This window comes from Caecibacter sp. AF58-12pH5A (assembly GCF_027681725.1).
GTDB classification, from domain to species: domain Bacteria; phylum Bacillota; class Negativicutes; order Veillonellales; family Megasphaeraceae; genus Megasphaera; species Megasphaera hominis.
In genome coordinates this window covers 115,343-161,573 of the sequence record NZ_JAQDBC010000003.1, presented here as the reverse complement: position 1 = coordinate 161,573, position 46,231 = coordinate 115,343, and the positions used below count along the sequence as shown (strand labels likewise).

36 protein-coding genes and 1 pseudogene are annotated in these 46,231 nt (G+C 51.3%); 9 read left to right on the top strand and 28 right to left on the bottom strand.

Annotated elements, in window-relative coordinates; translation table 11 throughout:
* Nucleotides 1–555: 555 nt before the first annotated feature.
* From gyrA to PGX44_RS02985, 5 genes are all read right to left on the bottom strand, one after another.
* Complete coding sequence (gene gyrA, locus PGX44_RS03005; protein WP_498854201.1) at nt 556–3,039, bottom strand: DNA gyrase subunit A; 2,484 nt, start codon at nt 3,037–3,039, stop codon at nt 556–558.
* A gap of 210 nt (nt 3,040–3,249) precedes the next feature.
* Nucleotides 3,250–4,593, bottom strand: a complete 1,344-nt coding sequence (locus tag PGX44_RS03000; RefSeq protein WP_498854200.1) for an acetyl-CoA hydrolase/transferase family protein — start codon at nt 4,591–4,593, stop codon at nt 3,250–3,252.
* 144 nt (nt 4,594–4,737) lie between these two features.
* Nucleotides 4,738–6,039, bottom strand: coding sequence for an acetyl-CoA hydrolase/transferase family protein (locus PGX44_RS02995; protein WP_498854199.1), 1,302 nt, complete (start codon nt 6,037–6,039; stop codon nt 4,738–4,740).
* A gap of 113 nt (nt 6,040–6,152) precedes the next feature.
* Entirely contained in the window at nt 6,153–8,228 is a 2,076-nt protein-coding gene (gene fusA / locus PGX44_RS02990; RefSeq protein ID WP_498854198.1) for an elongation factor G, read from the bottom strand.
* A gap of 120 nt (nt 8,229–8,348) precedes the next feature.
* Nucleotides 8,349–9,539 (bottom strand): M20 metallopeptidase family protein, encoded by a 1,191-nt coding sequence (locus PGX44_RS02985; protein WP_498854197.1) that lies wholly within the window; start codon nt 9,537–9,539, stop codon nt 8,349–8,351.
* A 132-nt stretch (nt 9,540–9,671) separates the two neighbouring features.
* Here PGX44_RS02985 and PGX44_RS02980 point away from each other — a divergent pair, with 132 nt between their 5' ends.
* The 4 genes from PGX44_RS02980 (at nt 9,672) to PGX44_RS02965 (ending at nt 14,535) form a co-directional block, all read left to right on the top strand.
* On the top strand, nt 9,672–11,039 hold the full coding sequence (locus PGX44_RS02980; protein ID WP_498854196.1) for an aminopeptidase: 1,368 nt from the start codon (nt 9,672–9,674) through the stop codon (nt 11,037–11,039).
* 157 nt (nt 11,040–11,196) lie between these two features.
* Entirely contained in the window at nt 11,197–12,546 is a 1,350-nt protein-coding gene (locus PGX44_RS02975; protein WP_498854195.1) for a nitrogenase component 1, read from the top strand.
* Complete coding sequence (locus PGX44_RS02970; protein WP_498854194.1) at nt 12,543–13,772, top strand: nitrogenase component 1; 1,230 nt, start codon at nt 12,543–12,545, stop codon at nt 13,770–13,772. Before PGX44_RS02975 ends, PGX44_RS02970 begins: the two co-directional genes overlap by 4 nt.
* A 10-nt stretch (nt 13,773–13,782) precedes the next feature.
* Nucleotides 13,783–14,535 carry a nucleotide-binding protein gene (locus PGX44_RS02965; protein ID WP_186504451.1) on the top strand — a complete coding sequence of 251 codons (753 nt, stop codon included), beginning with the start codon at nt 13,783–13,785 and terminating at the stop codon, nt 14,533–14,535.
* 47 nt (nt 14,536–14,582) lie between these two features.
* Here the strand turns inward: PGX44_RS02965 and rpoN are convergent, their stop codons facing one another.
* Together rpoN and PGX44_RS02955 are read right to left on the bottom strand one after the other, a co-directional pair.
* A complete protein-coding gene (gene rpoN / locus PGX44_RS02960) occupies nt 14,583–15,869 on the bottom strand; it encodes an RNA polymerase factor sigma-54 (protein WP_498854193.1) in 1,287 nt (428 codons plus the stop codon).
* 24 nt (nt 15,870–15,893) lie between these two features.
* Nucleotides 15,894–16,652 carry a sulfite exporter TauE/SafE family protein gene (locus tag PGX44_RS02955; protein ID WP_498854192.1) on the bottom strand — a complete coding sequence of 253 codons (759 nt, stop codon included), beginning with the start codon at nt 16,650–16,652 and terminating at the stop codon, nt 15,894–15,896.
* A 179-nt stretch (nt 16,653–16,831) separates the two neighbouring features.
* Here PGX44_RS02955 and PGX44_RS02950 point away from each other — a divergent pair, with 179 nt between their 5' ends.
* Together PGX44_RS02950 and PGX44_RS02945 are read left to right on the top strand one after the other, a co-directional pair.
* A complete protein-coding gene (locus PGX44_RS02950; protein ID WP_498854191.1) occupies nt 16,832–17,659 on the top strand; it encodes a hypothetical protein in 828 nt (275 codons plus the stop codon).
* Nucleotides 17,660–17,675: 16 nt separating this feature from the next.
* A complete protein-coding gene (locus PGX44_RS02945) occupies nt 17,676–19,064 on the top strand; it encodes a vWA domain-containing protein (protein WP_498854190.1) in 1,389 nt (462 codons plus the stop codon).
* A 56-nt stretch (nt 19,065–19,120) separates the two neighbouring features.
* Here PGX44_RS02945 and PGX44_RS02940 read toward each other — a convergent pair whose 3' ends face one another.
* The 4 genes from PGX44_RS02940 to iorA form a co-directional block, all read right to left on the bottom strand.
* Nucleotides 19,121–20,458: an acetyl-CoA hydrolase/transferase family protein gene (locus tag PGX44_RS02940; protein WP_498854189.1), complete on the bottom strand. Its 1,338-nt coding sequence runs from the start codon at nt 20,456–20,458 to the stop codon at nt 19,121–19,123.
* 13 nt (nt 20,459–20,471) lie between these two features.
* Nucleotides 20,472–21,809 carry an amino acid permease gene (locus PGX44_RS02935; RefSeq protein WP_498854188.1) on the bottom strand — a complete coding sequence of 446 codons (1,338 nt, stop codon included), beginning with the start codon at nt 21,807–21,809 and terminating at the stop codon, nt 20,472–20,474.
* Nucleotides 21,810–21,898: 89 nt separating this feature from the next.
* Nucleotides 21,899–22,477 (bottom strand): indolepyruvate oxidoreductase subunit beta, encoded by a 579-nt coding sequence (locus tag PGX44_RS02930; protein ID WP_498854187.1) that lies wholly within the window; start codon nt 22,475–22,477, stop codon nt 21,899–21,901.
* Nucleotides 22,474–24,258, bottom strand: a complete 1,785-nt coding sequence (gene iorA / locus PGX44_RS02925) for an indolepyruvate ferredoxin oxidoreductase subunit alpha (protein ID WP_498854186.1) — start codon at nt 24,256–24,258, stop codon at nt 22,474–22,476. The genes PGX44_RS02930 and iorA overlap by 4 nt, the downstream gene beginning before the upstream one ends.
* Before the next feature lie 203 nt (nt 24,259–24,461).
* Between iorA and PGX44_RS02920 the strand changes: the two genes are divergently transcribed.
* Nucleotides 24,462–26,339: a sigma-54 interaction domain-containing protein gene (locus PGX44_RS02920; RefSeq protein ID WP_498854185.1), complete on the top strand. Its 1,878-nt coding sequence runs from the start codon at nt 24,462–24,464 to the stop codon at nt 26,337–26,339.
* Nucleotides 26,340–26,403: 64 nt separating this feature from the next.
* On the opposite strand, the gene PGX44_RS02915 is transcribed toward PGX44_RS02920, so the two are convergent.
* The 10 genes and pseudogenes from PGX44_RS02915 to PGX44_RS02870 all read right to left on the bottom strand — a co-directional run bounded on the left by PGX44_RS02915 (nt 26,404) and on the right by PGX44_RS02870 (nt 37,405).
* Nucleotides 26,404–27,588, bottom strand: a complete 1,185-nt coding sequence (locus PGX44_RS02915) for a pyridoxal phosphate-dependent aminotransferase (RefSeq protein WP_498854184.1) — start codon at nt 27,586–27,588, stop codon at nt 26,404–26,406.
* Between the two features lie 102 nt (nt 27,589–27,690).
* Nucleotides 27,691–28,374 carry a GntR family transcriptional regulator gene (locus PGX44_RS02910; RefSeq protein ID WP_498854183.1) on the bottom strand — a complete coding sequence of 228 codons (684 nt, stop codon included), beginning with the start codon at nt 28,372–28,374 and terminating at the stop codon, nt 27,691–27,693.
* A 298-nt stretch (nt 28,375–28,672) separates the two neighbouring features.
* Nucleotides 28,673–29,350 (bottom strand): cyclase family protein, encoded by a 678-nt coding sequence (locus PGX44_RS02905; RefSeq protein WP_498854182.1) that lies wholly within the window; start codon nt 29,348–29,350, stop codon nt 28,673–28,675.
* Between the two features lie 42 nt (nt 29,351–29,392).
* Nucleotides 29,393–30,094 (bottom strand): cyclase family protein, encoded by a 702-nt coding sequence (locus PGX44_RS02900; protein ID WP_498854181.1) that lies wholly within the window; start codon nt 30,092–30,094, stop codon nt 29,393–29,395.
* A 57-nt stretch (nt 30,095–30,151) separates the two neighbouring features.
* Entirely contained in the window at nt 30,152–31,432 is a 1,281-nt protein-coding gene (locus PGX44_RS02895; protein WP_186502453.1) for an MFS transporter, read from the bottom strand.
* A gap of 435 nt (nt 31,433–31,867) precedes the next feature.
* Nucleotides 31,868–32,884, bottom strand: a complete 1,017-nt coding sequence (locus tag PGX44_RS02890; protein ID WP_186502454.1) for a zinc-binding alcohol dehydrogenase family protein — start codon at nt 32,882–32,884, stop codon at nt 31,868–31,870.
* Nucleotides 32,881–34,464: a mannitol dehydrogenase family protein gene (locus PGX44_RS02885; protein ID WP_498854180.1), complete on the bottom strand. Its 1,584-nt coding sequence runs from the start codon at nt 34,462–34,464 to the stop codon at nt 32,881–32,883. The genes PGX44_RS02890 and PGX44_RS02885 overlap by 4 nt, the downstream gene beginning before the upstream one ends.
* Nucleotides 34,465–34,559: 95 nt before the next feature.
* Nucleotides 34,560–35,633 (bottom strand): annotated as a pseudogene (gene uxuA / locus PGX44_RS02880) (mannonate dehydratase).
* A 168-nt stretch (nt 35,634–35,801) separates the two neighbouring features.
* A complete protein-coding gene (locus PGX44_RS02875) occupies nt 35,802–36,749 on the bottom strand; it encodes a 2-hydroxyacid dehydrogenase (protein WP_498854179.1) in 948 nt (315 codons plus the stop codon).
* Between the two features lie 101 nt (nt 36,750–36,850).
* Nucleotides 36,851–37,405 (bottom strand): 3'-5' exonuclease, encoded by a 555-nt coding sequence (locus tag PGX44_RS02870; protein ID WP_498854178.1) that lies wholly within the window; start codon nt 37,403–37,405, stop codon nt 36,851–36,853.
* 117 nt (nt 37,406–37,522) lie between these two features.
* Between PGX44_RS02870 and PGX44_RS02865 the strand changes: the two genes are divergently transcribed.
* Nucleotides 37,523–38,242, top strand: coding sequence for a M48 family metallopeptidase (locus PGX44_RS02865; RefSeq protein WP_498854177.1), 720 nt, complete (start codon nt 37,523–37,525; stop codon nt 38,240–38,242).
* Here PGX44_RS02865 and PGX44_RS02860 read toward each other — a convergent pair.
* From PGX44_RS02860 to PGX44_RS02835, 6 genes are all read right to left on the bottom strand, one after another.
* Nucleotides 38,239–39,105, bottom strand: coding sequence for a cation diffusion facilitator family transporter (locus PGX44_RS02860; RefSeq protein ID WP_498854176.1), 867 nt, complete (start codon nt 39,103–39,105; stop codon nt 38,239–38,241). The genes PGX44_RS02865 and PGX44_RS02860 overlap by 4 nt on opposite strands.
* A gap of 222 nt (nt 39,106–39,327) precedes the next feature.
* A complete protein-coding gene (locus PGX44_RS02855) occupies nt 39,328–40,515 on the bottom strand; it encodes an ABC transporter substrate-binding protein (RefSeq protein WP_498854175.1) in 1,188 nt (395 codons plus the stop codon).
* Between the two features lie 71 nt (nt 40,516–40,586).
* Nucleotides 40,587–41,540: a peptidoglycan DD-metalloendopeptidase family protein gene (locus PGX44_RS02850; protein WP_498854174.1), complete on the bottom strand. Its 954-nt coding sequence runs from the start codon at nt 41,538–41,540 to the stop codon at nt 40,587–40,589.
* 15 nt (nt 41,541–41,555) lie between these two features.
* On the bottom strand, nt 41,556–42,080 hold the full coding sequence (locus PGX44_RS02845) for a DUF4446 family protein (protein WP_186502462.1): 525 nt from the start codon (nt 42,078–42,080) through the stop codon (nt 41,556–41,558).
* Nucleotides 42,081–42,186: 106 nt separating this feature from the next.
* Nucleotides 42,187–43,131: a ParB/RepB/Spo0J family partition protein gene (locus tag PGX44_RS02840; RefSeq protein ID WP_498854173.1), complete on the bottom strand. Its 945-nt coding sequence runs from the start codon at nt 43,129–43,131 to the stop codon at nt 42,187–42,189.
* Nucleotides 43,121–43,897 (bottom strand): ParA family protein, encoded by a 777-nt coding sequence (locus tag PGX44_RS02835; RefSeq protein ID WP_498854172.1) that lies wholly within the window; start codon nt 43,895–43,897, stop codon nt 43,121–43,123. The genes PGX44_RS02840 and PGX44_RS02835 overlap by 11 nt, the downstream gene beginning before the upstream one ends.
* A gap of 180 nt (nt 43,898–44,077) precedes the next feature.
* Here PGX44_RS02835 and PGX44_RS02830 point away from each other — a divergent pair, with 180 nt between their 5' ends.
* Entirely contained in the window at nt 44,078–44,737 is a 660-nt protein-coding gene (locus PGX44_RS02830; protein ID WP_222433562.1) for a hypothetical protein, read from the top strand.
* A gap of 146 nt (nt 44,738–44,883) precedes the next feature.
* On the opposite strand, the gene PGX44_RS02825 is transcribed toward PGX44_RS02830, so the two are convergent.
* The gene (locus PGX44_RS02825) at nt 44,884–46,167 is read right to left on the bottom strand and encodes an adenylosuccinate synthase (RefSeq protein WP_186502465.1); all 1,284 of its coding nucleotides are present in this window, start codon (nt 46,165–46,167) and stop codon (nt 44,884–44,886) included.
* Nucleotides 46,168–46,231: the final 64 nt, after the last annotated feature.

Genomic DNA, 46,231 nt, shown 5'->3' with positions numbered 1-46,231 from the left:
TCAAACTCTCCATGATATGTGAAGAGCTATCTAGCTCTGTCTTACTTATTGTTTGTGTTACATTTGATTGACGTTCTATAAAATAGAACCTCGCACACTGGCATTTCATATGTTTACATTGTTCAGTTTTCAAAGGTCATCGTTGTCGTCTTGCGGCGACTTGTATATCTTATCAGGATTCATGCGGCTTGTCAAGCAGTTTTTTAAGTTTTTTTAAACTCATTTGTCCACTCGGCGCACTACATTTAGGGCTTTTTGTTTGCCCTCACCTGACAGCTATTGAAGTATATCATTTGCTCTCTTCTCTGTCAAGCACTTTTTTGAAGAACTTTTAAAACAGAAAAAGACAATAGCAAACACACTGACACACATAAAGGAATTAGCAAAATTACTATATTCATTCATTTGCACGTCCGCAATAGCTGGTTATTACATAGTACTACGGATTAGCTTCTCTGTCAAGCCATTTCTTTACACGCCCTATACATCCCTTATATATATGTACAGTGGCATAAAAAAGGAAGGCCTCCAGGAGACCTTCCTTTTTAGAGCGTCTTATTGTTTGCCGAACAGATCGTCTTGCTGCTCTTCTGCTTCTGTATCTTCACCGTCAATGGTAATCGTATCGAGAGCCGTTACTTTGTCGTCTTCTTCCAGCTTCTGGATTTTGACGCCAGATGTAATCTTGCCCTTCTTGATGCCAATACTTTCGACATCCGTACGAATCACGATGCCATTGCCTGTAATGAGCATCAATTCCTGATTATCGTGGACTACTTCTACCCCTACGACGTCACCGGTCTTCGGTGTAATCTTGAAGTTCTTTACGCCTTTACCGCCCCGCAGCTGAACCTTATAGGCTTCTACGTTATTGCGTTTGCCAAAGCCTTCTTCGCTGACTGTCAGGACCTGGCACCCTGGCGTGAGAATATCCGCACCGATGACCATATCACCGGCAGCCAGATCGATGCCGCGGACGCCGCGTGTATTGCGGCCCATAGGACGTACATCGGCTTCGTTAAAGCAGATGGCCATGCCCTGCTTAGTGGCCAGAATGATATTCTGGTCCCCTGTCGTCAGGCGCACCTTGGCCAGGTGGTCACCTTCTACGAGGGAAATGGCAATGAGGCCGTTACGGCGGACATTTTTAAATTCCTGCAATTCTGTCTTCTTCACGCGGCCCTGTTCCGTCGCCATGAAAAGATTCATAGACGGATCTGCCTGATCGAGGTCGATGAGGGCATTCACCTTTTCCCCGCTTTCCAGGGGCAAGAGGTTAATCGCTGCCACGCCTTTCGAATTACGGCTGTTGGCTTCCGGAATTTCGTAGGCCTTCAGACGATAGACACGGCCCAGGTTGGTAAAGAAAAGGACCGTATTGAGGGACGATGTGTAGAGCAAGTGATTGACTACGTCTTCGTCCTTCGTGCCCATGCCTTTAATGCCCCGGCCACCTTTGTTTTGCGTATGGTATACATTGGCATTAATCCGTTTGATATAACCACGGCGGGTGAGTGTCAGTACCATGCGTTCGTCGGGAATCATGTCTTCTACAGCGAAGTCAGACGTATCCGCTACGATTTGCGTACGGCGCTTGTCGGCGAATTTTCTCTTGGCTTCGAGCAATTCCGTTTTTACGATTTCCATGATTTTATGCGTATCTGCCAGGACGTCGCGCAAATAAGCGATCCGTTCTTCCAGTTCCTTATATTCGGCTTCGATCTTTTCCCGTTCCAAGCCGGTCAAGCGGCGCAGACGCATGTCGAGGATGGCCACAGACTGCTTTTCACTGAGACCAAAGCGGCTCATGAGAGAATTCTTGGCAATTTCATCGGTCTGCGATTCACGGATCGTCCGGATGACTTCATCAATATGATCGAGGGCGATGAGCAGGCCTTCCAATATGTGGGCTCTGGCCAAAGCCTTATCCAGTTCGAATTTGCTGCGACGCGTAATGACATCCTGCTGATGGGCCAGATAGTAGTGCAAAATCTGTTTCAGCGTCAGGACGCGGGGATGACCGTCTACGAGGGCCAGCATGATGACGCCAAAGGTTTCCTGAAGCTGTGTATGCTTATAGAGCTTGTTCAGGACGATGTCCGGATTGGCATCGGCGCGCAGTTCGACGACAATGCGCATGCCCTTACGGTCTGATTCATCACGCAAGGCCGTAATGCCGTCGATTTCCTTATTGCGGGAAAGGTCGGCAATCGTTTCAATGACTCGGGCTTTGTTGACCTGGTAAGGGATTTCCGTTACGACAATCCGGTGTTTGCCCTTGCTCATCGGTTCAATTTCTGCACAGGAACGCATCTTGATGCTGCCCCGGCCTGTCGAATAGGCTTTGAGGATACCGTCCCGGCCCATGATTTTGGCACCCGTTGGGAAATCAGGTCCCTGGATTTTGGTCATCAATTCTTCCAGGCTGGCATCCGGGTTATCGATGAGCAGTACACAGCCATCGATGACTTCCCCCAAATTATGGGGCGGAATATTGGTTGCCATACCTACGGCAATACCGGCCGAGCCATTGACCAGGAGGTTCGGGATCTTTGCCGGCAATACAGTCGGTTCCTGCAGGGAGCCGTCGTAGTTGGGCATGAAATCCACTGTATCTTTGTCGATATCTTCCAGCATTTCGCCGGTAATCTTGGCCATACGCACTTCTGTATAACGCATAGCAGCAGCCGAGTCGCCATCGACGGAACCAAAGTTGCCGTGGCCGTCTACGAGCGGATAGCGCGTAGAAAAATCCTGGGCCAGACGGACTGTTGCATCGTATACAGAGCTGTCACCATGAGGATGGTATTTACCAAGTACTTCACCGACGATACGTGCTGATTTCTTGTACGGCTTGTTGGGCGTCATGCCCGCTTCGTGCATGGCGTACAAAATGCGGCGGTGTACGGGCTTTAAGCCGTCGCGCACATCCGGTAAGGCGCGGGTAATGATAACGCTCATCGCATAGTCGATGTACGATGTCTGCATTTCATCTTCCAGGCATACCGGTAAAATCTTATCAACCTGTTGTTCGTCCACAATGTCACCTCATAAAAAAAATAAAACCAACGTCCCTGTCTGTCTATCTCACAGATCACGAGCGCATTATCTATATTATAGCAAATTTTTGTCCCTTTTAATAGGTTTTTATCGTCTCAAGGCAAACAGAGGCCTTACAGGGCCATTTAGGGCGAAAAGAAAAGAGGAGGCAGCATCTGGTCTGCCCCCTCCGGCTATCGTTCTGCGTGCTTATTTCTTATTGCTGTATCTCCAGATTTTCATTTCTTCCGCCTTTTTGATCAGTTCATCGCGGAAATCCGGATGGGCAATGCTGATCAGGGCTTCTGCCCGTTCCCAGGTCGATTTGCCCATGAGGTTGACCATACCGTATTCCGTGGCGATCCAGCAGGTCTGGGAACGCGGATCCGTGACGGTCGTGCCTTGTGCCAGTGTCGGGCAGATATTGGACGTCGTCACGCCGCTCTTCTTATCCGTGTGGGTCGAGTGCATGGCAATGATCCCTTTGCCGCCGCGGGAACGATAGGCCCCGTCCGTGAAGTCCAGCTGGCCGCCGGTACCACTGATTTGGTGCGGTCCCTTCGATTCTGCCGATACCTGGCCAAAGAGATCCACTTCGATACAGCTGTTAATCGAAATGAAATTGTCCATCTGACCGATAACGGCCGGATCGTTGACGTAATCAATAGGAAAGGCTGCCAGGCTGGGGTTATCATCGATCCAGTCGTACAGTTCCTGTGAGCCCAGAGCAAAGGAATACACACCTTTATTGCGGTTCAGCCGTTTAGCTTTATTGGTCAGGCGGCCTTCTTTATACATGAGATAGAAGGCGTCGACGAGCATTTCCGTATGGAAACCCAGATCCTTCAGATCCGATTTGGCAATCATGGCGCCTACACTGTTCGGCAGACCGCCGATTCCCAGTTGCAGTGTAGCTCCGTCCGGAATGGCTTCGACAATCGGTTTGGCGATCATGGCGTCAATTTCGTCACCGGCCACAAAGGGAATCGTCGGAATGGCAATACCCGGTGCTTCTACGATGGCGTCGACGTCCGAAATATGAATGGCTTCGCCCAAGCCGCCGAGACAGCGGGGCATATTGGGATTGACTTCTACAATGACTTTTTTGGCCTTTTGTACCATTGCTTCCGTAGCAGCGGCGCATAGGCCGAAGTTGAAATAGCCGTGTCCATCCATGGAGGCGACAGTAATCATGGCAACATCTACGTCGAGCAGGTCGCGGTAGATAGAAGGCTGATTACGGAAGCACATAGGGCTGAAATTCATAGCCCCTTGTGCACAGGCCTTGCGGTCATAGCCGCTCATGTGCCAGTTCGACACGGTAAAGGTATCACGCATAGGATCACACTCTACGACCTTACGCGGGAAAAGAGACATGGTTTCCCGTACTTTAATATCCTTTAATTCATCTTTACGGGCTGCCAAGGCTGCATCTAACAGCACGGGCTGCGAAGTGGTCATGCCATATTCAACCCAATCCCCGTCTTTTACTAGTTTTACCGCTTCTTCTGGCGTTGTCAGTTTTTGCTGATACATTTCTGTCCATTCAGACACGTCGTTCACCATACCTTTCTATCGCTTCACTACATGTGTTCTGTTTTTCACAGATTATACCTATAGTATACGTTGTTCAAACGTTTTACGCAAGGTTCTGAATGTAAAGTAAGAATGTGTTTCATGCTTTTTTTGCAAGAAAAATCAGATCAGCAGGTTTTCCTTTTTGGCTTGAAACGTCAGTTCTTCCCGGAATTTAGGATGGGCAATGCGGATCAGTTCCTTCGCCCGCTGGGACACGGTCTTGCCGCGCAGTTTGGCTACGCCGTATTCCGTTACGATGTAGTCGACGTCGTTCTTGCTCGTCGTAACGATAGCGCCCGGTGCCAGGGTCGGCACGATTTTGCTGATCGTATCATTCTTGGCCGTCGACGGGAAAGCAATGAAGCTCTTGCCGCCTTTGGAGGAAATAGCGCCGCGTACATAATCTGCCTGGCCGCCCGTACCGGAAATATGACGGGTTCCGGCCGATTCCGAGCAGACCTGGCCAAAGAAATCGACTTCGATGGCGGCGTTGACGGAAATGAAGTTAGGATGCTGGGCGATGATAGCCGGATCGTTGACGTAGTTGACGGGCAGCATGAGGAACATAGGGTTATCATCGATAAAATCATAGATCCTCTGGGAGCCGAAGGTCAGTGTCGCTACGGTTTTGCCCCGGTGGAGGGGTTTTTGCATATTCGTCACGGCGCCACATTCGATAAGCTCTACCATACTGTCCGTAAAGAGCTCCGTGTGGATGCCTAAATCACGTTTATCTTTGAGGGCCAGGCCTACCGCTTCCGGCACGGCGCCAATCCCCAGCTGCAAGGTCGCACCATTGGGTACTTCTTCGGCAATATAGCCGCCAATGGTCTGGCTGATCGTGTCGATTTTGGCAGGCGGCATGATGGGCAGGGGGTGGGACGTTTCACACAGGGCATCGACCTGGGAAATATGAATCTGCGGGGCCGTGACGACACGCGGCGCCTGATCGTTGACTTCCAAATAAATATGTTTTGCTTTCCGTATCATGGCTTCACTGCACGAGCCGTCCAGACAGGTGCTGAAATAGCCGTGCTTGTCCATGGGCGACACTTGGGCAAAAAAGGCGTCTATTTCGATGTACCGTTCGAAAAGGCCCGGTGCATCCCGGTAGTAGCAGGGCATGATATCGCAGCGGCCTTCGCTAACGGCTTTACGCAGGCCGCCACCGGAAAACCAGCTGACCGGCGTGAGCTGCGGGAAGGCTTCCGGCGCCAGCGTGCCCAAGGGGGTAATATCCAAGAGGGAATGGTAGACCAAATCCTTCACTTCGCCGGCTGCGGCCCGTTTCCCCAATGCATCTGCCAGCACCGTTGGGATGGCGCCGGAAATGTCCGAGCTGCAGGACCAGCCTGATTCGATAGAGGCAGCGATCTGTTCGGCTGTCTTTGTTTTGTCCGCATACATTTGTTTAAGGTCCATGGAAAAAACTCCTTTCTTTGCGTCTGCATACGTCTACATACTATACATATCCCTGATATCACATAAAGAATTCCCGTCACACACGAGGTGCGGCGGGAATCCATAGGAGGGATTTATTCTTCCTTACCTGCCTGAGCAGCGGCAATGATTTCGTCCATTGTCTTCTTTGGTACTTCTTCGTAGTTAAAGAAGCTCATATTGAACGTTCCTTTGCCCTGGGTCATAGAGCGCAGCACCGTCACATATCCGTTCATTTCCGACAAAGGAACCTGCGCTTTGACAACGATCAGGTTCTTATGGCTCGGATGGTGTTCCATACCGAGGATACGGCCGCGACGGCCACTGAAATCGCCCATGACATCGCCCATGTATTCTTCCGGTACGATGACATCGACGTTATATACCGGTTCGAGAATAGCCGGTTTTGCTTCTGGTACACCTTTCTTCAAAGCCAATGCCGCAGCTACTTTGAAGGCCATTTCTGACGAATCTACCGGGTGATATGAGCCGTCTTCCAGCGTCACTTTCACACGGATCATGGGGTAGCCGGCAATGGGGCCTTTTTCCAGCGTTTCCTTTACACCCTTTTCGACGGCCGGAATATACTGGCGCGGTACGGCGCCGCCAAAAATGGCATCGACAAATTCAAAATCTTCACCGGTTGTAAGCGGTTCAATCTTCAGTTTGACGTGACCGTACTGACCGTGGCCGCCACTTTGTTTTTTATGCTTGCCTTCCACTTCCGTAACGCCGTTAATGGTTTCACGATACGGGATGTATACCGGTTCCAGTACGCCTTTGACGCCGTATTTGCGTTCCATCTTATTCATGATGTGATCGAGATGGACGTCACCCATGCAACGTACGAGGAGCTGCTTGCCTTCGGCATTCTTTTCGACCTGGCACGTCGGATCTTCTTCGCTAATACGCAGAAGCGCCGTCATGAGCTTATCGTCTTCGCCTTTCTTTTCCGGTACCATCGCTACCGTGTGGAGCGGATTCGGGAAGCGGATAGGATCGTATTCAACAGGGAATTCCGGCGTACCGAAGGTATCGCCTGTCTTAGCGTGAGCCAGTTTCGGAATGACGATGATATCACCGGCAATGGCTTCTTTGATAGGAATCTGTTCTTTGCCGACGAGGGTAAAGAATTTGCCCATTTTTTCATCGGCATCCTGGGTTACGTTGTAGAGCTTGTCCCCTTCTTTGAGTTCGCCCGAGAAGATGCGGACATAGCTCAGCTTGCCGGCAAAGGGATCGATGAGTGTCTTGAATACAAAGCCTGTAAAGGGCTTATTCGGATATACCATGACCGGGTCGCCTGTTTTCTTATCGGTGCCCATCATGACTTTTTGCGATGCATCCGGCATGTAGCGGATGAGACGGCCCAGGAGTTCTGTCGTGCCGATATGGTTGGTAGCACTGCCGCACATAACCGGGCACACGCGGCCTGTCAGCATACCCTGGCGCAGACCCTGACGCAGTTCTTCCACTGTCAGTTCATCGCCGTTTAAGTATTTTTCCAGCAGTTCGTCGTCCCCTTCGGCGGCAGCTTCCATGCACATTTCCCGGACTTCCCGTGCCTTCGGTACGTATTCTGTCGGCACTTTGATTTCATTGACTTTGCCATCGCTCCATTCCCAGGCGATCATCTTGCACACGTCGATGATGCCGCGGAAGTCTTTGCCTTCGCCAATAGGAATCTGCAAGGGCATGATCGATTTGCCGAAAACGGCGCGCATTTTTTCCAGGCAGCCAAAGAAGTCCGCATTTTCCGTATCCATCTTATTGATATAAATCATCCGCGGCAGCTGCAATTCTACGCCGTATTCCCAGGCCCGTTCCGTGTCCATTTCTACGCCTGCATCGGCCGATACGACCATGAGGATGCCGTCAGCAGCCCGCAGGGCAGCCCGTACTTCACCACAAAATTCACCATACCCCGGTGTATCGAGGAAATTCAGCTTATAGCCCTGCCATTCGCACGGCGCAATGCCCAGCTGGATGGTGACATTCCGTTTGATTTCTTCCGGCTCAAAATCCATGATATGTTTATTATCCTTACCTGTACCTACAGCAGGGACAGCGCCGCAGGCCAGAAGCAGGGATTCAACAACGGCCGTCTTACCGGCTCCATCATGAGAAAGTACAGCTACGTTCCGTATCATATCACTAGCATATTCTTTCATAATATAAATCGCCTCCTAAAAATCACGTTATTAATATGTATTCGTGCTAAAGAGGCGATTTCCTTTTTTATTTATGATTTTTTTCTAACCTGTCTATGCCTTTTTTCAAAAAACGCAGTGTTATTCCCGCAGCGCTGCCAAGGCTAAGGCGGCCATCATTTCAGTACCCAAAGGCAGGCACGCTTCATCTACAGCAAAATGCGCGTTGTGAAGGGGCCAAACGGGCTTACCCGGTGCCGTCGCCCCCAGCCAGATGAAGGCGCCGGGATAGGCCTTGAGGTAGCCCGAGAAGTCTTCGGCTGTCATGGCCGGAGCCCTGACAGCTGCCAGGGCTCCGGCACCAAAGCGGTCGGTCACGACACGGCGGACGAGGTCCGCCTGGTCAGGCTGATTGAAGACGGCACCGTAACCCCGTTCGTACTGGAGCCTGCTCTGCGTTCCATACATGACATCGAGGCCTTGCAGGAGGCCTTCTAATTTCGTTTCCATGAGATCCTGGGCTTCTGCGTGATACGTACGGCACGTGCCTTCGAGCGTAACTTCATCAGCGACGATATTATAGCGGCTGCCGCCGGCGATGCGGCCAAAGGTCAGGACGGCCGGATAGAGCGGGTTAATCTGGCGGCTAATGAGGGTCTGCGCCGCCATGATGAACTGGCCAGCAGCGACGATGGCATCGACACCGCGGTGGGGCATCGCAGCGTGGCTGGACTGGCCGTGCAGGGTGACCGTTACGTGATCCGAGGCGGCCATGACGGGCCCGTTGAGAACGCCTACCTGGCCCACCGGCAGGGTAGGCCAGACGTGCAGGCCATAGACGGCCTTGACGCCTTCTAAAATGCCCGAAGCGACAATTGCCCGTGCCCCGCCGTGCGGTGATTTTTCTTCTGCCGGCTGGCCGATAAAGATAACCGTACCTGCCAATTCCTGCCGCAAGGACGCCAGGACCCTTGCAGCGCCGAGGAGAATGGCCATATGGCCGTCGTGGCCGCAGGCATGCATGATCCCGGGGCGCTCAGAAGCAAAGGGAAGGTCTGTAGCTTCCGTAATCTGCAGGGCATCCATATCCGCCCGCAAGGCGACAGCTGGGCCGGCGCCCTGCGCACCGTGTAAGATGCCAATGACCGAGGGAATGCCGCCTACCCCTTCGTGTACTTCCAGGCCGAGGGAACGGAATTCCGCGGCGATGACCCGGGCGGTTTCCTGTTCCTCGTATGATAATTCAGGCTGTCTGTGAAAGGTTCTGCGCAGCTCACAAATATGCGGTGTATATTGTTCAACCAGTGTTTTCAATCTATCTTCTACGGCCATGGCCTGTTTCCCCCTTTTATTTTGCTTCCTATATCATTATAATATTAGTAAAGCCGCCTGTTGCAGCGGCGTCAGGGCCATGTGTAAGCGCCCGGTCTTAATCGACTAATTATACCATAAGGAGGAATATAAATGAAAGCATTTGACAGAGAAAACAGTGTTTGGTCCCGTTTTTCTGAAGAAGAACGGTTAGAAATGGAAGCATACAGCAAAAAATACCGCCAATTCCTGGATACAGCCCGGACAGAACGGCTGGCTGCTGCAGAAATCATCAGCCAGGCAGAAGCCCAGGGGTTCCGGCCACTGGAAAACTATACGGGCCTCAAAGCCGGCGATAAGGTATATTGGAATCAAAAAGGCAAGTCGGTCATTCTCGCCGTTATCGGTACGGATCCTATCGAAACGGGCATGAAGATTGTCGGCTCCCACATCGATTGCCCGCGCCTGGACGTAAAGGCTATGCCTGTCGTCGAAAAGGATGGCATCGTCTACTTAAAAACGCATTATTACGGCGGTCTCCTGAAATACCAGTGGGTCTGCCTGCCCCTGAGCCTCATCGGCGTCGTCTACACGGCTGACGGCCGGCGCGTAGACATTTCCATTGGCGAAGACGCAGACGATCCGGTCCTCTTCATCAACGACCTCCTGCCGCATTTGGGCCGCAAACAGGCCGAAAAGAAGCTGAGCGAAGCCATTGAAGGGGAAATGCTCATGCCCTTAGTCGGTACGAACAGTGAAGAAGAAAAAACGAAACCGGCTATCCTGCAGCTTTTGAAAGAAAAATATAACATTGAAGAAGAAGACTTTGCCAGTGCGGAACTGGAAATTATTCCTGCCGTTAAGAGCCGCGACGTCGGCCTCGATCGTTCTATGATTATGAGCCACGGTCATGATGATCGCGTTTGCTCATACGGCAACCTGGCTGCCATCTTGACGGCCAAACCAGGTGTCAAGACGCAAATGGCCCTCTTTGCCGATAAGGAAGAAATCGGCTCTGTCGGCAATACTGGCGTCAACTCGTCGTACTTCCTCGATTTCACGGCTGAACTCCTGGCACTCCAAGGCCACACAGAAGAAATCTGGCTGCGCCGGGCCCTGCGCCATAGTGAAGTCCTTTCGGCTGACGTGTGCGCAGCCTATGATCCCGTCTTTGCTGATGCGTACGAAGAAAACAATGCCGCCAAATTAGGCTACGGCATTTGCCTGTGCAAATATACAGGTGCCCGCGGCAAATCGGGCAGCAACGATGCAAACGCTGAATTTTTATCCAAAGTACGGCAAATCTTCAACGCTGCCAATGTACCCTGGCAGACAGGTGAGCTCGGCAAGGTCGATCAGGGCGGCGGCGGTACGATCGCCTATATCATGGCCGACTGGGGCTGTGACGTCGTCGACTGCGGCGTCGCCATGCACAGCATGCATGCCCCACTGGAAATCGTTGCCAAGGCCGATGCCTATAGCGGCTACCTGGCCTATAAAGCATTTTTTGAAAGTGTATAACAGGTAAACCTTCAGCCAATCTCCTGTCGCCACAGCGTGACAGGAGATTTTGTCTGCCCGGCTGCAGCACTGTACACTTGCCAATACTATACCAGGCATATATACTTTATGATAGAATTGTTGTTTTTATTTTGTCTGTCAAAAGAAAGGATATCTCATGATTTACGAAAACGAAATCAGACCGCGTGTCCTCATCCCTAAGGTCAGTCCTGCGGGCGCGGAAACAGACATTGGTCATGCGTCCTTCCCGGAGCCCTTCCACATCGGGCTCCAGTACAGCTCCCCGGCCCGGGGACACTGGACCATCGCCCATTCGCCTATGCTTATTCCGGAGTGCCACGAAATCTACGTGTGCTGTGCCTGCTGCCTCCACGGCGTCGTCCTCTCGGCAGACGAGGTGCCCGACGGTGCCGGCCGTTTCTCCATGGTGACCCTGACGAACGAAAACATTCTCAAGGGGAACCTGGAAGAAATGATGATCGACGGCATCAGTGACATCATCGATCACCTGCCCGAACGGCCACGCTGCGTCGAAGGCTTTACGAGTTGCATGCAGCATTTCCTGCATATTGACCTGAAGCTGGTCTACGGCACACTGCGCAAGAAATACCCGGACATCGACTTCATCGATGGCTACATGATTCCTACCCTGCAGCACCGTTTTTCACCGGACGTCTTAGGCCGGCGCCAATTGACGCGGGCCGTACAAAAGCTGCCCCGCAAGAAGGCCATCAACTTCATCGTCAACTATTTCCCTGTCGATCCGGAGTGTGAGCTCGTCGCCATGCTGCAGGCTGCAGGCTATACGATTCACGACTTTGCCGCCTGCCCGACGTACGACGAGTACAAAGCCATGGGTGAATCAGTCGCCAACATTTATTTTCACGAAAATGCCCGGCCGGCTGCTCTTGATATGGAAAAGCGGCTGGAGCAAACGCCCTTATATATCCCTTACGCCTTTTGCTACGACGAAATCCGTACCCACCTGCAAGAAGCGGCAGACTGCCTACAGCTATCCATGCCTGACACGGACGCCTATGAAGCGCGCTGCGAAGCAGCCCTAGAACGGCTGCACGACGAAGTCGGTAACACGCACATTGCCATCGACTACACGGCGACGCCGCGGCCCTTGAATCTGGCGCGGCTGCTTCTTACGCACGGCTTCAACGTCTACGCCGTCTATTTGGATACGGTTCTTGCTGACGATAAGGACGATTTCTATTTTCTCCAAGAGCACTATCCGGAGCTGCAGCTGCGCTCGACGATGCACTTCAAGCGCAGCCTCCTGCCGCGGGACGATACGCGCCGCTACGGCAAGGTCCTCGGTATCGGCCAGATGGCCGCGTACTTTACGGACTCCAACTACTTCGTCAACATCGTCGAAAACAGCGGTCTCTACGGCTATACAGGCCTCTTGAAGCTCATCGCTCTCACGTCGGAAGCATATAAAGAAGAAAAGGATATGCGCCGCATTGTCCAAATCAAAGCTTGGGGGTGTCACGGTTGAAACAAGCACAACAGGTCCTCTCGACGTATGCCGTCGATGTCTTCGGCATCGCCTCAGCCCTTTATGAGCTGGGCGGCCTGATCATCATGCACGACGCGTCGGGCTGCAACTCTACATATAATACACACGATGAACCGCGCTGGTATGACTTGCCGGCCATGGTCTACATTTCCGGCCTCAACGAAGCCGATACGATCTACGGCAACGACCAGCGCCTCATCGATAACATTGCCGAAGTCGTCGACGCCGGCAAACCGACGTTCATCGCCATCGGCGGCAGTCCCATGCCTAACGCCATCGGCACGGACTACAAGGCTATCGCACAAATGGCCTCGCGCCGTACAGGTATTCCCGCCTTCGGCTTCCGCACAGACGGCATCCACAGCTATCTCCCCGGCGCGGGCGCAGCCTTTTTAACGTATGGTAAAGAATTCCTTCAGGCACCTCAAAAGGAACCGCAACAGCCGGCCCGGCGGGTTAATCTCCTGGGGCTGACGCCCCTCGATTTTTCCGTCGTCGGCAACGCTACGACCTTAAAGAACTTGATTACGGAAAACGGCTTCATCCTGCAGAGCTCCTGGGCTATGGGTGAATCGCCGGAAGGACTGGCCCAGGCAGCTAATGCAGACGTGAACGCCGTCGTCTCCGCCACGGGCTTTTACCTGGCCCAATATATGCAGGAAGCCTACGGCATTCCCTATGTCTGCGGCCTGCCCATGGGCAAAAAGGGCACAGCCGACTGGCTCCAGGCCCTGCGTGACGGCAACACGTCGTATCTGACAGGCCTTACAGGCAGGGAGAAACCGGCGCGTCTCAACCGGGCCCTGACCAAACTGGACGCCTGGAAGGTAGAACAGGTCTACGACGACACGCCGTGCGACGTGCTCCTCATTAACGGGGAGCCCTTACAGCTCCTGTCTATGCGCCAGTTCCTGGCTGACGAATATGGGCTTCACGACGTGCGCCTCCTGTGCCCCTTAGCCGACGCGCCGGAGCCATTAACCACGCAAATAGAAACGGCCTGCTCAGAAGACGCCATTCGCCGTGAATGCCGCAAAGCACGCCGCATCATTGCCGACCCCATTTATGCCCGGCTCCTGCCCGGCGAAGAAAAGAAATTCCTTTCCTTCCCGCACGAAGCCTATTCGGGCCGTCATTACCGGGACGACCTGCCCCTCTTCGTCGGCCCTGACGCGCGGAAATGGCTGGACGAAAAAGGATTTTAAGGAGGATACTATGAGAAAAATTGCAATATATGGCAAAGGCGGGATTGGCAAATCGACGACATCAGCCAATATTTCCGCAGCCCTGGCCCTAATGGGCAAAAAAGTGATCCAGATCGGCTGCGACCCTAAGGCCGACTCCACCCTCAACCTGCTGCACGGTGAACCGGTCATGCCGGTCATGGACTATTACCGCGAATTCGATGACGAACCGGATTTCGAACACGTCGGCCGCGAAGGCTTCGGCGGTGTCTTCTGCATCGAAACAGGCGGGCCTACACCGGGCCTTGGCTGTGCCGGCCGCGGCATCATCGCCACCTTCGACCTTCTGGAAGACCTGGAGGTCTTCGACCGCATCAATCCGGACGTCGTCATTTACGACGTCTTAGGTGACGTCGTCTGCGGCGGCTTTGCGGCGCCTATCCGGGAAGGCTACGCCAATGAAGTCTTCATCGTCACGTCCGGCGAAAAGATGTCCCTCTACGCGGCCAACAACATCAGCCGGGCTGTAGAAAATTTCCAGGACCGGGGCTACGCCCAGGTCAAGGGGCTCATCCTCAACCGCCGCAACATTGAAGACGAACGGGAAAAGGTAGATGAGTTTGCTGCTAAACGCGGTCTCCCTGTCATTGCTGATATTCCCCGCAGCAAGGAAATTCAGCGCTGCGAAGAGCTGGGCATGACCGTCGTCGAAGATAATCCCGACGCACCGCTCAGCCGGATCTATATCCAGCTGGCCAAGGATTTGCTAAAAGAAGAAGGCTAAATATAAAAAATCGCCCAGGCTGCGTGCCAGTCCGGGCGATTTTTGTGTTATTCTTTTAAGCGGCGCCGGATCGTGCTATTGGGAATCTGCAGCTGCAGACGGAATTTGGCTACGGTACGCCGGGCAATATGAATCTGCTGTGCCGCCAGCCAGTCTGCCAGTTCCTGATCGGACCAGGGATGGTCCGGCGCTTCCGCCGCAATATGGTCCCGTATTTTTTCCTTAATAGCCTGATCAGAGATTTCGCCGTCTTCATATTCATTCTGACAAGCGTAGGCCTGGGCAAAGAAATCTTGCAGACGGTACACGTGGCCGGAAAAGAGGACATATCGTCCATGACAAACGCGGCTTACCGTAGCCGTGCTGAGGCCGGTCATGTAGGCCGCATCCTTTTGCCGCAAGGGCCGCAAGGGCAGTCCCTGCAGAAAGTGCTGGGACTGATACTGGGCCACACATTGAAGCACCAGAAAAATGGACTGCCAGCGGTAGGCCAAGGCCGATTGCAGGCTCAGAAAGGCCCGGCGGGCCCGGTGAATATACGTGCGCGTTTTTTTGTCGCCTTGGGCTTCGTATTCCTTATATAAATCGTCCCGAAAAAAGACGTCCGGTAATTCTTCCAAGGAACGTACAGCCAATTTTCCCGGTTCCTCTTCGTATATTTCTACGTCCGGACGGATAAACTCCGTTTCCGCATCGACCGTAGTGGCAGGCTGCAAGGCGAGGGTCTTTAAAAAATCGCGGATGGCCTTGAAGTCCTTCTCTGAAAGGTCCATTTCGTGCTGCAGCTTCTGCCATTTCCCCTGCAGGAAATCTTCATAATATTGGCTCAGCAAGCGTTCTGTTCCGGCCGGGGCCTGACCGTGGCGGCGCGTCTGCAGCAACAAGCATTCACGGATATCACGGGCGCCGATACCGGGCGGATCCAGGCTCTGCACGACGGCCAGGCCCTTGTCCATCGTGGCCCCGTCCAAGGCGTATTCCTGCCCTAATTCAGCCAGATTGCCTGTACAAAAGCCTTTTTCATCGAGAGAACGGACGACGAGCCCTGCGGCCAGCAAGACCGGCCGGGGCAAGGTCTGCAGGCGGAGCTGCTTCAGGAGACTCTCTTCCAGTGAATCGGCCCGGCTGCGGACAGCATCTAAGGGCTTTTCCTTACCTGCATCGGCCTGGGACTTTACATCGCCGTAACGGATATCCAGCAAGGGGTTTTCCGCCACCTGCTCATGGAGGAAATCCGTCAGCTCTTGCGACCGGAGCGTCAGCATTTTAATCGTCAGCCGCTGAATTTGTGAAAGTTTCGTACGCTGTTCCAGTTTCAGTGCGACTTTTACCATGATCTTGCTCCTTTCAGCAGGTTATCATTCGAGAAACAGGATAAGGGCCCCAATACCGGGAATACTCGTCATACAGATCTTCAGTACACTGCGGGGAATCCGGTTCGTAAACTTTGCCCCTACGTAGGCACCGGTCATGAGACCGGCTACGACTTGAAAAAACAGGGTAAAGTCCAAATTGCCACTGAGCAAATAGCCAAGGCCGCCAAAGACAGCAATGGGCATGATGATCAGCATCGTCGTCCCAACAGCCGTGACCAGGGGCAGATCGAAGAGGATGAGCAAGGAGAGCTGGATAAAAGGCGTTGCGCCAATGCCAAAGGTACCGGAGAGAAAGCCCACGACCAAGCCGGCACCGACGGCAGTGAGCCAGAAGCGGGAGCCCCCTTGTAATTCTTCCTTTGTCGCGTGGGCAAAGGGACCTGAATTGGGATGATACAGGCGCAAGTACATGAGTATCATCGACAGTAGGAGCATGCCGCCAGTCAGCCAGTGCAGGTTAGACGATGGAATCAAAGCCGCTACATGGGCACCTAAGAAGGACCCGATGGCACCGAAGGCGCCGACAGCTACACCGGTCCTGACGCGTACATTGCCTTCACGAAAGTGACTTACAGCGCCGGAAAGCGTCGTAAACGCCATAGCACCCAGGCTCGTTCCCAAGGCCAGATGGATCGGCACACCAAAGGCAGCCGTCAAAATAGCAATGACAATGCCAGCCCCGCCGGCGCCGGTCAGGCCCAGCAAACAGCCCATAATAAACAGTGTTCCTAAAATAAGCATGGTTTACACCCCTCTGACGGCCATACAGGACACGCAAAACAAACCGGTATGTGCCGTCTCAATTTACTTCTTCCAGTATACTACGAACACAAAAAAACGTCAGTCCATACATTGAAATTCACGTAAAATGAACGTACAATGGTAGTACCTGAAAATATATTTCATTTAACGAGGTTGCTATGAACGAACCTATTACAGTGGAACGGCTTGCGAATAATCCATACATGATCCGCTATATCGATCACCCGTCGCAGGATTTGCAGCTCGCAGCGGTCCGGGCCAACGGCCTGCTGATCCAATATCTGTCTGAGCCTGATCGGGACGTGCAGGAAGCGGCCGTCGCCCAGGCACCGGAAGCCATCCGATATATAAAAAATCCGCCTGAAGCCCTTTGCCGGCAGGCCATTGCGGCCAACTGGTATAACTTGAGCTATATTAAACAGCCCTCTGCGGCGCTGGTGCGCCTGGCGCTGGAACAATCGCCCTGGGCGATCCGTTACGCCGTCCGGCCCAGTGAGGAGTTACAATTGCTGGCAGTCCAAAAAAGCTGGGAAGCCCTGCAGTATATTAAAGAACCGACGACACAGGTACAATTGACGGCGATCCGGCAAAGCCCTGAAGCACTCCGCTATTTGGACCCTGCCGCACCGGAAGCAGAGGATCTGGCCATTCTTACGGATGCGCGGACCCTGCGCTTTGTCCACAACCTGTCAGCCGCCAGGATTTTGCATTTTATCTCCTTGAATATTCTCGTCTGTACGGTTCTGAAGAAGGAGCAGTACATACCGGAAAAGGATATCCTGCAGCTGCTGCAGCACATAGTCGCCCAAGAGGATGTGCCGGAAAAGTATATCCGTAATTTCATGAATTGCCGCAGTTTAAATCAAATCTATCATTGGACACCTGTTGATAAGCTGCATTTGGTATATCAGTACGGCAGCAAGCGGGCGAAGCGGATAGCCGTTGACGAACGATTGCGTTTTAAAGATACGAAAGAAGTGATATAAGTTGAATACAGAGCTTATGGATATGCGCCAACGCCTGATCGACGCCATACAGATCTGGGCCAACGAAAACCTATATACAGCTGCGCCTGACAAGGCCCCGGCAGCCATGCCGGAAGAGCTAAGCCAGCTTTTCTACGCCTTTATCAGCAAGCTCAGCCTGTCCCTCATGGAGGATGAAGAAAACTTTTACGGTTACTTTTTCTTCCAAATGGGCAAGAAAACAGACTGGAACCTGCGGGCGCCTACGGCCGTTACCTTTGAACACACACAATATGTATTGTACTTTCACCCCCTCCTTTTTCTGGAACAAACGCCGCAGCAAATGATCAGCTCCATCAAACACGAAATCCTGCACATCGTATTTCAGCACCTCTTGCGTTCCCGCGATTTGCGGCAGCACTATAGCAAGCTGGCCCTGAACCTGGCCATGGATGCCATTGTCAATACGTACCTGGACCCCGTACCGGAGGATGGCGAAACCATCGACAGGATCAATAACCAGTACGGCCTCTTTCTCATCCCCTATGATACGCTGGAAGACTATGCCGAAAAGATACAGCGCGGCATTGACTGGAAAGAACGGAGCAAGACGACTACGACCGATCACATTACGGAAACGGCAGATAAAGAGCCGCGCTTTGATATCCGCCACGCCCATGATCTATGGGAACAGCTGGATACACAGGACCCGCAGGTCTTAGTGAAATTTACAGAAAAGTATTTGGATACGGCCAGCCAAGGGCCTCTTTCGCCTCACCTGGCCGGGGCCATTGCAGCCTTTAAAAGCCTGAACAAGGCCCTGCCCTGGCAGACCTATTTAAGCCGCCTGGCAGGCACTTTATTTTGCGGTACCCGCCGTACGACGGCCCGGTTAAACCGGCGTCAGCCATACCGCCTGGATCTGCGTGGCGAGCTCCATCATTACAAGGCCCGCATCATCGTCGCCCTCGATGTCAGCGGCAGTATCAGCGATGCCGAGTTCCATCAGGCCATGCAGGAGGTATTGCAGATTGTCCGTTCCATGCAGGTGAAAATCACCGTACTCGAATGTGACGATCAGATCAAAAAAGCCTATCCCGTCCGTTCGCTCAGAGATCTGCAAAAACGCCATCCGTACCGGGGCGGCACGGCCTTCAGCCCGGTCTTTGCCTATGCCAATGCGCACAAGACAGACCTGCTCATTTACTTTACCGATGGCCAGGGCGAAGAAACGCTGAGCGTGACGCCTGGCGGCTATAAGGTTCTCTGGATCCTGTCCGGTCACAGCAAGGGTTTGTCCTTACGCAATCCCTGCGGCATTGTAAAACAGCTGCAGCCCCAGGAAGACATGACCCTTTCTGAATTAGATGATCCCCACGCTGACGGGTATTCCATGAACAATCAGGAACCTGTGGCCTTTATTTGAAGACATGACAAAAACACCAAGTCCCTTTCCCAAGGGCTTGGTGTTTTTTGTCCGGACTAGCACTTGTTGCTGCGCCGCCAGATATGCTGCTTTTCTGCGGCCTGAATCAGGTCTTCCCGGAAATCGGGGTGCGCAATGGCGATCAGTGACTCGGCCCGCTGCCACGTCGTGCGTCCCGGCAGGCAGGCGACGCCATACTCGGTGACGATATCCGGAGCCTGCGTCCGCGGCGTCGTAATAATATCGCCCTGCGTAAACAGCGGCAGGATGTTGGAATGGCGCACACCTTTTTTGTCGACACGGCTGCTGGGCAGTGCCAAAAAGGCCTTTCCATGCGGGGCGGCGTAGGCGCCGGTAACGAAGTCCAGCTGGCCGCCGGTGCCGCTGATCTGGCGCGTACCAGCCGATTCTGAGCTAACCTGGCCATAGAGGTCTACAGCAATGCAGCCGTTAATGGAAATAAAGTCGTCCAGCTGGCGGATTGTTTCTACGCTGTTGACGTAGCGCATAGGTGCCGAAAGAACTTCCTGGCTGTGGTCCAGGAACTGATACAATTCCGTAGAGCCCAGGCAAATGGAGAAGATCCCCTTACCGCGCAGGAGCTTTTTCTTACGGTTCGTAATCTTGCCGGCTTTGTACAGGGCCAGATACCCATCGCTCATGAGCTCTGTATGCATGCCCAGGTCTTTGAGATCGGACGCAGCGATCAATTCGCCTAACGCATTGGGCATGCCGCCAATCCCCAGCTGAAGCGTCATGCCGTCGTGCAAATAGGGGAAGATCTGCGCCGCAATTTGCCGGTCCAGGTCGCCCGGTGCCCGGCTCGGCGATGTATTGAGCGGTTCCCGGCTTTCTACGATACAGTCGACTTCCGAAATATGTATATGATCTTCCTCCAGGCCATATACGACGGGCATGGCCGGATTGACCTCGAGAATAATGTGTTCTGCTACGGAAAGGAGCTCCGGCTGGCAGCAATTGGTCAGGCCGAAGGAAAAATTGCCCTGCCTGTCCATGGGCGCGACGGTAATCATAGCTACCTGTACAGGTGCATAACCGCGCGTATAATACGAGCCGCACTGGCGAAACAGCATGGGCTCATGGTAAGCCCGGCCGGCATCTATGTAGGTACGGTCCTGTGCCGAGCAATGGAGCAGGTTGTACGTAAAGGTCTTGTTTTCCGGATCCTTTTCCAGTACCGCCACGGGATGACAGGTAATGGCGTTGCGTACCTTTATATCATGCAGGTCATCCCGCCGTTCTGCCAGCGCCTTATCGAGGGCCGTCGGGTACGACGTACACTGGCTGTAATCGACCCAGTCCCCGTCTTTTACGAGCTGTACGGCCGCTTGGGCTGTACAGCGTTTTTTTTCATATTCCGCATAGACATCCATCTAAATCGCTCCTTCAAAGCAGCCCCATAAACGGAGAAACGAGGAGGATGATTCCCATGAGTACGATAGGAATCAATTTCCACGTACGATACTGCCTGAATATATCCAATTTTATAACCAGAAAGACGGGCAGGAAGCAGGCAATCAAGCCGATGAGCCCGCCTAAAAGAGGCGTAAAGGTAAGTACCTGTATGCGCAGGGCGATGACGCCCCAGCAAAGCAGGATGCAGCAAATACTGGTCGCGTGGGTAATGAGCCTTTTAGGAATGGCTTCGCGCGCCATGACGCGGCCAAGCAGATTCAGTACCATGCCGCTGCAGGCATCGCGGAAGCAGAGGAACATGGCAAAGAAGGCCGTAACCACGGCAAAGATATTCAAGACGAGATTTAAAATCTTTATGGCTGAGCCATCCATATGCTGCGCCGCCAAAGCCAAGGCGGAAATATTGGCCGTATAGGCCGTAACTGCCTGACTGTGATCCATCGCCAGGTTAAAGGATACCGTATAAAAGACGACGAGGCCCACCAAAAAGAGATAGGCATACTGATAAATCCGCGTAGAACGATAGTGGGCTACGACTTTATTCTCCGTCTCTTTACGGAAATAGATGACCGCCGGCCCTAAGGCGATGAAGAACTCAATCGACATGGCAATGAAGGGCAGCATAACGATGAAATTTTTAATGACATAGCCCAGATCCGGCGGCACCATGATGTTGAGCAGGTCCCAGTGTTGCACCATGAGCAGTCCCAGGGCCGCAATGACCAGGGCCTTCGTCACGACCATACCGGACGAAATCTTCATGAGCAGTTTTTCACTCTGCGAAGCAATGACGACCATGAGTGAAATGAGTGCCAGGCCGTAAAAGGCATTCTGTGCCAGGGACTCCTGCGTTACGCCAAAGGTTACCAGGAAGGATGAGCTGTCATTAGTCAGGGCCGTCGAATAGAGAAAGAGCAGGATCGTCGTAAAGACAAAATAGACGGCACCTAAGAAAAAGCCCCAGTTTTTTCCCAAATAGCCGGAAATGATACCGGCAAAGTCCTCGCATAATTCCGACTTGGCCAAGACATCCAAATACAACTTTTGGTGAGCATAGGCAATAGGATAGCCCAGGAGCGCCACGAGCAAAAAGACGGGCAGTCCGGATAAGCCCACTTGAATCGGCAAAAACACGATCCCTGCCCCTAAGGACATGCCGACACACATAATGATCCAGCCCACATCAATGGCGCTAAAACGGGTAGCTTCCCGCCATTCCTCCAGCGTCATACCGGCTGCCCGGGCATACCGTTCGCTGGCCCTGCCCGGTATTCCCTTGCGCCAGACCAGATTTTCTTTGTTTTCCATAAAAGCCAATGTGTTGTTTCCTCCTTTGAACAGAAAGATGCCAGGCAAAAGGCCCTGGCATCTGCCTATATACACATTGGTCTATTATATCATACGGCGGCCAGGCCAGCATCAAAGGCTTTGATATTCACGTCGACAAAGACCGGTTTGACTGTCTTTGCAATAATCTCTTTCCAGTCTATCTCCGTGAGTCCCAAAGCACCGACCAAGGCGCCTAAGAGGACGATGTTGGCCCCTTTAGGGTTACCCAGGCCGGCGGCGATCTGCGTAGCATCTACGACCTGTACGGACACGTGTTTTTTCAATTCGTCTATGATTCCGGCCGGATACTCACAGGCGCCGGATAAGATAGACAGCGACGGGATCTGCGTCGTATTGACGACCATTTTCCCAGTCGGCTTGAGGAATTTGGCATAGCGCGCCGCTTCCATCTCTTCAAAGGAAACGAGAATATCCGCCATACCGGCACCGATAATGGGCGAATATACCTTTTCGCCAAAACGCACTTGTGTACTGACACTGCCGCCGCGCTGGCTCATACCATGGACTTCACTCATCTTTACATCATAGCCCTGTTCCATAAGGCCTATGGTCAGGATTTTACTGGCTAAAATGGTTCCCTGCCCGCCAACACCTACAAGCAGGATACTGGTTACGTCACGCATCATTTGTCCCCCTTCCGGCTAATGGCCTGTACAGGACAAACCTGCAGGCACAGCGTACAGCCCGTGCAGTCACTGGCAACGATTTCCGATTTTTTCGTCTGCGTATTAAAGCGCAGGGCCGGGCAGCCTGTAGTCAGGCACTTCCTGCAGCCAATACAGGTTTCCGTGTGGACGACGCAGGGCTGCATAGAGAGATCAAACTCTTCCTTATCTGCAGGGCTGAATTTTTTCAGGATACAAGGCCAGCGCGTAATGATGACTGACGGTTCGTCTTCTCTGGCATAGGCCCAGTCCAGTGCTTCATTCATAGCTTGCAAATCCAGCGGGTTGACCGTGCGGATATGCTGGATCCCCAAGGCCCGGACGACCGTTTCAATATCAATCAGCGTCGTCGGTTCCCCTTTGAGCGTATAGCCCGTACCGGGATTTTGCTGATGGCCGGTCATGCCTGTAATGCGGTTATCGAGAATGACACAGATCGTATTGGAATGGTTGTAGGCAACATCCGTAAGGGAATTGATACCCGTGTGGAAGAAGGTCGAATCACCCATGCAGGCAACGACCCGCTTTTTCTGGCCACTCATTTGAAAACCATGGCTCAGGCCATGGCCGACAGAAAAAGCACTGCCCATACAGACGGCCAAATCCTTAGCGTTGAGCGGTTCCGACCCGCCTAAGGCATAACAGCCAATATCGCCGACCATGACCGTGTCCTTGCGTTTGCCTAAGGCATAGAAAAAGCCGCGGTGCGGACAGCCGGCACAAAGAGCGGGCGGCCGCGGTACGACATACGTATCAGGAATGGTCACGCCTTGGCGCTGTTGCTGCAAAATGGCGACAGCGACGATATTCGGGTTCAGTTCATCAATGCCCGGTATGACATCACGGCCATGACAGGCAATACCGGCCCCATGGATTTGATCTTCCATAAACGGATCCAGTTCTTCTACGACATACAACGTATCTACCTTAGCCGCAAAATCACGGATTTTCTGCATGGGCAGGGGATACGTAAAGCCCAGTTTTAAGTAGGAAGCCTGATCACCTAAGACGTCGCGGGCATACATATACGCAGCACCTGCGGCAACGATGCCGATTTTCGTATCATGCATTTCTTCTACATTGAAGGGTGACGTTTCGGCATAGGCCTTTAGCTTCTGTTCCCGTTCTTCCATGACGTACCGGCGTTGTTTGGAAATGGCCGGTACAGCGTCCATTTTTTCCCGCTGTTTTACATACGGTACAGGCGGTACGTCCTGGCGCGGCCCTTCTGTCTCGAGGCTCTTAGAGTGGCAAATACGCGTCGTCATGCGGAGCATAACCGGTACACCATAGGTTTCACTGACACGATAGGCTTCCTTTGTCATTTCCAGGCATTCCTGGGAATCGGACGGTTCAAACATGGCTATCTTCATGGCCTTGGCATAGTGCCGGTTATCCTGTTCATCCTGGGAAGAATGCATGCCCGGATCATCGGCCGAGACAAAGACAAAGCCCCCGTTAATTTGTAAGTAAGAAAACGTAAACATAGCATCAGCTGCTACATTGAGGCCGACCATCTTCATGGCCGCAAAGGAACGGACACCGGACATGGAAGCACCGATGGCCGCTTCTACTGCGACTTTTTCATTCGGTGCCCATTCGGCGTATATTTCATCGTATTGGGCTGTGTTTTCCAAAATTTCCGTACTCGGTGTACCCGGATAGGCTGAAGCAAAGGAGACACCGCTTTCATACAGGCCCCTGGCAACCGCTTCATCGCCGGTCAGCAATTTTTTCATCATAGATCCTCCTATCTCGTTCAAGCAAGGTTCTTTTCTCCTCTTATTTCATACTCTTTTATATGCAATCTGTATGCCAACCAGAAGAGGAGAAAAAGGCCTGATTTTCGGCTTTTTTTGACAAAATAAGAGTCCCTGCGCCTATGCCGTGTAAAAAAAATTTGCTATACTTTACACAAGATATAGCAGGGCAGGAGGTGCTCCCCATGGATAGTATTTACTTTTTTATTGCCGACACTACGATGAAGCAGGCCGTTTCCCATATGCTGGCTTCGTATAGCGATTTGCCTGACTTAGATTCCGTAACGGTAAAAACGGAAATTGTCGATTTCCCCCATATGGTTGCACAGGCACAGCACATGGTCCAGGCCGGCGCTAAGGTCATCATCACCAACAGCGGCTCGTACCAAATTTTGTCAGCAGCGATTCACGAGATCCCCATTCTCTGCTTGTACAGTTCTACCTACGACGCCCTGTATACGCTGCGTCAGGCCAGCAGATATAAAAAAATACATCTCCTCCTCAACAAGCATTTCATTTTTAACCCTGATATTTGTCCGCCAGACTTGCGGGCCAAGCTCATCATACATGAGCCCTACAGCATTGACGATACGTACGACCAGCTTTTAGAGCGTATTCAGGATATTCCCATTACGCCAGATACAGCCATCGTCGGCTGCACCCTCTTGCCCCAGATTGCCAACATCGTGCCCTTGCCCGTCTTTCCCATCAGGCCAAGCGAATCGACACTTTTGTCGGTCTTCCAGTATGCCCTGGGCATCGTCCGCTTCCAGCGGCAGGACCGGCGCCAGCTCTCTACGCTGGAATCGATCTTATCCCATGTCACAGACGGCATCATCCTCTACGGCGCAGGCGGGGCCATTTCCCATATTAACCGGCAAGCCTCTATTTTCCTCGGCATCCCGGCAGACACAGAAAATATACGCACTATATTTCCCGATTGGCACGAAGGAACGAAGCCGTCCTTCAAAGACCGCATCATCCACCAGCCGCCGTATACACTCGTCGCCAATTCCGATTCCTTCATTTCCGGCCAGGAACGGCAATACATCCTGACTTTGCGGGACGTAACAGAATTACAGCGTCTGGAAAAAAATATCCGCTATAAACTATCGCGTACTGGCCTGGAAGCAACGCACTGCTTTTCAGATATCCGTACGACCGATGCACACATGAAGCAGACTATTGCCCAGGCCAGGCTTATGGCTACGTACAACGCACCGGTCCTGATTCAAGGTGAAAGCGGTACGGGCAAGGAGCTCTTCGCCCAGAGCATCCACAACGCCGGTCCCCGGCACAACGGGCCCTTTGTGGCCATTAACTGTGCTGCCCTGCCTCCGGACCTGCTGGAAAGCGAGCTCTTCGGCTACGCCGGCGGGGCCTTTACGGGGGCCCGTAAGGAAGGCAAGGCCGGACTGTTTGAAATGGCCCATAAAGGAACGATTTTTCTGGACGAAATCAACAGCATGTCACCTAACATCCAGTCCAAGCTGCTGCGCGTGCTGGAAACCAAACAGGTCATGCGCATCGGCTCCGACTACATCATCCCCTTAGACATCCGCATCATCTCTGCCAGTAATGCCGATATTCTCGCTGCTGTCCAGGCCGGTACCTTTAGGCGGGATCTCTTTTTTCGCATTAACACGCTGAAGCTGAATTTACCCCCTTTAAACGACAGGCCTGCCGATATTCCCTATCTTTTTTCCTTCTTTTTGCAATCCTTGGGCGAATCCCCAAAGGAACTCCCGGAAAACCTGCGGCAAACCTTATTGCAACACCACTGGTGGGGCAATATACGGGAATTATACAGCGCTGCCCTGCGGTACCACATTTTCGGTGAAACCGGAGACCGTACATACAGCTATCTCTTTGATGCACCGGCTAGCGAAGAAACGGAGCATCTCCTGGCACCCGGCACGGTAGCCCTTGATATGAAGCATTTGGAAACGGCTATCCAGCAGCTTGTCATTCGCGATTTAATGGAACAAGGCTATACCCAGACGGAAATTGCCAAGCTGCTTCACGTATCACGGCAAACCATCTTCAACCGCTTAAAAAAATAATAGGCTGTGTAACAAAAAAGCTGCCCCAAAAGGACAGCTTTTTGCTATGAATAATAGACACGTGTTACGTATACTGTTCTATGAGCTTTTTAAAGGCCGGGAAGCTCCGTTTGATCATATCGGCTTCTACGCAATAGGAAATCCGTACGTAGCCAGGGCAGCCGAAGCTGTCTGCCGGTACGATGAGCAGATTCAGAGCCTTGGCCTTTTCCGAAAAGGCATTGGCATCCGGTTCCGGCGACTTGACGAAGAGATAGAATGCGCCTTGCGGATAGACGCAGTCATAGCCCATTTCTTCCAGGTCATTATATAAGAGTTTACGGTTTTCGTCGTAAATATTCATATCGCTCGTCTGGCCCAGGCATTTTAAAACGACGTCCTGGAAAAGGTGGGGAGCACACACAAAGCCCATGGCCCGGCCGGCACCGCAGACGGCAGGATAAACATCTTTATCGCTTACGGAATCCGGTACGAGAATATAGCCAATGCGTTCACCCGGCAGGCTCAAGGATTTACTGTACGAGTAGCAGACAATCGTATTGGCGTAGAACTTTGGTACATAGAGAATGGGCAGGCCGTCATAAATAATTTCTCTATATGGTTCGTCAGAAATAAGATAAATAGCATGGCCTATTTCTGACGATTTCTTTGTTAAGATAGCGGCCATTTTTGTATACGTATCAGCCGAATAGACCGTACCGGCCGGGTTGTTCGGCGAGTTGACAATAATAGCCCGCGTATGGGGCGTAATGGCCTTTTCCAAATTTTCCAGGGAGATTTGGAAATGTTCCGTATCCGGTGGCAGGATAACGGCATGAGCACCGGCATTTTCAATGAATACGGTGTATTCCGGGAAAAACGGAGCAATGACCAGCACTTCATCAGCCGGCGATTCGACAATGGCTTTCAAGGTAATCGTCAACGATGCCGCTGCGCCACAGGTCATATAAAAATTATCAGCCTTAACGTGCGCATCATACGTATCATTCATATATTGGGCCAAGCCCTGGCGGACAGCTGTATCACCGGAAGCTGCCGTATACCCGTGAATCGCTGCCGATTCCCGCGTGGCCATGATCTCTGCGATGGATTCTCTGATGCAGGCCGGTGCCGGTACGGTCGGATTGCCGATACTAAAATCAAAGACATTTTCTTTGCCTACTTTGGCAGCCTGTTCCTGGCCATACGAAAATAATTCGCGAATAACTGAGCTCTGTGAGCCCAGGGTATACATTTCCTTGTTTGCCATAAAAAATCACTCCTTTTACAATCTCGTTCCGTTCTATTGTACCATAGGACAGATATAATACCTTGCTTTTTTATGTAAAACTTGCAAAAATCCTTTTTTATATTATAGGAAATAATCCGGATAGGTTTTCTTCAGCTGTTGTACATCCGTATCAAACTTAGTCAGGTGTTCATGCAACAAGGTTACGCCTTTTTCTTCATCATGCGCTTCGATGGCAGCAACGATGCCTTCGTGGATGTGGAGAGGAATTTCAATGGGTTCAGCAAATGCATTGAGGGTCCGCGCCCGGAAGTAATCACGGCTGGCCTGCATCAGTGTCTGCCAGACGTACTGTTTGTCACAGCCCGTAAAAAGGGTACTATGAAAGCTGTTATCTGCTACATAGAACCCGCGCGGATCGCCTGCATCGACAGCCTTGTGCTGTTCCTGGATTAACTGCTTTAATTGCTGTAAATGCGGATCCGGAAAGGACTTACAAGCTTCCCGTACGACAGCCTCTTCCAGGACGACGCGCATAAAGCGCGATTCTTCCATGACGTGCATGTCCAGCTTGGCAACGAACGTGCCCCGCTGCGGTAAAATATCGAGGAGCCGTTCCTGCGCCAAATGAATAAAGGCTTCCCGTACAGGAGTACGGCTCGTTTCCAAAATACTGGCTACTTCCTTTTCTGACATAGCCGTACCGGGAGCAAGCTGTACGGACATAATGTTGTTATAGAGCGTCCGGTATACATACGACCGGACATTTTCCCGCGGCTCTGCCGCCTGTGTTTGTAACTCAATCATTAGCCTCACCTAACTATTATAAATTTATACCGTCTCCTAAGTTCCTACACGTGCTGCATAAAAGAAAGCCGATTTTACCTGGTCCCTAAGCCCACGGACCAAGGCAGAAGCGTCGCTTTTATATCCCTGGGGAAGTTCCCTTTTGACGGATAACAACCTGATACCATATATACTATTCAATTATAGCATACCACCCATACATAAGCTAGCAATTATTCCTATTTGGGGGCAAAATACAATAAGATAATTTTATAATAAAAATACTCCTCCTGATTTCTCAAGAGGAGTATCACCATTCTTATTCTACTTCGGCAATAATCGTAACCGGTGCACTATCTACATCTAAAGCACGAATAGGTGCTACGGTAATACTTTTTACAGTCTTTCCTTCCAGCGGGGAAAGCATCATGTCTTCAATGACCGTAACGAAGTGATCCGTATAGTAACCGAGCAGCCAGTGATGGGCTTCCGTTGCATAGTCGTTACATACCGAGCCGAGGGACAGGGAATCGAGACCGATCGTCTTTAAATCAGGGAAATTTTCTACCAAGTATTTGCAAAGACCCGGATGAGCACTGGGATTTTCATATTTATATCCCTGCGGATCCAGTTCCTTCTGTTTTTCAAAGCCCGTACGGAAAAGCAACAGCTTCACCTTGGCAATCTGGTCCTTATAGGGCATGACATCTTCTGCCGTAATGACTTCTTTCTTTCCCTTGGGAATATCGAGAATCAAAATGTCGTCGCCTTTAAAGCAGAAATATTCCATTGGCAATTCAGTAATCTTAGGTCCCTTAGCATTGAAATGGCGCGGTGCATCATAGTGCGTGCCATAGTGGTTTGGAATCACCATGATGGACGTGTTGCAGGCGCTGCCATCAATACCAATAATATCATGCCGGCCAGCAGAATATACAGGGGCATCCGGCCAGGCGATTTGACCTTCAGCTAATGGATAGGAAAGATATACATACATGTAACATCACCCTTTCAATTAAGATCTGATCCAACGTATTATTTATTTCTTTTCAAAGAAGGCTACCGCATGGACCGGCGATCCGGAACCGTCCTTAATTTTCAGCGGAACGGCCACAAAGAATACTTCGTCCGGCAGCAAGCCCAGATTATACAGGTTTTCAACAATCAGGATACCTTTTGGCAATAAGGTCTTGTGTGTCGGGTCGGTACCAGCGAAAACGTCCAATGCCAGGGCATCACAGCCTACGATCTTTACGCCTTTTTCGGCAAGGTACTGGGCACCATCCTGAGCCAGGCCCGGCCAATCTTTGAGGAAATCGTCATAATTCGGTTTCACACCATAGCGTGCATCCCAGCCGAAGTGGAGCAGGACAATATCATCCTTTTGAATTTCTACATGGTCTTTTTCCCAGGCCATAATATCTTCCTTATGGAAGAGCCCCAGGGGCCCTACCTGCGTGGCTTCGATCTTTACAGCGTGGCCCATGAACTGTTTAACGGGCACATCACTTACAGGCGTAGCACCTGTAATGAAGTGACGCGGTGCATCCATATGAGTACCGCAATGTTCGCCCATCGTAATGGCATAATGCGTTGCCGGGTCACCTAATTCCGTCGATTCGACAATGTTGTGGAAAAAATGCTGATGCGTTGGCCAGACAGGCATACCTTCTTCCATGGTTAGTGTTAAGTCCACAGCTTCCATGTTGTTTAACGCCCGGGCAATATCTTTTGTATTCACACTACTCAGCTCCTTTACGAAATACAGAAAACATAGGAACAGTTACCATGCACAGTCTTATGCAGCAGCCTTGTCTTTATCCTTATGGACAGTTTCTTTGGTAATTGCCAGAGGAATAAAGGAAAGAGCCAGCATGATTGCTAAGACAACATAATGGGCAGTAAAACCAAACGTTTCAATAATCCAGCCAGCCGTCGGAGCTGCGAAGAAACCGGAAAGGCCCAGGGCAATACCAATCATAAGACCCATGGAAGAACCGGCCGATTTCGGCAGAGAATCGATCAACAGGGCATAGACAACGGGGAACGGTGAATTACGGAACAAGCCCCAGAAAATAAGGATCATCCAGGCAGTCATTTCTGTGTTAATGAACATGCAGGCCAAAGTAGCAATAATCCAGCCAACGGCGATAATGCGCAAGGCAAATTTACGGCCTGTCGAGTCGGATACAGTACCCCAAACAATCTGACCAATCCAACCGGTAATACCAGAAGCACCGGAAACAACAGCAGCGGCTGCTAAGGAAAGGCCAACAACGGTGGTTAACTGCAAGGTCATGAAGGTTGTGATAGCTGCTTCTGACCAGAGGAAAATGAAATCAAAGATAATAAGCATGACGCAGTTTCTGTTGTGTAAGCAAATACCAACATTTTTAATCATTTCTTTAAGAGACGGCTTTTTGCCTTCGGCTTCTACTTCATCCAACGGCTTCGTCATCTTGTGGTCTTCAATCCATTTGTAAACTTTCTTCTGATTCTTTTCTGTACCAAAGATTAACTGAAGGATAATAATAGGAATAGCCAAGAGAGGAATAAAGGTAAAGGCATCGTGCCAGGTACCTACAGCCAGGATATAGCTGATAAGGATTGGCCCTAAAAACTGGCCAAAGGGGAAGCCTGTATGATGAACACCAATAGCAAAACCACGGTGTTCTTTTGGCCACCATTCACCGATAATAGCTACGTTAACCGGTTCAGAACCACCAGTGCCCATACCTAAAATGGCCAGAGCACCACGCATGGCATTGACAGTTGTGCACATAGCCGTCAAAATACCGCCAATACCGGCAGTAATCATGCAGCAGATCCAGGTCCAGCCTCGCTTATAGCCGGAGCCTACAGAGTCCGATAAAATACCAAAGAATGTCGCACCAATGAAGGCGCCAATAAACATTGCTGAATTTAAGAAACCAACTTCAGTTGCGCTCCACTGGAATTCTTCCATAATAGCTGGTAAAACGGTAGGTAAAATAATACGTGAAACGGAAGTTGCCAAAATAGCTAATGTCGTTACTAATAACAGTATCCACGATATGGGATGAGCCTTAGGCATTTTCATAAATATACACTCCTTTTTTTAATTAATTGATAGTGTTTACGTTTTCTCCTCCTTTAATACTAGTTTTCTTCTCCTTTCTTATGGGTTTATTTAATATTATTAAGTGTCCTTATTGAATATCTTAATAATTACTAGGTTATATCAAAATAAGTTTAATCTTATATACGTTTTTTTCAAATTATATTTTTAATTTACTTTAAATCCGTGTTTTCAATATACTAACATTCTAGCACTTAACAGAATGATGTCAATGAATTTACACAATTTATATATATCAAATATGTATTGATTTGTTATTCTGATTACAAAAAGGTAAAATTAAATCATAATATTTTATCTTTTATCTTTAGTCCTATTCCAAAAAAAAGAGTGAACCCCATACCCTGCGGGTTCACTCTCATAATATTGCACACAAAACGGTTGCTTTGACTGTGCTTAGAATTTCAAAATAATCTTCAGTACTTTATCCGGATTTTCATCGCTGAACTGGAATGCTTCTGCTGCTTTTTCGAAGGGGAAGGTATGCGTAATGATTTCCTGCGGTTTTACGCTGCCTGCTTTAAACCAGTCGATAACTTCAGGGAAGCGATGGTTATTGAGGCGTGTGCCGATGATTTCCAGTTCTCTGCCCATGATGTCTACCTGGCGGATAGGCAGTTCCTGTGTTGTGAAGCCTAAGACGACGACGCGGCCGGCCTGGCTGGGCAGGTCCCGGATGCATGTAGCCAAAATTTTAGCGTTAGCCGTTGCTTCATAGATCAGGTTGAAGCCCAGGCCATCGGTAAATTCTTTCATGGCATCTACAAGGTCCGTCGTATTGCCATTGATGATCATATCAGCGCCCAGTTCTTTTGCTTTTTCAAGACGGCTTTCTTCCAGATCGAGGATTGCAACGCGGGCACCTTTCATTTTGGCGACCTGCAGGATGATCAAGCCAATCGGGCCGGCACCACAGATTAATACGGTGTCATCGCCACTGAGGCGGCCCCGGTGTGCCACCTGGGCACCGATAGAGAAGGGTTCTACTGTGGCAGCAATTTCCCAAGGCAGATCTGCCGGCAGCTTATAGACCTGATCGGCGTTGACGGCAACGTATTCCTGGAAACCGCCATCTTCATGTACGCCCATAACGTGCAGGCTGGTGCATACATTGTGCCGGCCAATACGGCAGGCATAGCAGTGGCCACAGGAAACGACTGGATCCACGACGACGTGTTCACCTACAGCAAAATCACCGGCCTGGTCACCGACTTTGGCAATTTCACCGGCAAATTCATGGCCTACGACGCGGGGATACGTAGCAAACGCGTTTTTGCCATGGAAAATATGCACGTCGGAACCGCAAATGCCGGCAGCCTTTACTTTGACCAAAACCTGATTTTCTTTGATGGCCGGGATTTCCCGTTCTACCACGGCGATTTTCCCCGGTGTTTCTACTACAACTGATTTCATTTTATACTACCTCCTACATATTTTATTAATACTTCCCGTACAGCGCCAGGACCGGCAATGAGTTCTTTAAAATATGTTTCAACGACCGGTTCAAGACCTAAGGCCGTCAAATCAAGGCCGCCCCAAATGGACGTATGCGAGAGGATAGGCTGTAATACGCCTGTTGCCGTATCTGGCTGTCCCAGCTTGACTGGTGAAAGGACGTGCTGCAGGTCTGCCAGCAGCGGATCCGGGCTGGGCTTAAAGGCGTTCCCCTGATCGTCAATGCCCAGCAGATAGCGGCACCAGCCGGCAATGGCTAAGGGGATATATTTCAAATTTTTGGCTTTCTGGCCATACGCCTGCAGTGTGCCGCCATAGCGTACCCCCACTTTTTGTGATGTATCGGTGGCAATGCGCTGGGGCGTATCGGGTACGTTCTGATTCGGCAGCCGTTCTTCCAAAAATTCCTTAAGGAAATCTTTAGGATGAATAACGCCGGGATCAGCCACTACGGGCAAGCCTTCGTCATAGCCAATTTTTTCAGCCAAGCCACGCAGCTGCGGATCCTGGATTTCATCGGCAATCTTGACGTAGCCAAGGAGACAGCCATAGACAGCTAAAGCCGTATGGAGCGGATTCAGGCAGGTCCCTACTTTCATGCGTTCGCACTGATTGACCGTTTCCCGGTCCGTAAAGATGACGCCTGCTTTTTCAAGGGGCGGCCGGCCGTTCGGGAAGCTGTCTTCAATGACCAGGTATTCCTGTGGTGCTGCATTGGCAAAGAGGGCATATGTGCTGTGTCCGGCTTGAATGAAATCCATATCTGCTACGTCTTTATGACGCAGTTCTTCCTGTACCGTAACGGAAGGGCTGGGCACGATTTTATCAATCATGCTATACGGGAACGACAAGGTATCCGTTACGTAGGACACAAAGCCCGCTTCTACCTGGCCCTGTTTGGCCCACGTTTCTGCAAAGGTCAGGAAGGCCTTGCGGACGCGGTCGCCATTGTGGGAACAATTATCCATACTTACAAAGGCCGTCGGTACAGCGCCGGCCTGATACCGGGCATAGGCCAGCGAAGCCAGCATGCCCATAGAGCTGACGGTCTTAGCCGGGCCATTTGCCAAATCAGCCCGGACGTCGTCTAAATACGCCCCATCAAAGCCGGTTAGGTTATAGCCCTTTTCAGTAATCGTAAAGCTGACGAGCTGCAACGTAGGTGCCGTAAAAATCTGCAGCAAACGCTGCCAGTCTGCCGTCCGCTCCCGTTTTACGGCAACGGCTTCGGCTACACTGCCGATAACTTCGGTCTTATAGGGGCCATCCTTTTCCATGATGACATTGATAAAAAGGTTATCATATGGCGTATACACGTCATCGATGACGGCAGCATTATGGGTCGTAGCTGCAATGATCCCGGTCTTAGCCAGGCCCTGATTGAGCAGACGCTGCTGCAATACTGCCACATAGGACCGGAACAGGTTGCCACAGCCAATATGCAGCCATTGCGGCCGGGCCAGCGTTTCTTCCCGGACAGCCTGGTCATCAAACTGATACAAAGTAAACCCCTTTTCCTGCCATGCATCACGTTGCATACGCACGGCTGATCTTTTCAAGCGCAACATATACATTCCTCCAACACGTTTATATTTCTCTTATTGTACAATACATTGTGCCAGTTTGAAAGTAGTTACTGCGGTCCGCACAGACGATTGATGGCATCCCAAAGGCCGCAAATGTAGTTGGCCCCTAAGGCTCTGTCGTATAAGCCATAGCCGGGACGGCCTTCTTCGCCCCAAATCATGCGGCCATGATCCGGCCGGATGGGGCCGTCAAAGCCGATATCATACAACGCTTGTACAATGTCTACCATATCTAAGGAACCGATAGCCGACTTATGGGCTACTTCATTAAATACCTACGGTTCATGAACCTGGACGTTGCGCAGGTGAATGAAATGGACGCGTTTCATGCGGCCAAATTTGCGGATAATGTGGGGAATGTCATTTTGCCGGTTAGAGCCGAGGGAACCGGTGCAAATAGTAAAGCCGTTGCTTTCACTATCGACCATGGCCGCAATCTTTTCAAGATCTCCTTCATTTTTGACGATGCGCGGCAGGCCAAAGACAGAAATAGGCGGATCATCCGGGTGAATGGCCAGCTTGATGCCGCAGGCTTCGGCTTCCGGTACGACAGCTTTCAGGAAATAGGCTAAATTTTCCCGTAAGTGTTCTTCATCCATCCCTTCATAGGCTTTAAAGAGCGCTTTCAGGGACTGCAGCCGTTCCGGTTCCCAGCCGGGCATGCTGAAGCCGTGGCTGTTATCGAGGATTTCATGCACCATATCCTGTGGTGTTTTTCCTTCTACCAAATGATAATCGTAGGCCAGGCACGTAGAACCATCGTATAAGGGTTTGGCCAAGTCCGTCCGCGTCCAGTCAAAAATAGGCATAAAATTATAGCAGACGACTTCAATGCCTGCTTTCGCTGCATTTTTCAAGGACGTAATATAATTTTCAATATATGCATCCCGCGTAGGCAGCCCCAATTTGATGTCTTCGTGGACATTGATGCTTTCCAGATCCTTAAAAACAAGATGATGCTTTTCTGCTTCCTTTTTCATCTGCAGCAACGGTTCTGCCGGCCATACTTCCCCGACGGGAATATCATATAGGGCACTGACAATTCCATCCATACCTGGAATCTGATCGATTTGTGTCAGCGTAATCGGATCATCTTTTTCTCCATACCAACGAAAAGTCATTCTCATTTTTATTTACCTCGTTTCAAATAAATGATAGAAAATAGGTATAACAATATAGTTCTTTTTTTCATGTTATATGCTACCATACCACTTTTATGATTACAATAGAACAGACAAAAAAAACCAGTCAGATGCCAAAATAGCATCTGACTGGTTCGACTTATCTTTTTAGAGAATAATGTTCTTTTGCTGGCCCTGCAGGTAGGCTTGAATATTGTCGAAGACAATGACCGCCCGTTTTTCCATAGATTCCTTCGTGGCAAAGGCTACATGCGGTGTAACAATGGTGTTTTTCGCATGGAGCAGGGGATGATCTGTAGCCAAAGGCGGTTCCGTTTCAAAAACGTCAATGCCGGCACCGGCAATACGGCCTTCGTTCAACGCAGCGGCCAAGGCCTGGGAATCGACGATCGGACCACGGGCTTCATTGACCAAATAAGCCGTAGGTTTCATATACGACAAGGTTTCTGCATTGATCAGGCCCCGGGACTGTTCCGTAACGGGGCAGTGCAGCGATACGATATCGGCCTGGGCCATCATTTCCTTCATGGGCAGGTATTTGATGAGTTCCGTGTCTTCCTTATGGGAGAAGCCATTGTAGGCAATGACCTTAGCGCCAAAGGCATGGACCAGTTCGGCTACGCGCTGGCCAATGGCGCCGGTACCGATGAGGGCAACGGTCTTGCCTTCCAGTTCAGAGCCGATAAAACCGGCTTTCGTGCCGCCAGCCCGGCAGGCAGCGTCTACTTGCGGTACATAGCGGAGCAGGTCGAGAATCATGGCCAGTGTCAATTCGGCTACGGCAACGGTGGAGTAGCCGGAGGCATTGCTGACTTTGATTCCCTTGGCTTTAGCAGCGGCCAGGTCGACGTGGTCGACGCCGGTAAAAGCTACGTCAATGTATTTCAAATGCGGGCAGGCATTGATGACTTCAGCTTTGAGAGGCATGTTGGCAATGATCAGGATGTCTGCATCCTTGGCTTCTGCAATCTGTACAGCCGGGTCGTCGTTGCGTTCGTAGGCAGCAAATTCATGGCCTGCCGCTTTGACCTGGTCGACGTACGTAGCCAGCAGTTCCTGACTGATTCCCAGCGATTCCAACAAAACAATTTTCATAGCATAAAACCTCCTTCAAATTAGGACCTTAGTTTTTTCTATATTATACTCATTCCCTCAGGAATTGTAAAACAAATTGTCCATACCCGTGCCGGTTCCACTTACAGGCTTTTCAAACGTACGCCCGCCTGCTCGATGAGCTCTTCCATCGAGCGGGCCCTGGTCTTTTCAGCCGCCTTGATGACGATATAGGCACAAGCCCGGGCATCGTCCAAGGCCTGGTGATGCCGAAAGGTATACCCCAGGTGCCCTGCTACGACGTCCAGCCTGTGGCTGGGCAGTTCCGGCCAGATGCGGCGCGAAAGCTGGACCGTGCAGATATACGAGGCCTGCGGTGGCTCCAGATCATACCACGACAGGAGACTGCGCAAGACGCGCATATCAAAGGCAGCGTTATGGGCCGCCAGAATACGGCCATCCAAATGACGCCGGATAGCCGGCCAGAGGGCATTAAATTTCGGTTTTCCCGCTACCATGTCCGGTGTGATCCCATGAATACGCACCGTTTCCGGCGCAAAGACCATAAAGGGCGGGCGGATCAGGCTGTAGCCTTCTTTCACACAAGCCGCATCGTGCATGGTAACCGCCGCCAGAGAGCAGGCACTGTTGGGGTAGGCGTTCGCCGTTTCAAAATCAAGGGCAGTAAAATCTAACATACCATTCTCCTTTCCGGGACAATGGTCCCTACAGCTCGTATTATAACACAAAAAGACATGGACAATGGGGCAAAATAAGTATAGAGTAAACATACTAAAGAAAAAAAGGAGTTCTCTATGTCTACACCTACACGCTATACGATCACGCTCTCAGACCGTACGGTTGTTACGTATGAGCTGCAGCGCAAAGCCGTAAAAAATATTAATCTGCGTATCCCGGGCGATGGCAAACTGTACGTATCGGCGCCGCCGGCAGTACCGCGCTCCCGCATCGAAGACTTTCTACACCGCGAAGAGGCTTTTATCAGCCGCACCCTGGCAACACTACAAAAAGCCCCCGTGCTGACATTGCAGACGGGGGAAACGTGGTATGTCCAGGGCCGGCCTTATGTCCTGCGCGTCATTCATGGCCCGGCCGAGGCGATGTGGCTGCAGGGAAATACCCTTTGCCTGGAAACGGAGTCTGACACGGATTGGGAAACACGGCGCCGCCTCTATCATGCGTTTTTGCTGCGTCTCAGCCAGCCCTTACTCACGGCCAGCCTAACGCGCTGTTACGCCCGTGTCAGGTCCTACGGCATACCGGTGCCACGCGTGACGATACGCTTTATGCAGACCCGCTGGGGCTCGTGTACACCGGCCCGGCAGACCATACGCCTCAATGCGTATTTAGCGATCATGCCCGACGCCTGTATCGACCAGGTCGTCCTGCACGAGCTCTGCCACTTTCTCGAGGCCAATCACTCCGCCCGCTTTTACGCCTGGCTGAGCCGCTTCATGCCAGATTGGAAGAGCCAGAAAAAGGTGCTCGAATCATACCGGCCATACTGTATTTAGCGGGGATCCAAGTGGATGATCGGGTCGCAGGGACCGTATTCCCGGTGCAGCGCCGTTTCTACCTTTTCGGAAATAGCGTGAGCCTGGATGAGCGGCAAGCCTTTATCCAGTTCCAAATGGAAATCCATCATCGTTTCCGTACCGGAAATACGCGTACGTAAATGATGATAACCCATGACGCCCGGTGTTTCCAGAATAATCGAACCAATACGCTTTTCTTCGCTATCGCTTAAGGAGGCATCGGTCAGGTCATCGTAGCTGCGGCGGCACATCTTATAGCCGACGCGCAGAATGCCTACGGCTACGATGCAGGCAATAAGCGGATCGAGAATGGCCCAGCCCGTTATCTTCATGAGGAAAATGCCTGCCATGACAGCCGCTGAGGTCCAAACGTCAGCCCGCAAATGCATGCCATCGGCTTTCAGTGCTTCTGAACCGGTATTTTCACCGACATGGTAGAGCCGTGCCGAAACGACAGCATTGATGAGACTGGAGCCGAGCATGACAGCCAAGGCCAAATTCAGCGATTGCGGTGTCTGAGGAGCAAAAAATTTGCCTGACGATTCATAGATAATGCCCAAGGCCGCAACGATGATCAGAAGGGATTCAAAGGCTGCCGACACATTTTCCACCTTGCCATGTCCATAATCATGGTCCTTATCCGGCGGCAGCGATGCCTTGCGAACAGCCAGACAGGCAATGAATGCCGCCAGGAGATCTACGCCGGAATGAATGGCTTCCGATACGAGGCTGACCGTCCCTGTCAAAAGGCCGATGGAAAGCTTGCCAATGACTAACACCGTATTACTGATAACCGATAACCACGCCGTACGGCGCTTTAATACTGCTTCATCTTGTACCATATATATAACTTCCTTTTTTCCAATACATATAATCAGACATAGAGAAAGCCTGCAGAACCGCATATTACATATATGTAGTCCCGCAGGCTGCGCCTACTGCTTGCGCCCGGCCATAGAGCATGGCCTGTTCTTTACGCATATAGTATCACTTATATTCTCATTTGTAAATAGAATTTTGAGAATGTTTTAGTTGCAAATTCACATACAATGTATGCATTCCTGTCATTGTGTAGTAACGGCCGGCCATTTCTTCAGCAATGCCGGTTCGCCCTGCCAGAAGGTGAGGATAAATACGGATTTAATCGCATCGTGGTTGGAATCGAGGACGACCCGGCCGGTAGCGCCGGTGAAATCCATCGTTTTAGCCAGTTCATGGGCAATCTGCTGGGGTGACGCCGAATTGCCACGCCGCACGGCATCGGCTACCATCATGAGCGAATCGTAGCCCAGGGCTGCGTAGCTGTCCGGCCATTGGCCGTATTTTTCATAATACCGTTCGGCAAAGGTTTCTGCCGTCTGCTCATGCACGTCATTGGCGTAGTGGTCCGTATAAAAAAGATTCGTAAGATACGCCGCATCGGTATTCTTCGCCAAGGCCGGGCCGTTCCAGCCATCGGCACCTAAAATAGGAAGGGTAATGCCAGACGAACGGGCGAGGGTAATGAATTCCCGCGCCTTCTTATCATATAAAGGCAGATATATAGCCTGACACGGCGGTTCCTGTACGGCTGCCAGGGCTGCCTTCAGGTCGCCATGATAGGCGGCCAGATCTACAAAAGCCGTAATCGTGCCGCCATGGGCTTCGATGGTACTGCGATAAAATTCAGCCAGGCCTTTGGAATACGTACTGTCGCTATTGAACACGACGGCCGACCGCGTAACCTGCAAATATTCGACAGCATAATCGCCCATAGCCCGGGCCTGATAGGGATCGATGAAGGTCGCCCGGAACATATATTGGTAGACCTGCCGCGTTTTTGCGTCAACGGTAATGTCCGGGTCTGTGCAGGCCGGACTGATAACCGGGATCCGCTGTGCTTCTGCCGGCCGCATGACTGCCGCCGCGCAGGCCGTCATATTGGGGCCGATGATAGCACTGACATTACGCGTAGCAAGCTGCTGCACGGCCGTAGCCGCATCATCGGCGTTGCCATGATTATCTACGCTGATCAGCTGCACCGGCTTGCCCAGGAGGCCGCCCTGTTCATTGATCATATCCCGTGCCAGTTCAATTCCCTGTTCCGTCGAGCGGCAATAGGCCTCACCCGGTCCGGTCAGGGAAAGATTCGTACCGATCAATACGTCCTTGCGTTGCAGGGGCTGCGAATCAGAACGGCTGCAGCCTGAGGCTATCAGTGCCAGTCCCAAGAGACAGATGCCTATGGCCAGACAGGCGCTGAAATGTTTCATGTAGAGCTCCTTTCACACGAAAAAAGGCAGACAAACTGGCTGCAAGCTGCCAGTCCGTCTGCCTCGTCTGTTTATGGCAAGAACAGCATAGGATCTGTCGGTGTACCATTAACCCGTACTTCATAATGGACATGCGGGCCTGTGCTGCGGCCCGTACTGCCAGCCAGTGAAATAATATCTCCCGTCTTCACTTCCTGTCCTACGACGACAAGAAGCATAGAGTTATGTCCGTAGCGCGTAACAAAACCGCCGCCATGATCAACTTCAACGAGGTTACCATACCCATCTACCCAGCCGGCCATGGTAACCTTGCCAGACGCCGTAACCCGTACAGGCGTACCGTAATCTACGGCAATATCTACGCCTTCATGGAAGCCCGTACCGCCGCCGATGGGGTTGCCCCGATAGCCGAAATTCGACGTAATCGTGCCGTTGACCGGCCAAATGGACGGATAGTTCGATGCCTGGTACTGTTTGGATAATTGCTGCATTTCCCGGACCTGCTGACCGGCAGTATCACTCAGTACTGTCTTCAGCGTAATGAAACTGATAATGCGGGCGTTGGTCTTTGTTTCCAGCCGCGAGGTGGCATGTAACAGCTCATTGTAGTCAGCATGAGAAACGTCCGGCGATTTCTTCTGCTGTCCTGCTACGCCACCGTCACCTTTTGGGCTGTCACCCGTGCCGGCGCCTTTGACCATTTGCCGCAGCTCTTGGTCAAGGGCATCCATTTTATCCATTTTTTCCTGCAGTGATGCCGTTTTTTCCCGCATCATCTCCAGTTGTTGTTCATGCAGTGCATTTTGTTCTTTCATTTCCTGGAGGGAAACGAACTCATATATCCCGACGAGCAGGCCGGCTACAATGACCACGGCCCCTGCCAAGACGAGGGTTATCCCTTTTTTATATTGTTTCGGTGTCAGCACCAAAGGCTCTGAACGCTGCAAAAAGCCCCGTTGCGACACGTGGGAAAAGACCTCTGCCAGCCGTTTTTTCCCCTCTTGGAACCAATCCTGAATGTTCAAACGTATTCCCTTCTTTTAGTCCTTCTGGACAGTAGTCAGCTCGCCTGCATACTGTAACGCATTATCCAGGCTTTCTTTTTCTTCTTCGCTCATGCCGTAGAGGCACTTGCCATCGACGATGGGCTTGGCAAAAATACGCGATTCATTCCGGCCATAAACGCTGGAGAGGCAAAAGCCATCATTTTTGCCATCGAGAACCGTAAAAGCAAAGCTCAGATTATTGCCAATATTATCAAAGGCATTGTATTTGACAAAGCCTATCTTGCGAAAACAATGATTTTGTACCGCCAGAATGTCCTTTTGCGTCTTGTGGATCAATTCCATGGAATCCTGAAGCTCATGCAAGTGCGCCACATCCTCGCGCAGCTTGGCTTCCATACTTTTTCCCGTTTCATCTTGCATAAAAAATTCATATTTTTTATTGAGCCTGCTCACGCGGCGATTGAGTATGCCAATATAAATGAGCAAAGCCAGCAGCAATACTGCTACCACACCGGCAATAATATAATAAAGCATCTGCCAGTCTAATCCGTAACCCATGTCTTTCCTCCTGCCGTAGTTCCCAACGTGCGTATCTGTTCGTAAAGTTCGTACCTTATATTACACAAAAGATAGGCAAAACACAACTGTTTTTCCTTAATTTTCATTAAATTGTAAAAGAAGACGGAGGCGTGTCGTCTGTTGCAGACGGTTCCTCTGTCAGCAAAGCCAGGAGGCGTTCAAATTCCGCTTCGGACGCAACGGCGATCTCGATTTTCCCCTTCTTGCGCTGCCGGTTAAAACGAATGGAGACATTCGTACCTAAATGTATTTTCAACCGGTCCTGCAGTGCTTCGAGATAGGCGTCACCAGAAGGGCTTTCCTTTTTCTCTTTGTCTTGCAGCAACCGTTGCACCAGCGCCTCACATTGACGGGCCGAAAGCCCCTGCTTTACAATGTGTTCGGCTGCCTGCAGCTGCTGCGTCACATCCGGAAGCTGCAAGAGAGGCCGGGCCTGGCCAATCGAAAGCTGTCCGGCCCGCAAGAGCCGGGCAATATCAACCGGCAGCCTGAGCAGGCGGAGCATATTGGCTACGTAGGGACGGCTGCGGCCTACCTTAGCGGCAGTTTCTTCCTGCGTGAGGCCAAACTTTTGCATGAGCATCTGATAGGCTTCAGCTTCTTCCATGGCATTCAGGTCTTCCCGCTGCAGATTTTCAATGAGCGATACTTCTGCTGCCACGTCAGGCGTATAGCTTTTACACAAGACAGGTACCGTCGTCAGGCCTGCCTGTTTGGCTGCCCGCAAACGCCGTTCCCCGGCGATCAGTTCATACGTGCCGTCAGCCTTTTTCTGCACGATCAAGGGCTGCACGAGGCCGTACTGGCGGATGGAATCGGCCAGCCGGTCCAAGGCCTGCTGGTCAAACGTCTGCCGGGCCTGATGCGGGCTGGCCTGGACGTAGTCAATGGGCACTTCAATGGGCATGCCGGGGCCGGCTTTTTCCACGGCTTTATCTGCTTCATCGAGATGTTTTTCTGTCAGGCCCAGGGCGCTTAACCGTTTCCCTAGGCCGCTGTTATTCCCGAGACCTTTTTTTCTAACCGACACGGCGAATCACCTCTCTGGCCAGTTTTCTATATACGTCTGCGCCACGGGAATGGCTATCATATATGGTGATAGGCTCACCGTGGCTGGGGGCCTCACCTAAGCGTACATTGCGGGGGATGAGCGTGTGAAAGACTTGTCCGCTAAAATACTTTTTCACTTCTTCCGCTACCTGGAGGGATAAGTTCGTACGGCCATCAAACATGGTCAGGACGAGGCCGAGAAGCCGCAGCTGTTCGTTCATGCTGCTGCGTACCATTTCTACGGTCTGCATCAATTGGGCCAACCCTTCCAGGGCATAAAATTCACACTGTACAGGAATCAGGACCTGATCTGCCGCTACGAGCGCGTTGATCGTCAGCAAGCCCAAGGAGGGCGGACAATCGATGAGAACGAAGTCGTACGGCTTTTTTACACTCTCTAAATACTCCTGTAAGGCCTGCTTTAGCACCTGTTCCCGATGCTCCATCGTCACCAGTTCGACAGCTGCCCCGGCCACATCCATCGTTGCCGGCATAAGAGACAGTTTTTTGACAGCTGTTTTCTGTACGACCTGTGCAAAGGGCACGTGCTCAATGAGGCAGTCGTATAAATTTCCTTCCAGATTTTCTTTATCAATACCCAGGCCGCTCGTCGCATTGCCCTGCGGATCCATATCAATCAACAACGTACGTTTGCCGTTGTCTGCCAGACAGGCACTTAAGTTAATACTCGTCGTCGTCTTGCCAACGCCGCCTTTCTGGTTTGTTACGGCAATAATATGAGCCAACGCAGCCACCTCATTTCAAAAATTTTCCTAAAGTCTATATTATAGTATAACATAGACATTTAGTGACAACTAGTAGTGATTCAAAGAAAACTTGGCCTAGCCACACCAGGTAAAACTTGCTATAATGAGTATACATTAGGACCGTGTTTTTCATACCGGCCCGGAAAAGAGGAGATGAACATGCCTACATATCAAGGAATGCTTAAACATATCGATGCCGATAAGGTACTCGAATTAGCGAAACAACGTACGGCTGATGCTGCTACGCCGGAACTGGCTACGGAAGTATGTAATACGGTCGTAAAACTGGCTCATCCGGTCAGCGTTTTCTATCAGTTCTTTTACGATAAAGATACTCACACGTTTCAGTGTAATGACCCCTTTGAAATCCAGGGAGAAACGATCCGCTCGTATCTGGAAACAACAGAAGTGGCCATCATCATGGCAGTCAGCCTGGGCAAGGAAGTAGAAGATGCTGCCGATGCACTCTTCCTGGAAAAAGATTTTACCAAAGGGATCCTTATGGATTCGGCCATTTCCGTCGCTACGGAACAGATGGTAGGCCAGCTGTGCAGCTACATCGATTCGCTCGGTGCTCCGGAAGATTACAAAATCGTCTGGCGCGTAACTCCCGGCTACGGGGATACGCCGCAGCGGCAGAGCGTAACGCTCGCGCGGGCCGTACAGGCTTCGCAGATCGGCATTACCATTACGCCGACCAACATGCTCATTCCCCGCAAGGCAGTAACTGCCGTAGTGGGTATGAATCATGTAGGCGAAGGCGGTTGCAGCGCCTCGGGCTGTAGCAGCTGTTCCCATAATTGTCACGAAGAAGAATAAGATTTCACTACCATAACGATATAAAACGAAAAGCAGGCTCCGTGAACAGAGCCTGCTTTTCGTTTTATATCGTTATGGTGAAAACCTAAAATAGCAAGAGAAAGGCACACATACCGTCTCCGTGACGGGCATGGAGCCCTGCGGCATTAGAAAATATCGTGGAGAATGATCGTCTGGCTGCGGTTCGGACCGACAGAAACGATTCCCAGCGGTACTTCAACGAGTTCACTAATGCGTTCTACATAATGACGGGCTGCTTCCGGCAGTTCATCATAGGACTGGCAGCCGGAAATATCCGTTTTCCAGCCGGGCATTTCTTCATATACCGGTTCGACATGTTCCAGTACATCCAGGCTGGCCGGGTATTCCTGCAGGAGCTGGCCCTGGTATTTGTAGCCCGTGCAGATTTTGATCGTATCCAGGCCATCGAGAATATCCAGGCGCGTAATGGCCAGGTAGTCGAGGCTGTTGACCATGGCGGCATACTTAACAACAGCTGTATCCAGCCAGCCGCAGCGGCGGGGACGGCCCGTAACGGTACCAAATTCGTGGCCTGTCTGACGCAGGAATTCGCCTACTTCATTGTTCTGTTCAGCCGGGAAGGGACCAGCGCCGACACGGGTCGTATACGCTTTGACGACACCGACAATATTTTCCATACGGCGCGGACCTACGCCGGAACCGGTGCAGGCACCGCCTGCCGTCGGGTTCGAGCTCGTACAGAACGGATACGTGCCATGATCGATATCGAGCATCGTTGCCTGAGCGCCTTCAAAGAGGACCTTTTTGCCCTGCTTAATGTACAGGTTAGCCGAGTAGTTCGTATCCTTGACGTACTGGCGGATCTGGTCGGCATAGCCCAGGTATTCTGCCAGCATGGCATCGTAATCAAAGCCCTGGCAGCCATAATATGTTTCGAAAAGACGATTTTTCAGTGTTAAATTGATGCGCAGTTTTTCAGCAAAAGTATCTTTATCCATGAGGTCGCCAATACGGATCCCTACACGGTTGATCTTATCGGCATAACAAGGACCGATACCGTTTTTGGTCGTACCGATTTTTGCATTGCCCTTGAGTTTTTCATCTTCTTCATCAATCCGTTCATGATACGGCATGATGACGTGGGCACGCGTAGAAATTTCCAGCTGGCTGACGGTTACTCCTTTTTCTTTCATACCGGAAAGCTCTTCCAGGAGAACCTTCGGATTTACGACGACACCGCTGCCAATGATGCATGTTTTATCAGAAAATAAGATTCCCGACGGCAGAAGGCGCAATGCAAAGGAACGGTCATCTACTACTACCGTATGGCCTGCATTATTGCCGCCTTGTGAGCGGATAACAACGTCTGCCTTTTGTGCCAGATAGTCTACAATTTTTCCCTTGCCTTCATCACCCCATTGGGTGCCTAATACCATTGCTGTTGCCATTGCTTCAACATCCCTTCGTAAGTTACAGATTAAGAAAACATGACAGACATCTCTATCTGTCTGT

Excerpts from the sequence above, each read along its gene's own strand:
- PGX44_RS02890 (WP_186502454.1), bottom strand. The coding sequence starts at position 32,884 with ATGAAATCAGTTGTAGTAGAAACACCGGGGAAAATCGCCGTGGTAGAA.
- PGX44_RS02945 (WP_498854190.1), top strand. The coding sequence starts at position 17,676 with ATGGATATGCGCCAACGCCTGATCGACGCCATACAGATCTGGGCCAAC.
- fusA (WP_498854198.1), bottom strand. The coding sequence starts at position 8,228 with ATGAAAGAATATGCTAGTGATATGATACGGAACGTAGCTGTACTTTCT.
- PGX44_RS02915 (WP_498854184.1), bottom strand. The coding sequence starts at position 27,588 with ATGGCAAACAAGGAAATGTATACCCTGGGCTCACAGAGCTCAGTTATT.
- PGX44_RS02865 (WP_498854177.1), top strand. The coding sequence starts at position 37,523 with ATGTCTACACCTACACGCTATACGATCACGCTCTCAGACCGTACGGTT.
- PGX44_RS02965 (WP_186504451.1), top strand. The coding sequence starts at position 13,783 with ATGAGAAAAATTGCAATATATGGCAAAGGCGGGATTGGCAAATCGACG.
- iorA (WP_498854186.1), bottom strand. The coding sequence starts at position 24,258 with ATGATGAAAAAATTGCTGACCGGCGATGAAGCGGTTGCCAGGGGCCTG.
- PGX44_RS02830 (WP_222433562.1), top strand. The coding sequence starts at position 44,078 with ATGCCTACATATCAAGGAATGCTTAAACATATCGATGCCGATAAGGTA.
- PGX44_RS02860 (WP_498854176.1), bottom strand. The coding sequence starts at position 39,105 with ATGGTACAAGATGAAGCAGTATTAAAGCGCCGTACGGCGTGGTTATCG.
- PGX44_RS02895 (WP_186502453.1), bottom strand. The coding sequence starts at position 31,432 with ATGAAAATGCCTAAGGCTCATCCCATATCGTGGATACTGTTATTAGTA.
- PGX44_RS02955 (WP_498854192.1), bottom strand. The coding sequence starts at position 16,652 with ATGCTTATTTTAGGAACACTGTTTATTATGGGCTGTTTGCTGGGCCTG.
- PGX44_RS02905 (WP_498854182.1), bottom strand. The coding sequence starts at position 29,350 with ATGTATGTATATCTTTCCTATCCATTAGCTGAAGGTCAAATCGCCTGG.
- PGX44_RS02845 (WP_186502462.1), bottom strand. The coding sequence starts at position 42,080 with ATGGGTTACGGATTAGACTGGCAGATGCTTTATTATATTATTGCCGGT.
- PGX44_RS02855 (WP_498854175.1), bottom strand. The coding sequence starts at position 40,515 with ATGAAACATTTCAGCGCCTGTCTGGCCATAGGCATCTGTCTCTTGGGA.
- PGX44_RS02825 (WP_186502465.1), bottom strand. The coding sequence starts at position 46,167 with ATGGCAACAGCAATGGTATTAGGCACCCAATGGGGTGATGAAGGCAAG.
- PGX44_RS02920 (WP_498854185.1), top strand. The coding sequence starts at position 24,462 with ATGGATAGTATTTACTTTTTTATTGCCGACACTACGATGAAGCAGGCC.
- PGX44_RS02950 (WP_498854191.1), top strand. The coding sequence starts at position 16,832 with ATGAACGAACCTATTACAGTGGAACGGCTTGCGAATAATCCATACATG.
- PGX44_RS02885 (WP_498854180.1), bottom strand. The coding sequence starts at position 34,464 with ATGCAACGTGATGCATGGCAGGAAAAGGGGTTTACTTTGTATCAGTTT.
- PGX44_RS02870 (WP_498854178.1), bottom strand. The coding sequence starts at position 37,405 with ATGTTAGATTTTACTGCCCTTGATTTTGAAACGGCGAACGCCTACCCC.
- PGX44_RS02930 (WP_498854187.1), bottom strand. The coding sequence starts at position 22,477 with ATGATGCGTGACGTAACCAGTATCCTGCTTGTAGGTGTTGGCGGGCAG.
- PGX44_RS02980 (WP_498854196.1), top strand. The coding sequence starts at position 9,672 with ATGAAAGCATTTGACAGAGAAAACAGTGTTTGGTCCCGTTTTTCTGAA.
- PGX44_RS02985 (WP_498854197.1), bottom strand. The coding sequence starts at position 9,539 with ATGGCCGTAGAAGATAGATTGAAAACACTGGTTGAACAATATACACCG.
- rpoN (WP_498854193.1), bottom strand. The coding sequence starts at position 15,869 with ATGGTAAAAGTCGCACTGAAACTGGAACAGCGTACGAAACTTTCACAA.
- PGX44_RS02975 (WP_498854195.1), top strand. The coding sequence starts at position 11,197 with ATGATTTACGAAAACGAAATCAGACCGCGTGTCCTCATCCCTAAGGTC.
- PGX44_RS02940 (WP_498854189.1), bottom strand. The coding sequence starts at position 20,458 with ATGGATGTCTATGCGGAATATGAAAAAAAACGCTGTACAGCCCAAGCG.
- PGX44_RS02875 (WP_498854179.1), bottom strand. The coding sequence starts at position 36,749 with ATGAAAATTGTTTTGTTGGAATCGCTGGGAATCAGTCAGGAACTGCTG.
- PGX44_RS02910 (WP_498854183.1), bottom strand. The coding sequence starts at position 28,374 with ATGATTGAGTTACAAACACAGGCGGCAGAGCCGCGGGAAAATGTCCGG.
- PGX44_RS02995 (WP_498854199.1), bottom strand. The coding sequence starts at position 6,039 with ATGGACCTTAAACAAATGTATGCGGACAAAACAAAGACAGCCGAACAG.
- PGX44_RS02935 (WP_498854188.1), bottom strand. The coding sequence starts at position 21,809 with ATGGAAAACAAAGAAAATCTGGTCTGGCGCAAGGGAATACCGGGCAGG.